The organism is Pseudomonas sp. IT-P4 (assembly GCF_949767755.1).
In the GTDB taxonomy this organism is placed as follows: domain Bacteria; phylum Pseudomonadota; class Gammaproteobacteria; order Pseudomonadales; family Pseudomonadaceae; genus Aquipseudomonas; species Aquipseudomonas monachiensis.
Genome location: NZ_CATKPX010000089.1, coordinates 56927 through 114597 on the forward strand (window position 1 = coordinate 56927; position 57671 = coordinate 114597).

48 protein-coding genes (2 of these 48 running past the window's edge) are annotated in these 57671 nt (G+C 60.7%); 26 read left to right on the plus strand and 22 right to left on the minus strand.

From position 1 onward, the window contains the following. Together ACM6IT_RS26135 and ACM6IT_RS26140 are read left to right on the plus strand one after the other, a co-directional pair. Positions 1-1084: the 3' portion of an NAD(P)/FAD-dependent oxidoreductase gene (locus tag ACM6IT_RS26135; protein ID WP_409078406.1), read on the plus strand. It extends 50 nt beyond the left edge of the window; the window shows 1084 of its 1134 coding nt (coding positions 51-1134); its start codon lies off the left edge, out of view; its stop codon occupies positions 1082-1084. Between the two features lie 84 nt (positions 1085-1168). After that, on the plus strand, positions 1169-1810 hold the full coding sequence (locus ACM6IT_RS26140; protein ID WP_056726182.1) for a transcriptional regulator: 642 nt from the start codon (positions 1169-1171) through the stop codon (positions 1808-1810). A gap of 84 nt (positions 1811-1894) precedes the next feature. Here the strand turns inward: ACM6IT_RS26140 and ACM6IT_RS26145 are convergent, their stop codons facing one another. The 4 genes from ACM6IT_RS26145 to moaC all read right to left on the minus strand — a co-directional run bounded on the left by ACM6IT_RS26145 (position 1895) and on the right by moaC (position 4160). Next, positions 1895-2671 (minus strand): ABC transporter substrate-binding protein, encoded by a 777-nt coding sequence (locus tag ACM6IT_RS26145; protein WP_056726183.1) that lies wholly within the window; start codon positions 2669-2671, stop codon positions 1895-1897. A 320-nt stretch (positions 2672-2991) separates the two neighbouring features. Then, on the minus strand, positions 2992-3444 hold the full coding sequence (gene moaE, locus ACM6IT_RS26150) for a molybdopterin synthase catalytic subunit MoaE (RefSeq protein WP_046041968.1): 453 nt from the start codon (positions 3442-3444) through the stop codon (positions 2992-2994). A 3-nt stretch (positions 3445-3447) separates the two neighbouring features. Continuing rightward, positions 3448-3690, minus strand: a complete 243-nt coding sequence (moaD, locus tag ACM6IT_RS26155) for a molybdopterin converting factor subunit 1 (RefSeq protein WP_075945584.1) — start codon at positions 3688-3690, stop codon at positions 3448-3450. Next, positions 3687-4160 (minus strand): cyclic pyranopterin monophosphate synthase MoaC, encoded by a 474-nt coding sequence (gene moaC, locus ACM6IT_RS26160; RefSeq protein WP_056726185.1) that lies wholly within the window; start codon positions 4158-4160, stop codon positions 3687-3689. Before moaC ends, moaD begins: the two co-directional genes overlap by 4 nt. A 613-nt stretch (positions 4161-4773) precedes the next feature. Between moaC and ACM6IT_RS26165 the strand changes: the two genes are divergently transcribed. Continuing rightward, a complete protein-coding gene (locus tag ACM6IT_RS26165; protein WP_414918980.1) occupies positions 4774-5130 on the plus strand; it encodes an HIT family protein in 357 nt (118 codons plus the stop codon). Between the two features lie 219 nt (positions 5131-5349). On the opposite strand, the gene ACM6IT_RS26170 is transcribed toward ACM6IT_RS26165, so the two are convergent. Both ACM6IT_RS26170 and ACM6IT_RS26175 read right to left on the minus strand, forming a co-directional pair. Further along, positions 5350-6744 carry a PhoH family protein gene (locus ACM6IT_RS26170; RefSeq protein ID WP_008050144.1) on the minus strand — a complete coding sequence of 465 codons (1395 nt, stop codon included), beginning with the start codon at positions 6742-6744 and terminating at the stop codon, positions 5350-5352. Between the two features lie 336 nt (positions 6745-7080). After that, on the minus strand, positions 7081-8205 hold the full coding sequence (locus tag ACM6IT_RS26175) for a polysaccharide deacetylase family protein (RefSeq protein ID WP_414918981.1): 1125 nt from the start codon (positions 8203-8205) through the stop codon (positions 7081-7083). A gap of 244 nt (positions 8206-8449) precedes the next feature. On the opposite strand from ACM6IT_RS26175, the gene yaaA reads away from it, so the two are divergent. The 16 genes from yaaA to ACM6IT_RS26255 all read left to right on the plus strand — a co-directional run bounded on the left by yaaA (position 8450) and on the right by ACM6IT_RS26255 (position 28792). After that, positions 8450-9229 (plus strand): peroxide stress protein YaaA, encoded by a 780-nt coding sequence (gene yaaA / locus ACM6IT_RS26180; protein WP_414918982.1) that lies wholly within the window; start codon positions 8450-8452, stop codon positions 9227-9229. Positions 9230-10056: 827 nt separating this feature from the next. Continuing rightward, complete coding sequence (locus tag ACM6IT_RS26185) at positions 10057-11373, plus strand: nucleotide sugar dehydrogenase (protein ID WP_046041959.1); 1317 nt, start codon at positions 10057-10059, stop codon at positions 11371-11373. Positions 11374-11573: 200 nt separating this feature from the next. Next, a complete protein-coding gene (gene alg8, locus ACM6IT_RS26190) occupies positions 11574-13055 on the plus strand; it encodes a mannuronan synthase (RefSeq protein WP_409078410.1) in 1482 nt (493 codons plus the stop codon). A gap of 36 nt (positions 13056-13091) precedes the next feature. Then, positions 13092-14261, plus strand: coding sequence for an alginate biosynthesis protein Alg44 (locus ACM6IT_RS26195; RefSeq protein WP_056726190.1), 1170 nt, complete (start codon positions 13092-13094; stop codon positions 14259-14261). A 15-nt stretch (positions 14262-14276) separates the two neighbouring features. Then, positions 14277-15776, plus strand: a complete 1500-nt coding sequence (gene algK, locus ACM6IT_RS26200) for an alginate biosynthesis TPR repeat lipoprotein AlgK (protein ID WP_414918983.1) — start codon at positions 14277-14279, stop codon at positions 15774-15776. Then, positions 15773-17257, plus strand: a complete 1485-nt coding sequence (locus ACM6IT_RS26205) for an alginate export family protein (RefSeq protein ID WP_056726192.1) — start codon at positions 15773-15775, stop codon at positions 17255-17257. Before algK ends, ACM6IT_RS26205 begins: the two co-directional genes overlap by 4 nt. 26 nt (positions 17258-17283) lie before the next feature. Further along, on the plus strand, positions 17284-18873 hold the full coding sequence (gene algG, locus ACM6IT_RS26210) for a mannuronan 5-epimerase AlgG (RefSeq protein ID WP_414918984.1): 1590 nt from the start codon (positions 17284-17286) through the stop codon (positions 18871-18873). A 10-nt stretch (positions 18874-18883) separates the two neighbouring features. Beyond that, complete coding sequence (locus tag ACM6IT_RS26215; protein ID WP_056726194.1) at positions 18884-20335, plus strand: alginate O-acetyltransferase; 1452 nt, start codon at positions 18884-18886, stop codon at positions 20333-20335. Between the two features lie 8 nt (positions 20336-20343). Beyond that, positions 20344-21468, plus strand: a complete 1125-nt coding sequence (locus ACM6IT_RS26220) for a mannuronate-specific alginate lyase (protein WP_056726195.1) — start codon at positions 20344-20346, stop codon at positions 21466-21468. Between the two features lie 195 nt (positions 21469-21663). Continuing rightward, positions 21664-23229: an MBOAT family O-acyltransferase gene (locus tag ACM6IT_RS26225; protein ID WP_056726196.1), complete on the plus strand. Its 1566-nt coding sequence runs from the start codon at positions 21664-21666 to the stop codon at positions 23227-23229. Between the two features lie 11 nt (positions 23230-23240). Next, positions 23241-24416, plus strand: a complete 1176-nt coding sequence (locus ACM6IT_RS26230) for an alginate O-acetyltransferase (RefSeq protein ID WP_056726197.1) — start codon at positions 23241-23243, stop codon at positions 24414-24416. Between the two features lie 14 nt (positions 24417-24430). Next, positions 24431-25087 carry an alginate O-acetyltransferase AlgF gene (locus ACM6IT_RS26235; RefSeq protein ID WP_414914580.1) on the plus strand — a complete coding sequence of 219 codons (657 nt, stop codon included), beginning with the start codon at positions 24431-24433 and terminating at the stop codon, positions 25085-25087. A 208-nt stretch (positions 25088-25295) separates the two neighbouring features. After that, positions 25296-26747, plus strand: a complete 1452-nt coding sequence (locus ACM6IT_RS26240; protein ID WP_056726199.1) for a mannose-1-phosphate guanylyltransferase/mannose-6-phosphate isomerase — start codon at positions 25296-25298, stop codon at positions 26745-26747. A 204-nt stretch (positions 26748-26951) separates the two neighbouring features. Then, positions 26952-27416 (plus strand): hypothetical protein, encoded by a 465-nt coding sequence (locus ACM6IT_RS26245; RefSeq protein ID WP_056726200.1) that lies wholly within the window; start codon positions 26952-26954, stop codon positions 27414-27416. 33 nt (positions 27417-27449) lie between these two features. Beyond that, on the plus strand, positions 27450-28274 hold the full coding sequence (locus ACM6IT_RS26250) for an SDR family oxidoreductase (protein WP_414918985.1): 825 nt from the start codon (positions 27450-27452) through the stop codon (positions 28272-28274). Between the two features lie 119 nt (positions 28275-28393). Continuing rightward, on the plus strand, positions 28394-28792 hold the full coding sequence (locus ACM6IT_RS26255; RefSeq protein ID WP_414914578.1) for a DUF4440 domain-containing protein: 399 nt from the start codon (positions 28394-28396) through the stop codon (positions 28790-28792). 53 nt (positions 28793-28845) lie between these two features. Here ACM6IT_RS26255 and ACM6IT_RS26260 read toward each other — a convergent pair whose 3' ends face one another. The 4 genes from ACM6IT_RS26260 to ACM6IT_RS26275 form a co-directional block, all read right to left on the minus strand. Then, a complete protein-coding gene (locus ACM6IT_RS26260) occupies positions 28846-29709 on the minus strand; it encodes an efflux RND transporter periplasmic adaptor subunit (protein WP_414914577.1) in 864 nt (287 codons plus the stop codon). A 39-nt stretch (positions 29710-29748) separates the two neighbouring features. Next, positions 29749-29949, minus strand: coding sequence for a DUF1656 domain-containing protein (locus ACM6IT_RS26265; RefSeq protein ID WP_007896379.1), 201 nt, complete (start codon positions 29947-29949; stop codon positions 29749-29751). Further along, a complete protein-coding gene (locus ACM6IT_RS26270; RefSeq protein WP_414918986.1) occupies positions 29939-32131 on the minus strand; it encodes an FUSC family protein in 2193 nt (730 codons plus the stop codon). Before ACM6IT_RS26270 ends, ACM6IT_RS26265 begins: the two co-directional genes overlap by 11 nt. Before the next feature lie 183 nt (positions 32132-32314). Then, the gene (locus tag ACM6IT_RS26275) at positions 32315-33814 is read right to left on the minus strand and encodes an efflux transporter outer membrane subunit (RefSeq protein WP_414918987.1); all 1500 of its coding nucleotides are present in this window, start codon (positions 33812-33814) and stop codon (positions 32315-32317) included. A 190-nt stretch (positions 33815-34004) separates the two neighbouring features. Between ACM6IT_RS26275 and ACM6IT_RS26280 the strand changes: the two genes are divergently transcribed. The 7 genes from ACM6IT_RS26280 to ACM6IT_RS26310 all read left to right on the plus strand — a co-directional run bounded on the left by ACM6IT_RS26280 (position 34005) and on the right by ACM6IT_RS26310 (position 44118). Next, the gene (locus ACM6IT_RS26280; RefSeq protein WP_056726206.1) at positions 34005-34973 is read left to right on the plus strand and encodes a LysR family transcriptional regulator; all 969 of its coding nucleotides are present in this window, start codon (positions 34005-34007) and stop codon (positions 34971-34973) included. Between the two features lie 748 nt (positions 34974-35721). Continuing rightward, positions 35722-36882: an efflux RND transporter periplasmic adaptor subunit gene (locus ACM6IT_RS26285; protein WP_414918988.1), complete on the plus strand. Its 1161-nt coding sequence runs from the start codon at positions 35722-35724 to the stop codon at positions 36880-36882. Beyond that, positions 36879-39980 carry a multidrug efflux RND transporter permease subunit gene (locus tag ACM6IT_RS26290; RefSeq protein ID WP_056726211.1) on the plus strand — a complete coding sequence of 1034 codons (3102 nt, stop codon included), beginning with the start codon at positions 36879-36881 and terminating at the stop codon, positions 39978-39980. The genes ACM6IT_RS26285 and ACM6IT_RS26290 overlap by 4 nt, the downstream gene beginning before the upstream one ends. Positions 39981-39988: 8 nt before the next feature. Beyond that, a complete protein-coding gene (locus tag ACM6IT_RS26295; protein ID WP_056726212.1) occupies positions 39989-40666 on the plus strand; it encodes a heavy metal response regulator transcription factor in 678 nt (225 codons plus the stop codon). Beyond that, positions 40656-42020: a heavy metal sensor histidine kinase gene (locus tag ACM6IT_RS26300; RefSeq protein ID WP_056726213.1), complete on the plus strand. Its 1365-nt coding sequence runs from the start codon at positions 40656-40658 to the stop codon at positions 42018-42020. Before ACM6IT_RS26295 ends, ACM6IT_RS26300 begins: the two co-directional genes overlap by 11 nt. A gap of 123 nt (positions 42021-42143) precedes the next feature. After that, positions 42144-42368 (plus strand): hypothetical protein, encoded by a 225-nt coding sequence (locus ACM6IT_RS26305; protein WP_414919019.1) that lies wholly within the window; start codon positions 42144-42146, stop codon positions 42366-42368. A gap of 247 nt (positions 42369-42615) precedes the next feature. Beyond that, positions 42616-44118 carry a diguanylate cyclase gene (locus ACM6IT_RS26310; RefSeq protein ID WP_414918989.1) on the plus strand — a complete coding sequence of 501 codons (1503 nt, stop codon included), beginning with the start codon at positions 42616-42618 and terminating at the stop codon, positions 44116-44118. Positions 44119-44306: 188 nt separating this feature from the next. On the opposite strand, the gene lpxC is transcribed toward ACM6IT_RS26310, so the two are convergent. The 12 genes from lpxC to ACM6IT_RS26370 all read right to left on the minus strand — a co-directional run. Then, on the minus strand, positions 44307-45218 hold the full coding sequence (gene lpxC, locus ACM6IT_RS26315; protein WP_007916984.1) for a UDP-3-O-acyl-N-acetylglucosamine deacetylase: 912 nt from the start codon (positions 45216-45218) through the stop codon (positions 44307-44309). Between the two features lie 112 nt (positions 45219-45330). Beyond that, positions 45331-46524 carry a cell division protein FtsZ gene (ftsZ, locus tag ACM6IT_RS26320; protein WP_046041931.1) on the minus strand — a complete coding sequence of 398 codons (1194 nt, stop codon included), beginning with the start codon at positions 46522-46524 and terminating at the stop codon, positions 45331-45333. Between the two features lie 73 nt (positions 46525-46597). Beyond that, complete coding sequence (gene ftsA, locus ACM6IT_RS26325) at positions 46598-47857, minus strand: cell division protein FtsA (protein WP_007972611.1); 1260 nt, start codon at positions 47855-47857, stop codon at positions 46598-46600. Positions 47858-47872: 15 nt separating this feature from the next. Continuing rightward, on the minus strand, positions 47873-48742 hold the full coding sequence (locus ACM6IT_RS26330) for a cell division protein FtsQ/DivIB (RefSeq protein ID WP_056726216.1): 870 nt from the start codon (positions 48740-48742) through the stop codon (positions 47873-47875). A 4-nt stretch (positions 48743-48746) separates the two neighbouring features. Further along, the gene (locus tag ACM6IT_RS26335) at positions 48747-49730 is read right to left on the minus strand and encodes a D-alanine--D-alanine ligase (protein WP_056726217.1); all 984 of its coding nucleotides are present in this window, start codon (positions 49728-49730) and stop codon (positions 48747-48749) included. Continuing rightward, positions 49727-51187, minus strand: coding sequence for a UDP-N-acetylmuramate--L-alanine ligase (murC, locus tag ACM6IT_RS26340; RefSeq protein WP_056726218.1), 1461 nt, complete (start codon positions 51185-51187; stop codon positions 49727-49729). Before murC ends, ACM6IT_RS26335 begins: the two co-directional genes overlap by 4 nt. After that, a complete protein-coding gene (murG, locus tag ACM6IT_RS26345) occupies positions 51180-52250 on the minus strand; it encodes an undecaprenyldiphospho-muramoylpentapeptide beta-N-acetylglucosaminyltransferase (RefSeq protein ID WP_056726219.1) in 1071 nt (356 codons plus the stop codon). The genes murC and murG overlap by 8 nt, the downstream gene beginning before the upstream one ends. Then, positions 52240-53457, minus strand: a complete 1218-nt coding sequence (gene ftsW, locus ACM6IT_RS26350; RefSeq protein ID WP_056726220.1) for a putative lipid II flippase FtsW — start codon at positions 53455-53457, stop codon at positions 52240-52242. The genes murG and ftsW overlap by 11 nt, the downstream gene beginning before the upstream one ends. Beyond that, positions 53454-54800, minus strand: a complete 1347-nt coding sequence (gene murD, locus ACM6IT_RS26355) for a UDP-N-acetylmuramoyl-L-alanine--D-glutamate ligase (RefSeq protein WP_414918990.1) — start codon at positions 54798-54800, stop codon at positions 53454-53456. The genes ftsW and murD overlap by 4 nt, the downstream gene beginning before the upstream one ends. Positions 54801-54806: 6 nt before the next feature. Beyond that, positions 54807-55889, minus strand: coding sequence for a phospho-N-acetylmuramoyl-pentapeptide-transferase (gene mraY / locus ACM6IT_RS26360; protein ID WP_008045924.1), 1083 nt, complete (start codon positions 55887-55889; stop codon positions 54807-54809). Then, positions 55889-57256: a UDP-N-acetylmuramoyl-tripeptide--D-alanyl-D-alanine ligase gene (locus ACM6IT_RS26365; RefSeq protein ID WP_414918991.1), complete on the minus strand. Its 1368-nt coding sequence runs from the start codon at positions 57254-57256 to the stop codon at positions 55889-55891. Before ACM6IT_RS26365 ends, mraY begins: the two co-directional genes overlap by 1 nt. Beyond that, a protein-coding gene (locus ACM6IT_RS26370; protein ID WP_056726223.1) for a UDP-N-acetylmuramoyl-L-alanyl-D-glutamate--2,6-diaminopimelate ligase crosses the window boundary here: on the minus strand, positions 57249-57671 show its 3' end. 1041 nt of this gene lie beyond the right edge of the window; 423 of the gene's 1464 nt are visible here — the last part of the coding sequence; the start codon falls outside the window, past its right edge; its stop codon occupies positions 57249-57251. Before ACM6IT_RS26370 ends, ACM6IT_RS26365 begins: the two co-directional genes overlap by 8 nt.

Consider the following 57671-nt stretch of genomic DNA (forward strand, 5'->3'; position numbering starts at 1 on the left):
CACGGGTTTCTGGCTTTCGCAGCACGGCCGCGTGATCGTGCTCGAGCGCGAATCCCATCCGGCCTATCACTCCACCGGCCGCTCGGCGGCGCTGTATACCGCCGCCTACGGCACCCCGCAAGTGCGGGCATTGACCCTGGCCAGCCGGGACTTTTTCGACAACCCGCCCAGTGGTTTCTGCGAACACCCGCTGCTGACCCCGCGCGGCGAAATGACCGTGGACTTGACCGGTGACCCGGACGAGCTGAACAGGCAATACCAGAGCGCAAAAACCACGGTGCCGGAGATGCAGTTGCTCGACGCCGACGCGGCCTGCGCGTTAGTACCGATCCTGCGCCGGGAAAAGGTCCACGGCGCCATCTACGACCCGACCGCCAGCGACATCGACACCGATGCCCTGCACCAGGGCTATTTGCGCGGCATCCGCCGCAACCAGGGCGAAGTGCACACCGACAGCGAAGTCGTCAGCCTGAGCCGCGACAGCCAGGGTACATGGCACGTCCAGACCGGCAGCCAGACCTTCAGCGCACCGGTCATCATCAACGCCGCCGGCGCCTGGGCCGACAAGGTCGGCCAACTGGCTGGCGCCAATCCCCTGGGCCTGCAACCCAAACGCCGGGCCGCGTTCATCTTCGCCGGTCCCGAAGGCGTGGACATCCACCACTGGCCGATGCTGGTCAGCCTCGACGAATCCTTCTACATGAAACCCGATGCCGGGATGTTCCTCGGTTCACCGGCCAACGCCGACCCGGTGGAACCCCACGATGTGCAGCCCGAAGAGCTGGACATTGCCATGGGCATCTACCAGATCGAAGAAGCCACGACCCTGACCATTCGCCGCCCGACCCGCACCTGGGCCGGCCTGCGCAGCTTCGTCAGCGACGGCGACTTGCTGTCCGGCTTCGATCCACAGGTACCGGGGCTGTTCTGGGTCGCGGCACAAGGCGGTTATGGCATCCAGACCTCACCGGCCATGGGCCAGGCCAGCGCGGCACTGGTGCGCGGTGCCGCGTTGCCCGAGTCGCTCGGCCATTTCGGGCTGAATGCCGAAATGCTCTCCCCTGCCCGCCTCGGCGGATCCTGATCCTCAGGTGACGTGCCCACACGATTACGGCACACTTTCAGCGCCCCTTTGATGGGGCGCTGACGCTGCCTGGAGTTCCACTGTATGAACGCTCCCGAAAAAGACTCGGCCCTGGACGACACATCCCTGGATAACTTCCACGCGATTGCCGACGCCATCGCCACGTTGTTTTTCCCCCACGCCGAAGTGGTGCTGCACGACTTGCGCACGCAAAAGGTCGACTACATCGCCAACAACCTGTCCAAGCGGGAAATCGGCGACGACTCGGCGCTGGAAGACATGCTCAGCGACGATGTCAGCGAACGAAACATCGGGCCGTACGAAAAGCTCAACTGGGATGGTCAGAAGATTCGCAGCCTCAGCACGGTGCTTCGGGACAGTGAAGGTCGTCCACAGGCGGTGCTGTGCATCAACCTGAATATTTCGTTGTTCGAAAATGCCAAGGCCGCCCTGGACCTGTTCCTGTCGCCGACCAAGCTGATCCCGCAACCGGATGCGCTGTTTCGCGATGACTGGCAGGAGCGGATCAACACCTTCCTCCACGCCTGGCTGCGCGAGCGGCAGTTGAGCCTGAATCTGCTGACTCGCGACCACAAGCGCGAACTGGTGCTGGCGTTGCACGCCGAAGGCGCGTTCAAGGGCAAAAGCGCCTCGAACTACGTGGCCAATGTGCTGAACATGGGCCGGGCGACGGTGTACAAGCATTTGAAGGAATTGAAGGGCTGAAAATCAAAAGATCGCCGCCTGCGGCAGCTCCTACAGTGAAACGCATTCCCCTGTAGGAGCTGCCGCAGGCTGCGATCTTTTTGATCAATCGCCGTAAATGTCGGACTTGAAATACTTGTCCGAAATCTTCTGGTACTCACCACTGGCACGAATGCCATCAATGGCCGTGTTCAGCTCGCTGACCAGTTCGGTATTGCCCTTGCGCACGGCAATCCCGGCACCCTCGCCCACATATTTCGGATCTTTCAGCTCCGGCCCGGCAAAGGCGTAACCCTTGCCGCGTGGCATCGACAGGAAGTCATTGAGTGGAATGGTGTCGGCAAAAATCGCATCGAGGCGACCGGCTGCCAGGTCCATGTAGATTTCTTCGTTGTTGCTGTAGCGCTTGACGTTGATGCCCTTTGGCTCGAACACCTCGGTGGCGTAACGGTCGGTCGTGGTGGCGCGCTGCACGCCGACGGTCTTGCCCTTGAGGCTGGCGTACTGGTCATCCACCACCGCGCCATCCTTCATCACCAGGCGCGACGAAGTGAAATAGTACTTGTGGGTGAAGTCCACCGACTTCTTGCGGTCTTCATTGATGGTCATGGACGACAGCGCCATGTCGATTTTCTTCACCTTCAGGGAAGGAATCAGACCGTCGAACTCACCTTCGACCCACACACACTTGACCTTCATCTGCGCGCACAGGGCATTGCCGATGTCATAGTCGAAACCGACGATTTCACCTTTGTCGGTTTTCGAGGCGAACGGTGGATACGCCGCTTCGATACCGATGCGCAAGGTTTTCTCGGCGGCGAACACAGAGCTGCACGCCAACAGGCTCAGGGCCAGACCGGTGATGAGGGGGAACTTCTTCATGTTCGTTTTCTCGCGGTTGTTGTTGGTTTGGCAAGACAGAAGAAAAAGCTGAAACGGGTGGAAGCCTTTTTTGTACTTATAATTCCATACTGGACTTTTATGTATAATTCGTCAATGAGGCAAATGCAGCCCGTTCCGGCCGATGGTCAGGTGGTGGTTCTGCAAGGTATTGGATGAGTCAGATGGCCCCTTCGTCGGAACGCCGCCCGGACCAAGCCCGCTCCCACAGGGTTCTGTGTCGTACACAAAATTTGTGTTCAACCAGATCCATTGTGGGAGCGGGCTTGCTTGCGAAGGCTGACTTGAGAACGCCGCAGAAACTACTGCTTCCAGCGATCCGCCGCCGCATGATCACTGTCACGCCCCTCAACCCAACGCGGCCCGTCACTGGTGATTTCTTTCTTCCAGAACGGCGCACGGGTTTTCAGGTAGTCCATGACAAAGGCGCAGGCGTCGAATGCCGCCTGACGATGGGCGCTGGCCGCGCCAACGAAGACAATCGGCTCGCCCGGCTCCAGGGCGCCGATGCGGTGCAGCACTTCCAGCTTGAGCAACGGCCAGCGCTGCTCGGCCTCGATGGCGATCTTTCCGAGGGCCTTTTCAGTCATGCCCGGATAGTGTTCGAGGAACATCCCGGCCACATCGAGGCCGTCATTGAAGTCGCGTACGTAGCCGACAAAACTCACCACCGCACCCACGCCGACATTGGCATCGTGCATGGCATTGACTTCGGCACCCGGGTCGAACGCGGTGGACTGCACGCGAATCGCCATGGCTCAGCCTCCGGTCACAGTCGGAAAGAACGCCACTTCATCGCCCTCACTGACCGGCTCGTCGAGCTGGCACAGGTCTTCGTTGCGGGCGCACATCAGGTTTTGCTCGCTCAACACCTCGGCACCGTCACGTTGGGCCAATAGCGCACGGACGTCGTCGACGGTGGCGAAGTTGCCTTCCACTTTCACCGAGTCCAGACCCAACGCTTCACGATAACGGGCGAAAAACTTCACGGTAACGTTCATGACTGCTCCGCCTGGAAATGGCCGCTCTTGCCGCCGACCTTCTCCAGCAGACGCACGCTTTCGATGGTCATGCCCCGGTCCACGGCCTTGCACATGTCGTAGATCGTCAGCGCGGCGACGCTGGCGGCGGTCAGGGCCTCCATTTCAACGCCGGTCTGCCCGGACAGCTTGCAGCGCGCCACTATACGCACCGAATCGTCGCCTTCGGCACTGAGCTCGACCTTGACGCCGGTGAGCATCAGCGGATGGCACAGGGGAATCAGATCACTGGTTTTCTTCGCCGCCTGAATGCCGGCAATGCGCGCCACGGCAAACACATCACCCTTGGGGTGGCCGCCGCTGACGATCATCTGCAGGGTTTCGGGCAGCATGCGCACCAGCGCTTGAGCGGTCGCCTCACGGAACGTCACGGCTTTTTCAGTGACGTCGACCATGTTGGCGCGACCTTGGGAATCGAGATGAGTCAGCACGGGATTACTCCTGATCAGGAGCGTCGATTGTAAACCTGCGGGTCAATTTTTCGCACGCTTGATTATCGGCACACCACAAACCAATGTGGGAGCGAGCTTGCTCCGGGCGGCGTTCCGACGATAGTGGCCTGTCATTAACCCGAGATGTCGACAGACACACCGTCATCGCGAGCAAGCTCGCTCCCACAGGTTCTTCATACACACGGACTCGGTGGACAGCTTCAGATGCGATTCCTTATTAAGTTTTAAAAACACAAATTAAAGTCATACCAAACAACAGAAAGAAATGTAACAAAAGCCTACTGAAAATTCGCTTTTCCTGACATCACTGATCAATTTTAATGGGTGCACCAGCCGATAAGTTACTGATTATTTTATAACAAATTTCGACGTGAGAATTCTCCGTAAGTACGCACTCATGGCCCGCCATGAAACTTCCTACAACTAAATATTAGACCGATTTGTTAATTCGAGAAAAAATGACCAGCAAAGCTAACGATCTTAAAAATTTCAGCACTGAGGTATCGCATCAGGTTTTTTCTACTGACCTCCGGCAGCAGCTCAACGGGGCAGGTCCTACACTTCAACCATGGTGGCACACGGGAGGCCAGTCATGCCAGCGCGGACAATTCACTCAGGAAAACACATCGTAATCTCTCACTGCCGGGACTGCGACATCCCTGGCTACATGATTATTTCTCTTAAGCGGGACATATCAAGACTCGCAGAACTAAGTTCGGCGGAAAGCGCTGAACTGATGAAAGGTTTAGCACTTACGGAGCGAGCCTTAAACACGCTATTTTCTCCTGAAAAAATATACATAATGCGTATTTCCGAGCTCAATCATGAGCTACATTTCCATGTTTTCCCCAGGTATGCCTCCGTGACCAAATTATATTTGGCGGAACACAATGAACGCATTATTGATGGCCCCTTCTTTTTCAGCTGGACGCGAAAAAAAGTTCAGTAGCTCACAGCCTGAGCCGACCCAAGAGGTATTGAACGCTCAATCAATTCTTACGGAAACCCTCAAGGGCTTTTTTTCGCAATCTCTGTAAACAAGACTGCTTTCGGCCCCAGGCTTTGCAGAAACACATTCATCGGTATTGGGTCTGCCCTGAGGCGCGGACCTTTACGTCGCGTACAAAAAAACCGGGCGACCTTGCGGCCACCCGGTTCCGATGGACAGTTACAAATGCGATTCGGCGTATTCGGCCAGGATCGAGCGTGGTACCCCTTGCAGGGTGATGTGCACCCCGTTCGGGAAGTCCTTGAAGCGTTCAGTGAGATAGGTCAGCCCGGAGCTGGTCGCGGACAGGTATGGGGTGTCAATCTGCGCCAGGTTGCCCAGGCACACCACTTTGGAACCGGCGCCGGCACGGGTGATGATGGTTTTCATCTGGTGCGGCGTGAGGTTCTGGCATTCGTCGATCAGGATCAGGCTCTGCTGGAAGCTGCGGCCCCGGATGTAGTTGAGGGATTTGAACTGCAACGGCACTTTGCTGAGGATGTAGTCAACGCTGCCATGGGTGCTTTCGTCATCCATGTGCAAGGCTTCGAGGTTGTCGGTGATGGCGCCCAGCCACGGCTCCATTTTTTCCGCTTCGGTGCCGGGCAGGAAACCGATTTCCTGGTCCAGGCCCTGCACACTGCGGGTGGCGATAATGCGCCGATAACGCTTGCTGACCATGGTCTGCTCGATCGCAGCGGCCAGCGCCAGGATGGTTTTACCCGAACCCGCGGCACCCGACAGGTTGACCAGGTGGATGTCCGGATCGAGCAAGGCGTACAACGCCAGGCTCTGATAGATATCACGCGGCTTGAGCCCCCAGGCTTCCTGGTGCAGCAGCGGTTCCTGGTGCAGGTCGAGGATCAGCAAGCGGTCTTCTTCAATCTCCTTGATCCAGCCGACAAAGCCCTGTTCATCAATGATGAACTCGTTGATGTGCACCGCCGGCAGGTTGTCGATCAATTGCACCTGATGCCAGGTGCGGCCGTGGTCCTGACGGGTTTCGACCTTGCTCACGCGGTCCCAGAAAGAGCCGGTCATGTTGTGGTAGCCGTTGGGCAGCAAGGACACGTCGTCGACCAGTTGGTCGGTGCTGTAGTCCTCGGCCGCGATCCCGCAGGCGCGCGCCTTGAGGCGCATGTTGATGTCTTTGGTGACCAGCACCACGGGCTTCTTCGGGTCGCGCGCGTGCAGGTCGATCAGCTGGTTGATGATTTTGTTGTCGTTCAGATGCTCGGGCAGAATCAGGTTCGGCTCGGCATGCTTGCTCATCAGAATTGACAGCAAACCCTTGGGTCCGCTTTTGCCACGCTGGATCGGCACACCCTGCTCGACATCCTCGGGTGAGGCATCGCCCAGAGTCTTGTCGATCAGGCGGATGGCCTGGCGGCATTCGGCGGCTACGCTGTGATGCCCGCTCTTGAGCTTGTCGAGCTCTTCAAGCACGGTCATCGGGATCGCGACGTGGTGTTCTTCGAAGTTAAGCAGCGCGTTTGGATCGTGAATCAATACGTTGGTATCGAGTACATAAAGGATTGGCTGGTTGGAAGAAGAGCTACGTCCGTGATCATCCATACTCGGTCACCTTTGTGGGAGCCATTCGACGCAATACCTTGACGGTGCTGCGCCTCGAAGTGACTGCCGAATACACCTGCGGGGACTCAAGTGTTCTGCATACATGCGGGGTCTTGGAAGACGCCACCTGTGTTGCAGGTTTCGGCGGTCTGTCTTCGTAATACTCCAAAACGTGTGACAGAAAAAAGTACTTTGACGCTTTTTTGAAGTTTATTTTGCAGATTGACCAATAGCACTTGGCGGACTGCCATCACCCGTTTAAAGTCGGAAGTCCACCTGCAACGAATCCCCTTCCAAAATCGGCAAAAACCCAATGTTTACGGGGTTTTGTCATTTTCAGCGAAACGCATCCTGGCAATCCTCCCAGCCGATCCCGACAGGCGCCGTTTGTGTGACCAGCCACGGCAATGCCGTTTTCACTGCATCCTGTTTCACATTGAAATTGATCACCCCGTGCCGCCACAGCAGCATCAGGGTCAGCACCCGTTGCGCACTCGGGTTGCCCTTGAGTTTGCCGGCACCGTCCTGGGCGTCGATGTCCCACAGCGCTACCTGCAGCCCCTGAGTCTTGAAGAAGCCTTCAGCATCGGAGCGGCGCTGGCCATCGGGCGGACGGAACAGGGGCACGTAGTTCTCCGGCAGCTTGCTCTTGACCAGTTCGGCGCTGCGGCGCACCGAGTCCTGCCAGTCCTGCCAGTGGCTGTGGGAACGGAACTCCCAGCCTTGTACGCCGATGCATTGGCTCGAGTAGGTCTCTTGCAGGTTGCTCACCGAAGCGTCGGCCAAACGCGCCTGGATGTCCTTGCCGAGGACGAAGAATGTCCCGCTCAGGTTCGACTTGCGCAGGTACTCGGCGACCCAGGCAGAGTTATCCGGCGCGGCGTTGGCGGCGCTGTCGAAGGTCAGCAGAAACAGCCGGTCATGCATTCCGTCACCGCTGCGCTCATAGTCGCCAAAATGATCGACTTCGCTGCTGGTTTGCGGGAACAGAGCGGCCTTGCGCAACTGTTCGTCCAGGTATTGGGTGTGGAACACACGGCTCGGCTCGGCCCACTTGATGTAGTAGCTGTCTGCGCCGACCTGGAACCTGGCAGCCTGCTCGCGCAAGGTGGGCATGTCTTCGACCAGGAAACAGAAGGAGGCATCCTGGTCGCAGCTCTGCTGGGCGAAGTTGTAGTTGGCCAGCAGCCGTTGCCACATGCGCTGGCGAACCCGGTTGACCGACTCCAGATTGATCGTGCGCAGGCCCAGGCGCTGGGCCAGGCCGGGTTCATCCAGCGCCTCGCTGGCCAACAGGACGCTGGAAAACATGAGGATCTCGGCTCTGGACGCCACGTCGAACAGCGTCGGATTACCGAGTTTTTCCGGCCAGGTGCTGCGATCGAGCGTCGCCACATCACCCGGTGCCGCGACGGCGCCAAAGCTCAGTAGCCAGATCGAGATGAGAAAAGCGATACGCAATGGGATGTCTCCATAACAAAACCCGCGCGGCACTATATCCCGGGAAGATCAAAAGATCGCAGCCTACGGCAGCTCCTACGCGATCCGATTCCATTTTTGAGCCAACCCGGTCCCGTAGGAGTTGTCGAGCGAAGCGAGGCTGCGATCTTGTCCCATGACACCACCGATCACCTATCACGCTCATAGCTGGAGTCAACACGAACAACCCCCTAGAATCGCCGCCACGATTAAAGGAGACGACTTCATGCTGATGGTGATTTCACCCGCCAAGACCCTCGACTATGAAACACCGCCGGCGACCCAGCGCTTCACCCAGCCGCAGTACCTGGACCACTCCCAGGAGTTGATCCTGCAATTGCGCGAGCTGACACCCGCGCAAATCAGCGAGTTGATGCACGTCTCCGACAAGATCGGCGGGCTCAACGCCGCGCGTTTCGGCAGCTGGACGCCCGCGTTCACCCCGGAAAACGCCAAGCAGGCGTTGCTGGCCTTCAAGGGCGATGTGTACACCGGCATGAATGCGCAAACCCTCAGCGAAGCCGATTTCGACTACGCCCAAAAACACCTGCGCATGCTCTCGGGCCTCTATGGCTTGCTGCGCCCGCTGGACCTGATGCAACCCTATCGCCTGGAAATGGGCACCAGGCTGGCCAACGCCCGAGGCAAGGATCTGTATGCCTTCTGGGGCTCGCGCATCAGCGAATGGCTGAACGAAGCCCTGGTCGATCAGGGCGATGACGTGCTGCTCAACCTGGCGTCCAACGAGTACTTCTCGGCGGTCAAGCGCAACGCCTTGAACGCGCGCATCATCAATACCGAATTCAAGGACCTGAAGAACGGCCAGTACAAGATCATCAGCTTCTACGCGAAAAAGGCCCGCGGCTTGATGAGCCGCTTCGTCATCGAAGAACGCATCAATGACCCGGCCACCCTCAAGCAATTCGACGTTCAAGGCTATCGCTACAGCGCCAAACAGTCCAAGCCGGACAATCTGGTGTTTCTGCGCGATCACGCACCAGAGTGATGCATCCGGTCGGCGCACGACCTTCACACCCGCTCGTGCGCCGACCCTCGACTCACTTCAGCCTTCCCCGCCTTTTCGCCATTTTCATGGCGCCAGAAAAACACCACCCGATTTTCTAACTTTAGTTTCACTCGACTTCAATCATTTTTTTGCGTAGTGGCACTGACTTTTTTTAACAGTGGTGGCACAAAAATATCCCAGCCAATGAACCGCCTATATATAAAGGGCGAAACGGCAAGTGCTATCAATTTGAGAGCAGTGCCATCTTTCACAATATTTCAAGAAATTTCAGATTTCGCGATGAGCGGACTGGAACTATGTCCAAACGCGCCGCTCATACCACCGGTAACGATTCTCGCCGAGCGTGTACGAGATAACTTACGCAGATAAGCGATTCATGTTGCGAAGTTGAAACACTAACTTGCGCTGACTAATCACTGATTTGGACAACAGCAATCGGACAGGAGATAACGCGGTATGACTATCCCCTACAAGGCCACGACAGCGCCCCATATAAACGTGCTCACCCGAGCACCCAACCGCTTGATCCACGGGCTTTCGGCCTGACATCAAGCGTACAAGGCCGTTGCACCCGCATCCTTCCGACAGGAGGATCGGCTGCATAACAGGGCAAATCATAACAACAAGGCCTAGTTGCGCACACTTTGAGTGCACTTATTTAGACACTCGTAACTTATATGCCAGCACAGGGCATTGTCGTGCCTGTAAGGCACACTTGCGAGTGCACTAAAACACGCTGAACACCATTAACTCCGGCCATCTAATGGCTTGATGTATACAGGCTTGATAACAGAGAGGTAATTGCGATGCGCATCAGCATTTTTGGTTTGGGTTACGTCGGCGCAGTATGTGCCGGTTGCCTGTCTGCACGGGGCCATGACGTCGTTGGCGTCGATGTGGCCAAAGACAAGATCGATATGATCAATGCCGGCAAATCGCCGATCGTTGAACCGGGCCTGGGTGAACTTCTGGCCCAAGGCATCCAGACAGGTCGTCTGCGTGGCACCACCAACTTCGCCGAGGCGATTCGCGACACCGACCTGTCGATGATCTGCGTGGGCACGCCAAGCAAGAAGAACGGCGACCTGGAACTGAACTACATCGAGGCCGTATGCCGCGAAATCGGTTTTGTCCTGCGCGACAAGACCACCCGCCACACCATCGTCGTGCGCAGCACCGTGCTGCCGGGCACCGTGGCCAACGTGGTCATCCCGATTCTCGAAGACTGCTCCGGCAAGAAGGCCGGTGTTGATTTCGGCGTGGCCGTGAACCCTGAGTTCCTGCGCGAAAGCACCGCCATCGCCGACTACGACCAGCCGCCAATGACCGTCATCGGCGAATTCGACAAGGCGTCCGGCGACGTCCTGCAATCGCTGTACGAAGAGCTCGACGCACCGATCATCCGCAAGGACATCGCGGTCGCCGAGATGATCAAGTACACCTGCAACGTGTGGCACGCCACCAAGGTCACCTTCGCCAACGAAATCGGCAACATCGCCAAGGCGGTCGGCGTCGACGGTCGCGAAGTGATGGACGTGGTCTGCCAGGACAAGACCCTCAACCTGTCCCAGTACTACATGCGCCCAGGTTTCGCCTTCGGCGGCTCGTGCCTGCCAAAAGACGTGCGTGCCCTGACCTACCGCGCCGGTTCCCTCGACGTGGAAGCGCCGTTGCTCAACTCGCTGATGCGCAGCAACGAATCCCAGGTGCAGAACGCTTTCGACATCGTTTCCAGCCACGACAAACGCAAAGTCGCCCTGCTGGGTCTGAGCTTCAAGGCCGGCACCGACGACCTGCGCGAAAGCCCGCTGGTCGACCTGGCGGAAATGCTGATCGGCAAGGGCTACGACCTGAGCATCTACGACAGCAACGTCGAGTACGCCCGCGTTCACGGTGCGAACAAGGACTACATCGAGTCGAAGATCCCTCACGTCTCGTCCTTGCTCAACTCCGACTTCGACGCGGTGATCAACAACTCCGACGTGATCATCCTCGGCAACCGTGACGAGAAATTCCGCGCCCTGGTGCAGGACGTTCCACACGGCAAGCAGGTGATCGACCTGGTGGGCTTCATGTCCAAGGCCACCAGCACCAATAGCCGGGCCGAAGGCATCTGCTGGTAACGCGGTATCTGTAGGAGCTGCCGCAGGCTGCGATCTTTTGGCGCCGGCGTGATTGCTGAAGATCAAAAGATCGCAGGCTTCGCCAGCTCCTACAGGGATTCTGGCGTCATCCAGAGCGGGTGCCGCCAGTTTTCACAGGCCTGCCTTAACCCCATCGGGCCACCCCAAAGGCTCGCCCGAGATCGAGACGGATGCAGATTATGCACAGGCTAAAGCACGGCCTACTCCAGGCCGCCGGTTGGCTGTTCTACCTGAGTTTACTGATGGGTCTCGCCATGGCGTTGCCCGTGTCCACGTTCGACTCCGAGTCGAAGGACTTCATTTTCCTGATTGGCGCCGTGGGTATCTGGCGCTACTCGATGGGTGCCACTCACTTTGTGCGCGGCATGATTTTTCTGTACATCGTCTACCCGTACCTGCGGCGCAAAGTGCGCAAGCTGGGCAAAGCGGCTGACCCGTCCCACGTGTTCCTGATGGTCACCAGTTTCCGCATCGATGCCCTGACCACCGCGCAGGTCTACAGCTCGGTGATCCGCGAAGCCATCGACTGCGGCCTGCCGACCACCGTGGTCTGCTCCATCGTGGAAATGTCCGATGAGCTGCTGGTCAAAAGCCTGTGGAACCGGATGAACCCGCCGTCCCGGGTCAAGCTCGACTTCGTGCGCATTCCCGGCACCGGCAAACGCGATGGCCTGGCCTACGGCTTCCGCGCCATCTCCCGGCACCTGCCGGATGATCGCGCCGTGGTCGCTGTCATCGATGGTGACACCGTGCTGGCCGAAGGCGTGGTGCTCAAGACCGTGCCGTGGTTCCAGCTGTTCGGCAACGTCGGTGGCCTGACCACCAACGAATTCTGCGAAGTGCGCGGCGGCTACATCATGAGCGAATGGCACAAGCTGCGTTTCGCCCAGCGCCACATCAACATGTGCTCGATGGCCTTGTCCAAGCGCGTGCTGACCATGACCGGCCGCATGTCGGTGTTCCGCGCCACCGTGGTCACCAACCCGGACTTCATCGCCGACGTGGAAAGCGACTCGCTGCAACACTGGCGCCTGGGCCGCTTCAAGTTCCTTACCGGCGATGACAAGTCGAGCTGGTTCAGCCTGATGCGCCTGGGCTACGACACGTTCTACGTGCCCGACGCGGCGATCAACACCGTTGAACACCCGCCGGAAAAGAGCTTCATCAAGGCCAGCCGCAAACTGATGTTCCGCTGGTACGGCAACAACCTGCGGCAGAACTCCCGTGCCCTGGGCCTGGGGGTCAAACGCCTTGGCGTGTTCACTTCGGTGGTGCTGTTCGACCAGCGCGTGTCGATGTGGACCTCGCTGCTGGGCCTGACCGTGGCGTTGATCGCCAGCTTCAAGTACGGCACCGCGTTCATCCTGGTGTACCTGCTGTGGATCGGCATCACCCGGTTCATCCTGACCTTGTTGCTGTCGTGCTCCGGACACCGGATCGGCCCGGCCTACCCGGCAATTCTCTATTACAACCAGATAGTCGGCGCGCTGGTGAAGATCTACGTGTTCTTCCGCCTCGACCAACAGTCCTGGACTCGCCAACCCACTTCCCTGACCCGTGATCTCGCCAGCTTTCAACGTTGGTTCAACACCTGGTCGTCTCGGACCATGACCTTCTCTGCCGGCAGCATTTTTGTCGCCGTGCTGCTGTTGATGGTCTGACCGAACTCGCCTGAATTAACTAGGAAAACGCCCCCTATGAATACCGCCGTCAACGCCAACGTAGTGCACGAATCCGAAGCCCAGCGCCAACACGCCCGAGTGAAAATCCCGGCCAAGTTGCGTTTCTTCGGCCCTGACCGGACGCCGGTCGAAGCCCGGGTGATCGACCTGTCCGCCGGTGGCCTGGCATTCAACGCCGGTCAGTTGCCGCTGAAGGTGGGTGACGTGTACAAGGCCCGCCTGCAATTCGTCATCGACAACCTCGGCCTGGCCATGGACGTCGAGTTGCAGGTCCGCTCCTTCGACCGCGAGACCGGACGCGCCGGCTGTCAGTTCCAGAACCTGGAACCACGGGACATCTCGACCCTGCGCCACCTGATCACTTCGCACCTGGCGGGCGACATCGTCAGCGTGGGTGAAATGCTGGCGACCCTGCAGCGCGACAACTTCACCAAGGCACGCAAGACGAAGGACGGCGGCCACGGCATGTCCGCGTTCGGCCGCCTGAAAGCCGTGACCTTCAGCCTGGGGATCTTCGTTGTCGGCGTGGCTGCATTCGGCTTTGTCTTCAAGTCGGTGTACGGCATGTACTTCGTCAGCCATGCCCAGGCCGGCCTGGTCAGCGTGCCGGGCGTGAACATCACCATGCCCCGCGACGGCACCGTGCAGAGCCTGGTGAAAGCCGACGGCGTGGCCGCCAAGGGCGCACCGCTGGCAACCTTCAGCACCAGCATGCTCGACGTGCTCAAGGGCCATCTGGACGAAGACCAACTGCAACCGGCCAAGGTTGAAGAACTGTTCGGCAAGCAGATGACCGGCACCCTGACCTCGCCTTGCGACTGCACCGTGGCCCAGCAAATGGTCGCCAACGGTCAGTACGCCAGCAAGGGCGACGTGATCTTCCAACTGGTCCCGCGGGGCGGCGAAGCCAATGTTGAAGCGCGCTTCTCCTATCGCCAGTTCGGCGACGTGCGCCCGGGTACTTCGGTGCGCTTCCAGATCGCCGGCGAGGACAAGAGCCGCACCGGCAAGATCGTCAGCAGCACCAGCCTGAAAAGCGCCGATCTGTCTTCGGACATCCGCGTGCTGATCCAGCCGGACGAAACCCTGGACAGCTCCCTCGCCGGCCGCCCGGTGGAAGTGAACAGCGACCGTGGCCCGAACCTGAACTGGCTGATCGACAAAGCCATGGCTGTCGGTCTTTAAGTCGAGGACATGCCTGTGACTACTCCAACCCTCAACACGCCGCCGACCCTGTGGGAGCGAGCTTGCTCGCGATGGGATCGACGCGGTCTGTCTGATGCACCGAGTCGCCTGCTTCGCGAGCAAGCCCGCTCCCAAATGGGCTCTTTGTGTGCCGTTGCATTGGCGGTGAGCCTCGCCGGTTGCGCCGGCCTGCCCGACCAACGCCTGGCCAACGAAGCGCTAAAGCGCGGTGACACCACCACTGCCGCGGCGAACTACCGGCAACTGGCAGACCTGGGCTACAGCGAAGCCCAGGTCGGCCTGGCCGATATCCAGGTCGACAGCCGTGACCCGGCGCAGATGAAACAGGCCGAGGCGACTTACCGCGCCGCAGCCAGCGTTTCGCCGCGCGCCCAGGCACGCCTCGGTCGTCTGCTGGTGGCCAAGCCCGGTTCCACCGAAGCGGAACAACACGAAGCCGAAACCCTGTTGAAAAAAGCCGCTGCGGCAGGTGAAGGCAATACGCTGATCCCGTTGGCGATGCTGTACCTGCAATACCCGCACAGCTTTCCCAACGTGAACGCCCAGCAGCAGATCAGCCAATGGCGTGCCGAGAACAAACCGGAAGCGGGTCTGGCGCAAGTGCTGCTCTATCGCACCCAGGGTACCTACGACCAGCATCTGGATGACGTGGAAAAAATCTGCAAGGCCGCGCTCAACATCAGCGATATCTGCTACGTCGAACTGGCCACGGTCTATCAGAAACAGGCCAAGCCAGAGCAACAGGCCGAGCTGATCAAGCAGATGCAAGCGGCTCATGCCCAAGGCACCGTTTCGGCGCAGCGCGTCGACAGCGTCGCCCGCGTGCTCGCCGATGCCTCCCTGGGCAAGACCGACGAGAAAACCGCGCAGTCGCTGCTCGAACCGATCGCACCGGGCTACCCGGCATCGTGGGTCACCCTCGCGCAATTGCTCTACGACTTCCCGGAACTGGGCGACGTCGACCAGATGATGAAGTACCTGGACAACGGTCGCGCCGCCGACCAGCCTCGCGCCGAACTGTTGCTGGGCAAGCTCTACTTCGAAGGCAAACTGGTGCCGGCCGACGCCAAGGTCGCCGAAGCGCATTTCCAGAAAGCCGTCGGCCGTGAAGTCGCTGCCGATTACTACCTCGGCCAGATCTATCGCCGTGGCTACCTGGGCAAAGTCTACCCGCAGAAGGCTCTCGACCATCTGTTGACCGCTGCGCGCAACGGCCAGAACAGCGCCGACTTCGCCATTGCCCAACTGTTTTCCCAAGGCAAGGGCACCAAGCCTGATCCGCTGAACGCCTACGTCTTCAGCCAACTGGCCCTGGCCCAGAACACTCCGCAAGCCACCGAGCTTGCGCAAACAATCCAAACGCAATTGCCGCCCGACCGGTTGGCCGAAGCCCAACGCCTGCTGAAACAAGAACAGGCCGTGCGCGGTGCCCTGAGCCCGAACACGCCGGAAATGCATGCCCTGCAAGAAGAAGATGGCGAGGAATCCCAATGAAGTTGAATCCATTCATGAAGGCCGGTATTGGCCTGACATTCGCGCTGATCTGGTCTTGCCCGACGCTTGCTGCGATGACTGAAGAAACCAAGAACTTCGGCCTGGACGTGAAAATCACCGGCCAGTCCGAAGATGACCGCGACCTCGGCACCGCTCCCGGCGGCGACGTCAATGGCGTCGGCCTCGACCTGCGTCCGTGGGTCTACGGCGAAAGCGGCGCGTGGAGCGCCTACGCCATGGGTCAGGCGGTGACGTCCACTGACATCATCGAGACCGACACCCTGCAACAATCCGATGGCGCCGAGAACACCGACAACGGTGATCGCGAGACCAAGAAAAACTACCTGGCCATGCGTGAGTTCTGGGTCGGCTACAGCGGCTTCACGCCCTACCCCGGCGAGATCCTGAAGTTCGGTCGCCAGCGCCTGCGCAATGACGACGGCCAATGGCGCGACACCAACATCGAAGCCCTGAACTGGACCTTCGACACGACCCTGCTGCGCGCCAACGTCGGTATCGCCGAACGCTTCAGCGAGTACCGCACCGACCTCAAGGAATTGTCGCCACAAGACAAGGATCGCCTGCACGCCTACGCCGATGCCGCGTACCAGTGGACACCGGGCAACTGGGTCGGCATTCGCGGTCATCACACCCATGACAACGGCAAGCTCGATTACCCGGAGCCGGGTGTACCGACCGATTCGCTGGACAAGAAACAGAACGGTGACATCAGCTGGCTCGGCCTGACCGCCGACAGCGACGCCTACAACTGGCGCAACACCAACACCGTCAATTACTGGGGCAGCATCACCGGCATGAGCGGCGACATCGACAAGGTCAATCCGCTGAACGCCGACGGCACGCCGCCAACTGAAGCCAAGCGCGGTGAAGACCTCAACGGCTGGGCCACCGATGTCGGCGTGCGCTTGCGCCTCGATCCGCAATGGCAAGTCGGTGCCGCCTATGCCCGCGCCAGCGCCGACTACGAACAGAACGGTCTGGAAAGTAACCGCTCGAACTACACCGGCACCCGCTCGCGCGTGCACCGTTTCGGCGAGGCCTTCCGTGGCGAAATGAACAACATGCAGAGCGCCACCCTGTTCGGTTCGTGGATGCTCAACGACGAATACGACGCCAGCCTGATCTACCACAAGTTCTGGCGTGTCGACGGCAACAAGCCGGTCGGCAGCAATGGCATCAACGCCGTCGAGAACAACACCGACGATGTGACCGGCGCGATCCTCTCCAGTACTTCGCTGCCACTGAACGATGGCGAGAAAGACCTCGGTCAGGAAATGGATCTGGTGGTCACCAAGTACTTCAAGCAAGGCTTGTTGCCGGCGTCGATGAGTCAGGCGATCGATGAGCCTTCGGCCCTGGTGCGCTTCCGTGGCGGCGTGTTCAAGCCAGGCGATGCGTACGGCAAGGAAGTCGATTCGTACATGCACCGCGCGTTCATCGACGTGATCTGGCGCTTCTGATGCAAACCGCGAAGGGAGTCTCCCAGATGAATCATCCAGCCCGAAAAGGCTCGATCAGCCTGTTGGCCGGCGCGATGCTGCTGGCCAGTGCGACTGGCTTCGCCAATGTGGCGCCGGCCAATGTGGAACCGGCCAAGCCGGTAACCACGGCCAAGGAACTGCAACAGGCCAAGACCTACACCGTCAGCAGCGCACCGACCGCGCCGCTGGAACTGGCCAAGCCGAAACTGCCGGACGTTTCCGGCTACACAGCCGAAGCCATCGCCGCGAAGATCGTGCGCAGCAAACCGGGCAAGATCAGCCTGCGCCGGATGATGCAGGAAGACGCCCTGAAGGACTTCATCGGTGGCGACAACAAGATGGCCGAGTGGGTGGTGCGTCAGCACGGCATCCCCCAGGCGATCTTCGTCGACGATGGCTACATGAACCTCAAGGACCTGGCGAAAAAGGTCCCCAAGCAGTACTTCAGTGAAACCTCGCCGGGTGTGTACCTGGCGAAGTTGCCGATCGTGGTCGGTCGTCACGGCATCCTGGAAATCGACAAGCAGACCCAGGAACTGCGCCTGTCCCAGGAGGCCGGTGCGTTCCTGGTCAACGACGGCCAGTTGTTCGTGCGCGACACCAAAATCACCGGCTGGCGCGAGAAGGACAACGGCCCGGCGACGTTCACTTCGCCGAAGGAGTTCCGTCCGTTCCTGCTGTCCTGGGGTGGTACCGAGACCTACATCGCCAACAGCAAGATCGCCAGTTTCGGCTATGCCAACAGTAAGTCCTACGGCGTGAGTATTTCCCAGTACACGCCGAACATGGCCAAGGTGCTCAAGCGCCCTGAGCCGACCGGCTGGATCGTCGGCTCCGAGTTCTCGGACATGTGGTACGGCTTCTACTGCTATGAGACCCGCGACTTCGTGGTCAAGGGCAACACCTACAAAGACAACATCGTCTACGGCATCGATCCGCACGACCGTTCCCACGGTCTGATCATTGCCGACAACACGGTGTACGGGACCAAGAAGAAGCACGGGATCATTATTTCCCGTGAGGTCAACGACAGCTTCATCTTCAACAACCGCAGCTATGACAACAAGCTGTCGGGCCTGGTGATCGACCGTAACAGCGTCAACAACCTGATTGCCCACAATGAGATCTACCAGAACCACACCGACGGCATCACCCTCTACGAGAGTGCCGACAACCTGCTGTGGGGCAACAAAGTCGTCAGCAACCGCCGCCACGGCATCCGCATTCGTAACAGCGTGAACATTCGCCTGTACGAAAACGTCTCCATGGCCAACGGCCTGACCGGTGTCTACGGGCACATCAAGGACCTGAGCAACACCGACCGTGACATCAAGCTCGACCCGTTCGACGCCCAGGTGTCGCTGATCGTGGTCGGCGGTGAGTTGGCGGCAAACGGCAGCGGACCGCTGTCCATCGACTCGCCGCTGAGTGTCGAGTTGTATCGCGTGTCCATGCTCGCACCGACCAAATCCAGCGGCATCAGCTTCACCGGCATTCTTGGCGAGCGCCAGGATGAAATTCTCGACCTGCTGGTGCGCCAGCAGAAAGCCGTGCTGATCGACCCCGTCGAACGCCAGACCGAAATGCGGGACTGAGGATAATCTTATGCACCCACACTTGATCAAACTACTCAGCCTGTCGGCCCTGACCGCCGGCATTCTCGCGGCCAGCGGCGGCGCGCGTGCCGATGAAGTCCAGGCTCCAAAATTCACTGCCGAACCGTGCTGCAGCCTGTGCCCGGCCGCCCACGACCCGAAGAACTACACCACCCGTTATCAGCAGAATTTCACCACGCTGGTGCAGGCCCAGGGTGACTGGCTGTTCCGTACGCAAGAAGACTTGCGCACCGAATTCGACACCACGCCCGCCGGCTACAAACGCATGAAACAACTGCACGATGCGTTCAAGAGCAAAGGCGTGGAACTGGTTGTCGTGTACCAGCCGACCCGTGGCCTGGTGAACCGCAACAAGCTCAACCCGGCGGAGAAGGCCAGCTTCGACTTCGACAAGGCGCTGAGAAACTACAAGTCCATGCTCGGTCGTTTCGCGCAGATGGGCTACGTCGTTCCGGACCTGTCGCCGCTGACCAACGAGTCGTTGCCCGACACCCTGCCCGCCCACGATTTCTACTTCCGTGGTGACCAGCACTGGACCCCGTACGGCGCCCAGCGCACGGCGAAAATCGTCGCCGAGAAGGTCAAGCAATTGCCTGAGTTCGCCGACATTCCCAAGCGCGAATTCGAGACCAAAAAATCGGGTCGCATGGGCAAGACCGGAACATTGCACAACATGGCCGGTCAACTCTGTGGCACCAGCTACGCGATCCAGTACATGGATCAGTTCACCACCGAGCCGAAGGGCGAAGCGGGCGATGGCGATCTGTTCGGCGATTCCGGCAATCCGCAAATCACCCTCGTGGGTACCTCCCACAGCGGCAAGAACTACAACTTCGCCGGTTTCCTCGAAGAGGCCATCGGCGCCGACATCCTCAACGTAGCGTTCCCCGGCGGCGGCCTGGAAGGTTCGATGCTGCAGTATCTGGGCAGCGACGAGTTCCAGAAGAACCCGCCGAAGATTCTCATCTGGGAATTCTCGCCGCTGTACCGCCTCGACCAGGAAACCATCTACCGCCAGATGATGGCGCTGCTGGACAACGGTTGCGAAGGCAAGGATGCACAAATGTCCGGCAGCGCCACGCTCAAGCCGGGCAAAAACGAGTTGATGGTCAACAGCAAGAACATGGACCTGCGCAACGGTAGCCACCAGGTCGACATTCGCTTCGCCGACACGTCGGTGAAAACCCTGCAAGCCACCCTCTGGTACATGAACGGTCGCCACGAGGACATCAAGATCGACAAACCGGAAACCTCCGACACCGACGGGCGTTTCGCCTTCGAGTTGCGCACGGACGAAGACTGGGCCTCGCAGAACCTGCTGGCCGTTGAAGTCCAGGGCCCGGAACAAGCGGGTGCCGCGCCACAGAAAGTCGAAGCGAAAATCTGCAAACGCAACGTATTCCCGGGCGCCGAACAGCGTACTGCTTCGGTCGGGCAATGAGGTCTGCTATGCGCTATCCGAAATTTTCAACTCTGTTGGCACCGACGCTCTTGAGCCTGGCGATGTTCGCCGGGGCCACGCAAGCGGCTGCGCCACTGCGTCCACCCCAGGGCTATTTGGCGCCTGTGGATAAATTCAAGACGGGCGACAAGAGCGAAGGCTGCGATGCGGTGCCGACGCCGTACACCGGCTCGTTGCAATTTCGCAGCAAGTACGAAGGTTCGGACAAGGCCCGCGCGACCCTGAACGAGCAGTCGGAAAAAGCCTTCCGCGAAAGCACCGCCGACATCACCAAGATCGAGCGCGGCATCAGCAAGCACGTGATGCAGTTCATGCGTGACGGTCGCCCGGAACAGCTTGACTGCATGCTGAACTGGCTGACGACCTGGGCCCAGGCCGATGCCTTGATGTCCAAGGACTTCAACCACACTGGCAAGTCGATGCGCAAATGGGCGCTGGGCAGCATGGCTTCGGCGTACATCCGCCTGAAGTTTTCCGACTCCCGCCCGCTGGCCACCCATCAACAGCAAGCGCAGTTGATCGAAGCCTGGTTCAGCAAGATGGCCGACCAGGTGGTCAGCGACTGGGACAACCTGCCGCTCGACCAGACCAACAACCACTCGTACTGGGCCGCCTGGTCGGTGATGGCCACCTCCGTCGCCACCAACCGTCGCGACCTGTTCGACTGGGCAGTGAAGGAATACAAGGTCGGCGCCAACCAGGTCGACGCCGACGGCTACCTGCCCAACGAACTCAAGCGTCAGCAACGGGCCCTGGCTTACCACAACTACGCCCTGCCGCCGCTGGCGATGATCGCCAGTTTCGCTCAGGTCAACGGTGTGGACTTGCGTCAGGAAAACAATGGCGCACTCAAACGCCTGGGTGACCGGGTGCTGTCCGGGGTGAAAGACCCGGATGAGTTCGAGGAAAAGAACGGCAAGGAACAGGACATGACCGACCTGAAGGTCGACTCGAAATTTGCCTGGCTCGAACCGTTCTGTTCGCTCTACACCTGCTCGCCCGAGGTGCTGGCGAAGAAGCACAAGATGCAACCGTTCAAGTCCTTCCGCCTCGGCGGTGACCTGACCAAGGTCTACGACCCGGCCAATGAAAAGGGCAGCAAGGGTTCCTAGACCAGACACAACCCCCTGTAGGAGCTGCCGAAGGCTGCGATCTTTTGATCCTGCTTTTAAAAAATCGCAGCCTTCGACAGCTCCTACAGGGTCGGTGTCGAAAGTAGGTTTTGTGAGTTAGCCCCCCGGATTTCCGTGGGGGGTTTGGGGGGGCCGTTGGCCCTTGACTGTTGGTTCAAACAAGGAGAGACCGGGATGGTTTTTTCATCCAACGTGTTCCTGTTTTTGTTCTTGCCGATCTTCCTCGGCTTGTACTATCTGAGCGGGCAACGCTATCGCAATTTGCTGCTGCTGATTGCCAGTTACGTGTTCTACGCCTGGTGGCGTGTGGACTTCCTCGCGCTGTTCGCCGGCGTCACCCTGTGGAACTACTGGATCGGCCTGAAAGTCGGGGCCGCCGGGGTCAGGACCAAACCGGCGCAGCGCTGGTTGCTGCTCGGCGTGGCCGTCGACCTGTGCATCCTCGGCTACTTCAAGTACGCCAACTTCGGCGTCGACAGCATCAACGCAATGATGACGTCGGTGGGCCTTGAGCCCTTCATCCTGACTCACGTGCTGCTGCCGATCGGGATCTCGTTCTATGTCTTCGAGTCCATCAGCTACATCATCGACGTCTACCGTGGCGACACCCCGGCGACCCGCAACCTGATCGACTTCGCGGCGTTCGTGGCGATTTTCCCGCACCTGATTGCCGGCCCCGTGTTGCGTTTCCGCGACCTGGCCGACCAGTTCAACAACCGCACCCACACCCTCGACAAGTTCTCCGAGGGCTGCACGCGGTTCATGCAGGGTTTCATCAAGAAAGTCTTCATCGCCGACACCCTGGCGGTGGTGGCCGACCACTGCTTCGCCCTGCAAAACCCGACCACGGGCGATGCCTGGCTCGGCGCGCTGGCGTACACCGCGCAGCTGTATTTCGACTTCTCCGGTTACAGCGACATGGCCATCGGCCTTGGCCTGATGATGGGTTTCCGTTTCATGGAGAACTTCAAGCAGCCGTATGTCAGCCAGTCGATCACCGAGTTCTGGCGCCGCTGGCACATCAGCCTGTCGACCTGGCTGCGTGACTATCTGTACATCACCCTCGGCGGTAACCGCAAAGGCACGCTGATGACCTATCGCAACCTGTTCCTGACCATGCTGCTCGGTGGTCTGTGGCACGGCGCGAACATCACCTACATCGTCTGGGGTGCATGGCACGGCATGTGGCTGGCGATCGAGAAAGCCATCGGCCTGAACACCTCGCCACGCAGCTTCAACCCGATCCGCTGGGCACTGACCTTCCTGCTGGTGGTGATGGGCTGGGTGATCTTCCGCGCGGAAAACCTGCACGTCGCCGGACGCATGTACGGCGCGATGTTCAGCTTCGGCGACTGGTCGCTGTCGGAACTCAACCAGGCCAGCCTCACCGGCCTGCAAGTGGCAACCCTGATCGTGGCCTACGTGACCCTGGCGTTCTTCGGCCTGCGGGATTTCTACACCAATCAGCCTCCGGTCAAGACCAAGCCTGCCGTGAACGTCGACACCGACGGCCCGGCCGCTGCGACACCGGGAACGATCAAGGCCGTGCCAGGGGATAACCCGGCGAGCATCCATCAGCCTGGCTACACCGTCGGCGTCGAAGCTCAGGTGCAACCGGCCTACTGGACCGCTGACTGGTCGCGCTACGTGATGCGTGCACTGGTGCTGCTGCTGTTCATCGCCTCGATTCTCAAACTCTCGGCGCAAAGCTTCTCGCCGTTCCTTTACTTCCAGTTCTGAGGGATCTGACCATGACCCGCTCATTACGCATCTTCTACATCGCGCTGTTCCTGGTGACCCTGCTGGTGCTCGGTCTGTGGTCGGTGCGCAGCTTCTTCGGCTTCAGTACCAACGCCGATGCGACGGTGCTCAACGGTCGCTGGACCAAGGCCGTGGAAACGCACTACGACGACGAGTTCCCGATCAAGCGCCTGGGCACCAACCTCTGGGCCGCGCTGGATTTCAAACTGTTCAACGAAGGTCGTCCGGGCGTGGTGCTCGGTCGCGACCAGTGGTTGTACAGCGATGAAGAATTCCACCCGGTGGTCAACGAAGAGCTGAACCTGCAAGGCAACTACGCGCTGGTCGAAGGCGTGCGCCAGACCTTGAAGGAAAAAGGCGTGCAACTGGTGATGGCCGTGGTTCCGGCCAAGGTTCGCCTGTACCCGGAACACCTCGGTGAGGTGAAACCGGCGAGCATCCACGCCAACCTCTACAAGGACTTCCACCAGCGCCTGGCCGCCGACCGGATTCCGGCCCCTGACCTGCTCGGCCCGCTGCAACAGGCCAAGCAGGATGGCCAGCAAGTGTTCCTGCGCACCGACACCCACTGGACGCCGCAAGGTGCCGAGATCGCCGCCAACCGTCTGGCCAGGACCATTGCCGACAAGTACCCGCTGAGCGGCGAGCCGCAGCGCTTCGTCACCGAACCTGCCGAGACCATCACCCACAAGGGCGACCTGCGTCTGTTCCTGCCACTGGACCCGCTGTTCGAAAACCTGATGCCTAAACAGGAGCAATTGCAGAAGCGCAATACGGTCGCGGCTGAAGATCAATCCGCCGGTGACGACGCGCTGTTCGCCAACACCGAAGTGCCGGTGGCCCTGATTGGCACCAGCTACAGCGCCAACCCGAACTGGAACTTCGTCGGTGCGCTCAAGCAAGCGCTGAACAGCGATGTGGTCAATTACGCCGAAGACGGCCATGGCCCGATTCTGCCGATGCTCAGCTACCTCAAGAGCGACGCCTTCAAGAACAGCCCGCCACAGGTGCTGATCTGGGAGTTCCCTGAACGATATCTGCCTGTGAACAACGAAATCGGCGACGCCGACCCGCAGTGGGTCGCAGAGCTTAAACAAGCCGGCGCCCGCCAACAAAACGTAGCCATCAACAACAAATCCGAGACGCCCGACCGGGCGCAAAACTGAAAGAGAGGTACACCATGACTTTCACTACAACTCCTCGTCGTCTCGCCAAACGCCTTGCCCTGGTTGCCGGCCTCAGCGTGCTGTCGGTACAGGCTTTCGCCGGTGGCGACGCCGCCCTGTACGGCCCGACCGCACCGAAAGGCTCGACCTTCGTGCGTATCTACAACGCCAGCAACGCCGAAGTCAGCGCCACCGTCGGCAACACCAACCTGAGCGATGTCGCGCCACTGTCGAGCAGTGACTTCAGCTTCATGCCGGGCGGCGACTACAGCGCCAAGGTCGGTAGCCAGAGCCTGCCGGTGAAACTGGCCGGCGACCACTATTACACCCTGGTCAACAACGCCAGCGGCGCACCGCAACTGATCGAAGAGCCGCCGTTCAAGAACAAGCAGAAGTCCCTGGTACGCGTGCAAAACCTCAGCGACAAGGCACTGACCCTGAAGACCGCCGATGGCAAGACCGACGTAGTCCCGAACGTTGCGCCCAAGGGTCGCGGCGAACGTGAAATCAACCCGGTCAAGGTCAGCCTGGCCTTGTACGACGGCACCACCAAGGTCGGCGACGTGAAACCGGTCGCCCTGGAACGCGGTGAAGCCGCGGTGCTGTACGTCACCGGCAGCGGCAGCAGCCTGTCGCCGGTCTGGGTAAAACGCCCGGTGTCGACGCGCTAAAGAACTTTCCGCAGAGGTAACGTCGATCTCTGTAGGAGCTGCCGCAGGCTGCGATCTTTTGATTCTCGGCGTCATTGAATGCGCCAAAAGATCGCAGCCTTCGGCAGCTCCTACACAGGCAGCGCAACCCCTGCGACACGGAACAAAAACAAGAGTGAAACGACAGAACGCAGTAGCTCTAACCAATCGATATTCAAGGAGTAACAACATGATTCCGGTGATCTTGTCAGGTGGTAGTGGCTCACGTCTTTGGCCGCTTTCCCGTAAACAATTCCCTAAGCAGTTCCTGGCCCTGACCGGCGAACACACCCTGTTCCAGCAAACCCTGGAACGCCTGGTGTTCGAAGGCATGGACACGCCAATCGTGGTCTGCAACAAGGACCACCGCTTCATCGTCAATGAGCAATTAGCGGCGCGCAAACTGGAAACCCAACGCATCCTGATGGAACCGTTCGGTCGCAACACCGCGCCGGCCGTGGCCCTGACTGCGATGATGCTGGTCAGCGAAGGTCGCGACGAGCTGATGCTGGTACTGCCGGCCGACCACGTGCTGGAAGACCAGAAAGCCCTGCAACGCGCCCTGGCCCTGGCCACCGTCGCCGCCGAAAACGGTGAAATGGTGCTGTTCGGCGTGCCGGCCACCAAGCCGGAAACCGGTTATGGCTACATCAAGTCGACCAACGACTCGCTGCTGCCTGAAGGCGTCAGCCGTGTCTCGCACTTCGTCGAAAAACCCGACGTGAAGCGCGCTACCGAGTTCGTCCAGTCCGGCGGTTACTTCTGGAACAGCGGCATGTTCCTGTTCCGCGCCAGCCGCTTCCTCGAAGAGCTGAAGAAGCACGATCCGGACATCTACGACACCTGCCTGCTGACCCTGGAGCGCAGCCATCAGGATGCCGACACCATCACCTTCGACGAAGCCACCTTCGCCTGCTGCCCGGACAATTCCATCGACTACTCGGTGATGGAAAAAACCCAACGCGCCTGCGTCGTGCCGCTGACCGCGGGCTGGAGCGATGTCGGCTGCTGGTCGTCGCTGTGGGAGGTCAATAAAAAGGACGCCAACGGCAACGTCACCAAAGGCGACGTGGTGATCCAGGACAGCAAAAACTGCATGATCCACGGCAACGGCAAGCTGGTGTCGGTGATCGGCCTGGAAAACATCGTCGTGGTCGAAACCAAGGACGCCATGATGATCGCCCACAAGGACAAGGTCCAAGGCGTGAAGCAGATGGTCAACACCCTCAACGAACAGGGCCGCAGCGAAACCCAGAACCACTGCGAAGTCTATCGTCCGTGGGGCTCCTACGACTCGGTGGACATGGGCGGGCGCTTCCAGGTCAAGCACATCTCGGTCAAGCCGGGCGCGTGCCTGTCGCTGCAGATGCACCACCACCGCGCCGAGCACTGGATCGTGGTCAGCGGCACCGCCGAGGTGACCTGTGACGAGAACGTGTTCCTGCTGACCGAGAACCAGTCGACCTACATTCCGATCGCGTCGGTGCATCGCCTGCGTAACCCGGGGAAGATTCCGTTGGAGATCATCGAGGTTCAATCCGGCAGCTACCTGGGTGAGGACGATATCGAGCGGTTTGAAGATATCTACGGGCGCTCGACGCCGGTTGAGCGTGGCGTGTCGGTGAAAACCATCGCGCAGTAACGTTCAGTAAAACAAGAAGCCCTCGTCCAGCCTGTTGCGTTCCCTATCCGCAGCAGGCTGGGCGGGGGCTTTTTTTGCACTGGATTTGTGTTGCCTTGGCTGGCCTGCTCGCGATGGGGCAGTCAGCACACCCCCTAATCGCCCATCGCCAACCCCACCTGCGCTTAGGTAGGATGACCCTCTCTATTCCCGAGATTTCACGTCATGTTCATCGGCGTTCTACTGGTCATCACCTGGCTGATCCTGTTGCTGCGCTATCCGGCCAAGGCCTTGCCCGTATCCATGGCCGCCGCCGCGGGGCTGGGTATCGTCGCCACCTGGGTCATCTGGATGGACCACCACGAGCTCAAGCAGCTGCAACGCCTGGAGTTGCGCATCAGTTACGCGCCACAACAATGTCCCGCCGACCGCCCATTGCAATTGACCCTGAACAACGGCAATGACGTGCCGCTGACTGAGTTGCGCTGGCGGGTCGCGGCTTATGCACCGGGCGATACGGTGAACCTGGCCGACAATCAATACACCGCCCCGCGCTATCGCGGCCCCGGCGAATTGCAGGCCGGTGGTAACTGGGAAGACTGTTTGCCGCTGCCGCCACTGCGTCCTGGCTACCGTCCGGAAACCCTGGAGTTTCGCGCCGAGCGATTGCAGGGTAGTTTTTCCGACTGACCCCTCCTCCATTTTTTGCACAAGGAATGCGCCATGCCCGTTGCGTTAATTACCGGTTGTTCCAGCGGCATTGGCCGCGCCCTTGCCGATGCGTTCAAGTTCGCCGGCTATGAAGTCTGGGCCAGTGCGCGCAAGGCCGAAGATGTCGCCATGCTGAGCGCTGCCGGATTTACCGCCGTGCAACTTGACGTAAATGACGGTGTTGCCCTTGAGCAGTTGAGCGAGCGCATCAACCAGGAGCGCGGCGGTCTCGACGTGCTGATCAACAACGCAGGTTATGGCGCCATGGGGCCGCTGCTCGATGGCGGCGTGCCGGCCATGCAGCGCCAGTTCGAAACCAATGTGTTCGCTGTCGTTGGCGTCACCCGCGCGATGTTTCCCGTGCTGCGCCGGACCAAAGGTTTGGTCGTGAATATCGGCAGCGTTTCGGGTGTGTTGGTCACGCCATTCGCCGGCGCCTACTGCGCCTCGAAAGCCGCCGTGCATGCCTTGAGCGATGCCTTGCGCATGGAACTGGCGCCATTTGGCGTGCGGGTGATGGAGGTTCAGCCCGGCGCCATCGCTTCGAGTTTTGCAAAGAATGCCGGACACGAAGCCGAGCAGTTGATCAGCGAGCAATCACCATGGTTTCCACTGCGCGAAGGCATACGCGCCCGGGCCAAAGCCTCTCAGGACAACCCGACCCCGGCCAGTGAATTTGCGGCCGGATTGCTCAAGGCGGTGCAGCAGGCCAAACCGCCACGGCTGATCCGCCTGGGTAATGGCAGCCGCGCGTTGCCGTTGCTTGCCGGATTGTTGCCGAAGGGGTTGCTGGAATCGGGATTGATGAAGCGGTTCGGGTTGCGTGGGCAACTCTGAGACCGAGTCGACGCCTTCGCGAGCAAGCCCGCTCCCACATTTGAAATGCGTTCCCCTGTGGGAGCGGGCTTGCCCGCGAAGGCGCCAGAACAGACTCCACAGAACTCAAGGAATCAAACATGACCGACTACACCGAATACTTCGACGAAGTGATCCAGGCGCACGTCGCCATCGAACAATGGCTGGCCGAGGAACGCGACGCGGCTGAACTCGAACAACTGCTGACGCGTTTCTCCCAACAGTTTTCCATGGTCTCGCCCTTAGGCCGAGTGCTGGATTTTGCAGCGCTGAGCGAACTGTTCCTGCTGGCGGGCGGCAAGAAGCTCGGCTTTCGTATTGAACTCAGCGAATTGCGTGGCATCGCCCTGCACGATGCAGGCGCGACCGTGAGTTACCGCGAGCAACAGACCGATGCGACCGGGCTGCACTCGGATCGCCGCTCGACTGTGGTGTTTGAGAAACACGTTGATGGCCGAGTGATCTGGCGGCATCTGCATGAGACGTTTTGCAAAGAGTGAACGCCCTCCTGACGGACCGCGTTGTACCCTTCGCGAGCAAGTCGGTCTATCGGTTATGCCCCCTCACCTTGCTTGACCACCACCGTACAAGTAATCCCCGCCGCCAACAGCACCCCTTCCGGCACTTCATCGATGTGAATCCGCACCGGCACCCGCTGTGCCAAACGCACCCAGTTAAACGTCGGGTTCACATCGGCAATCAGCTCTCGGCTCTGCGGATTATCGCGGTCGTAAATGCCGCGTGAAATGCTTTCCACATGGCCCTTGAGCAACTCGCCGCTCATCAGTTGCATGTCGGCCTTATCACCCACGCGCACATGGGGCAGCTTGGTTTCTTCGAAGAAGCCGTAGACCCAGAACGAGTTCATGTCGACCACGGCCATTTTCGCCTCGCCGATGCGCGCGTAGTCGCCACGATGCACATTGAGGTTGGTGACGTAACCGTCCACCGCCGCACGCACTTGCGTACGCTTGAGGTTGAGTTCGGCGGCTTCCAGTTGCGCCTGGGCCTGCTGGTAATCGGCCAGGGCCGAGTCGGCGAGGTTACTGGCGTCGTCGCGGTTTTCCCGGGAGATCACCAGATTGTCCATGTCGGCACGACGATGGGCGTTGACCTTGCGCATCTCCCAGGTCGCCTTGCGCGATGCCACCAGACTCTGTGCCTGTTTCACCGCGAGACGGTAGTGCTCGGGGTCGATCTGCATCAGCAAATCACCCTTCTTCACCAGCTGGTTGTCGCGCACCGGCACGTCCACCACTTCGCCGGTGACGTCGGCGGCGACGTTGATGATATCGGCGCGCACGCGGCCGTCACGGGTCCATGGCGTGTTCATGTAGTGCTCCCACAAGGAGCGGCCGACCCACAGCGCGAGGGCCAGCACCAGCAAGGTCGCGAACAGGCTGAAAAACTTTTTCATCGGGGCATTCTTCAGAGATAGAGAGTCAGTGATAGAGAGTCAACGGTAGACAGTCAGCGCCAACGCGCCGAACAGACAGGTAAACAGGCTCAGGCGCAGCAACGCCGGATGCCAGAAAAAACGGTACAGGTCGAACCCGGACAGGAACCGGTCCAGCGCCCAGGCAAGCGCCGCCGCGATGAAAAACATCAGGGTCATGGTCGGCATGTACACGCCGTGGAAGGCGATTTCACGAGGCATGTGCAAGTCCTTGGGAATGACTGTTTGCGAACGTAGCAAGCGGTGATTGCGGATCGAGCAGCGAGGTACGGATGAAGTGCAGGTAGCTCTTCACCCGGCGCAGCGCCGAGGTATCGAAGTGCGGGGCGAAGGGTTCGTCGGTGGACTGCACACGGCTGATCGCGTGATCGACGGCGACCAGCGCGCGCTCCAGGTTGCTGCCGTTCGGTTGCAGGAACAGCCGCACCAGCGCACGCCCCATCACCCGGATCGCCTGACGCCACGGCTGGGATTCGGCATAGGCCGGATGCACCGGCAGAATCGCCTGCTCCTTGCGCAACTCGATGATCGCGTGGCCGACTTCCAGCACCACGAACATCCAGCGCAGCAAGTCCCGCTGCACTTGCGGCTGACCCGCTGCGAAGCCGTAGGCCTGGTGCACCAGATCGCGGGTACGGCTTTCGAAACTCGACGCCAGCCCCTTGAGCTTGCCGCTGATGGCGTACACCACCTGAGCACGCAGGTCCTGTTCCAGGCGACGCCACAGCCATCGGCTGTTGGGCGGCAGAATGATTGCCCCGGCCGCTGCGCACACCAGCATGCCCAGCACCATGGCGATGTAGTCGTTGATGAAGGTGTAGGGGTTATAGACCGTGAGGTTGTCCGGCACCGAACCGGTACTGAAAAAGATCAGCAAGCCCAGGCCGACGCCGACGTATTGCGGCCGCGAAGTCAGGAACGAGCCGAGTACGATCACCGGTGCGAGCATCACGCACAGCAATGGAAATCCGTCGATCCACGGGAAAATGAAAAACATCTCGACGAAGCCGATCAACGCCCCGAGCAACGTCCCGCACGCCATCTGAAAGGCCATGCGTTTCGGGTTCGGGGTGGCGGCGGACAGGCCCACGGTCGCGGCAGCAATCAGTGTCATGGTCGCGCCGCTCGGCCAGGCGGTTGCCACCCAATAGCTGCCCAATACCACCAGGATAAACGCTGCGCGTATCCCCGATGCTGCCGCTGCCATCCAGTTGGTTTGCGGGGTGAACGGCTCGTCCCAGCGCTCCCGTTCGTGACTGTGATCGGCCAGGGAGGCGTGTGTCTGCGCATAACTGTGCAGGTCGTCGACGAAGCGATAGAGCAGTTCGTACGCCGTGTGGAAGTCCAGCAGCTCGTCGTCGCTCGGTTCGCTCTCCTGAAAGATCGCCCGCAGGCTGCGCACCCGCGCCGGCAACCCTGCCTTGTAGGCACTCAGCACCGTGACCAGGCGCGCCGCATCGGCGCTGGTCAGGGCACGGCCACTGAAGCCGTCGAGCAGTTCGGCGAGGTCTTGCAAGCCCGGTTTTATCGCCGCCACGGCATGATCCGTATTGTTGCTGCGCAAACGTTCGAGCAACTGATGCAGGGCATTGAAGCGCGTGGTGATGCCCATGAACTCACTGTTCAGGCGGCTGAGTCGTCCATTGCGCCGACGCATGTGCGGGTCTTCGAACACGGTGACGCTGCGCAGCCCTTCCAGTCCGACTGCCTCGGCAATGAAGCGCACATTGCCAGCCTCGAACGCCTCGCGCTGACTGCGGCCACGCAAGCCGTCGGTGACGAACAGGGCAAACACGCCGAAGCGCTGATACAGGGCGTTGCGCATGGCGGCGCTGGCGGTTTGCGGCAGGATGGCTGCACTGATCAGTGTCGAACAGAGAATGCCCAACGAGATTTCCAGCACCCGCCAGACCGCGGCCATGAACGCGCCGTCCGGGTGGGCCAGCGCGGGCAAGCCGACCATTGCCGCGGTGTATCCGGCGAGTACGAAACCGTAGGCGCGGAAGTTGCGGCAGCGGGCGGCACCGGCCGTGCAGATACCGACCCAGATCGCCAGCGAACCGAGGAACAGCTCGGTGTTCTGCGCAAACAGGGCGATCAGCGCGACCATCACTGCCGATCCGGCCAGGGTGCCGAGAAAACGATAGAAACTCTTGGCGAACACCTGGCCGCTTTGCGGTTGCATGACGATGAACACGGTGATCATCGCCGTGCGCGGTTGCGGCAACTCCAGGCGCATGGCCAGCCACAGCGTCAGGAATGCCGCGAACAGCACCTTGAAGATGTAGACCCAGGTCACACCGTCGCTGCGTGCCCAGTCGAAGAAACCCCGACGCCATTCCAGGGAGTACAGCCAGCGCAAGGGTGCGGGCAAAGGAGTCATCAAATGCTGCTCAGTTAGAAAAGACTTGGGATGAGGGCAATCCTGTGGCGAGCGAGCTTGCTCGCGCTGGGCTGCGTAGCGGCCCCAAAATTCCGGCACCCCGTGAACATTTTGTGAGTGCTGCGCACTCAAGCGGGAGCAAGCTCCCTCGCCACAAAAGCGGGTGTGCCTGAAACAATCTGGTCACTTCAAAAGGCTCGGGGTTTTCGGCGCCTGGGTCTGTTCGGCGTTCGGTACGTCATAACCGGCACCGAGACCACCGCCCAGCGCCGTCACCAATTGCGCATGGGCACTCAAACGCGCCGCCTGAACCTGCTGCTGCACTTGCTGCTGCTTGAACAGCAGGGTCTGGGCATTGAGCACGTTGAGGTAATCGGTCAGGCCGCGCTGGTAGGCGATCATCGCGATGTCGTAGGTCCTCTGCGCAGTGGCCACCGACTCGGCGGCGAAAGCCTGTTGCTTGTCCATGGACTCGCGACGGATCAACTGGTCGGAGATGTTTTTCAACGCGTTGACCAGGGTCTGGTTGTACTTGGCCACGGCGATGTCATAACCCGCCGAGGCTTCGCCCAACTCCGAGCGCAAGCGTCCGCCATCGAAGATCGGCAAGGAAATCGCCGGACCCACGCTGTAGTTGAGTTTCTTCCCGGTCAGGAACTCCAGCGCCCCGCCGCCGGTGGCCATGTAGCCGAGGCTGCCGACCAGATCGACGTTCGGGTAGAAGCCGGCATGGGCGACATCGATGCCCCGCGCCTGCGCCGCCACTTGCCAGCGGCTGGCGACCACGTCCGGCCGTTGGCCGAGCAATTGCGCCGGCAGCGACGATGGCAGTTTCAGCGGCGCACCCAGCGACAGCGTTGGCCGCTGCAACTGCGCGCCCTCCCCCGGCCCCTTGCCGGCGAGGGCAGCGAGCTGGTTGCGGCTCAAGGCGATTTCTTCGTCGAGGGCGTCGATCTGGCGATGGGTTTCCGGCAGCGGCGTCTCGGCCTGGCTGACCTCGAAATGAGTGCCGATCCCCCCGTCCAGGCGTTTTTGCGCCAACTCAAGGATCTGCTGTTGCTGCTTCAAGGTCGCTTCGACGATATCCCGCCGGGCGTAATGCAACGACAACTCGATGTAGACCCGTACGATGTTGTCCTGCAATTCGAGCTGGGCCTGGCGCGCTTCGGCGACGCTCATGTGCGCCATGTCCACGGCGCGCTCGGTGGCATTGCTTTCACGGCCCCAAAGGTCGAGGGCATAGCTGAAACCCAGCGCCGCGTTATTGTCCCAGGTGGTGCTGTTGGCCAGCTCGCCGGGACCATAGAACTGGTCGGTAGGCCAGTTGTGACGCTTGAGGGTGGACTCGCCATTGATCTGCAGCGACTCGGCCGCTTCGGCCACGCCGGCCATGGACTTGGCCTGACGCACCCGGGCGGCGGCCATGGCCAGGGTCGGGCTGCCTTGCAGGGCGAGATCGATCCAGCGATTCAGTTGCGGGTCGCCATAGGCTTGCCACCATTGCGTGGTGGGCCAGTGCGCATCCTGCGCGGCACTCTGGATCGCTTCGTCGGTGACCAGTAAATTGGCCTCCAGCGCCTTGCCCTGCGGGGCAATACCTCCGGTTCCGATGCAGCCGCTGATTGCCAGGGTTAAAGCCAAAACACTGAGCGGCTGAAGCGCTCTGCTGATGCGACGCGGCACTGCTGCGATTTCCTGAGGTGGGGAGTTTTGCGAATTGCGCAATTCTATGGGGCGGCCTGAATGGCGATAAGCTGGGATTCCTGTGAATCTTTGTTACCGTTAACGAGATAATCCGCAAGTCGATCTTTAGTCGCCTGTAAACAAACAGAAACTTCGTGTCACAATTTGTCATTCGACGAGAGAGCACCCCATGGACACTTTGCAAAACATGCGCGCCTTCAGTTACGTGGCCGAAGCCGGCAGCTTCACCGCCGCCGCCGCGCAACTGGACACCACCACCGCCAACGTCTCGCGCGCGGTCTCCAACCTGGAAGCCCACCTGCAAACCCGCCTGCTCAATCGAACGACCCGACGCATTGCCCTGACCGAAGCCGGCAAGCGCTACCTGTTGCGCTGCGAACAGATCCTGGCCTACGTCGAAGAAGCCGAAGCCGAGGCCAGCGACGCCCACGCGCGCCCGGCCGGGCAACTGAAAGTGCACACCATGACCGGCATCGGCCAGCACTTCGTGATCGACGCCATCGCCCGCTACCGCAAGACCCACCCGGACGTGACCTTCGACCTGACCATGGCCAACCGCGTGCCGGACCTGCTCGACGAGGGCTACGACGTGTCCATCGTCCTCGCCAGCGAACTGCCGGATTCGGGTTTCGTCTCCCAGCGCCTGGGCATCACCTACAGCATCGTTTGCGCCTCGCCGGCCTACGTCAAAACCAACGGCTGCGCACAAAAACCCAGCGACCTGCTCAACCACGCCTGCCTGCGCCTGGTCAGCCCGGTGATTCCGCTGGAGAAATGGGCCTTCGACGGTCCTGATGGCCAGGAAATGGTCACCATCAACAGTTCACCCTTCCTGGTGAACTCCGCCGACGCGATGAAAACCGCGATCATCAGCGGCATGGGCGTTGGCGTCCTGCCGCTGTACGCCGCGATAGAAGGCCTGCGCAACGGCACGCTGGTGCGCGTGATGCCCAACTACCGCTCCCAGGAACTTAACCTTTATGCCATCTACCCGTCGCGCCAGTACCTGGATGCGAAGATCAAGACCTGGGTCGAGTATTTGCGTGGATCGCTGCCGGAACTGCTGGCGGCGCATCAGGCGGAATTGGCGGCGTATGAACTGAGCGGGAGTCTGGGTGGGGTTCGGGTGGCGAATTGATCCATCGGTTCAAAGCAAGATTGATCCCTTGTGGGAGCAGGCTCTCTCCCACAGTTTGAGTTGTGTACATCCTTGACGGGCAGCTCGGCTGACAGGCCGCCATCGCAGGCAAGCCAGCTCCCACAAAGATTGGGGACATCTGCAAAAACCAGGTCGGCTGGCCGGCCGCCATCGCGAGCAAGTCGGATCGCCGCACCGTCGCTCCCACAGAAGAGCAAAGGCAGGTCGGCGTACACAGACGCTCTTCACCACTCAACAGGCCGAGCGTTAGCTCGCCTGCAGCTCTTGATCTTGATCCACCCGCCCCCTCGGGAGGCTGAGCGGAGGTGTTCATCCGGGGATTGGCGCGCAGCGCCGTTCGACGCAGTCGAACTCATTGCATGTAGGTCGAAGCGAAGCCGACCGGAGGGCAATGCCCCCGGATGGATACCGCAGCGAAGGAACCCCGAGCCTCAGCGAGGGGCCGTACGTAAGGGGCGAGACCATTGGTTCCTTTGGGCTGGGCCGGCACTCCGGCGTTTGCCAAAGGGACTCGCCGTAAGGGCGAAACCATAGGTGGCCGTTACCGAAGAAACGGATATGTACACGGTCACCCACAACATGGTCGGCCCAAAGGCCGCCAAGACCTAACCAAACCGCAAACTGACAGCGCCGTCAGTTAGCCGTCACCCTCCTGACCAGCAAACAGGTTTATAAAGGAAACTACCTTACCCACCTACCGACCACCCAGCCCCGGCGCCCCACTCGCATGCGAATCCAGAAAAAATCCGCTCTGCTCGTCGCCCTTCTGATCGTCCTGGCAGCGCTGGGCCTGTGGTACGCCAACAAACCGGCCAAGGCCAAACTCGCCACCCCCACCGCCATCCCAGTGCGCGTGGTCGCCGTCGCCGAAAAAGACGTGCCGCGCTATATCAGTGGCATCGGCTCGGTGCTGTCCCTGCACAGCGTCGTGGTCCGCCCGCAAATCGACGGCATTCTCACCAAAATCATGGTCAAGGAAGGCCAACTGGTGAAAAAAGGTGACCTGCTGGCCACCATCGACGACCGGTCGATCCGCGCCAGCCTCGACCAGGCCCGGGCACAACTGGGCGAAAGCCAGGCGCAACTGCAAGTGGCGCTGGTCAACCTCAAGCGCTACAAGCTGTTGAGTGTCGACGACGGCGTGTCCAAGCAGACCTACGACCAGCAACAGGCCCTGGTCAACCAGCTCAAGGCCACCGCCCAAGGCAACCAGGCTTCGATTGACTCCGCCGAGGTACAGCTTTCCTACACACAAATTCGCTCCCCGGTCAGCGGTCGTGTCGGCATTCGTACCGTCGACGAAGGCAACTTCCTGCGCATGACCGACACCCAAGGCCTGTTCACAGTGACCCAGATCGACCCGATCGCTGTGGAATTCTCCCTGCCGCAGCAAATGCTGCCGACCTTGCAGGGTCTGATCAACGACCCACGGCACGCCCAGGTCAAGGCCTACATCGGTGCCGACACCGACGGCGAAACCGGCAACCTGCTCGGCGAAGGTCACCTGACCCTGATCGACAACCAGATCAACGCCAACACCGGCACCATCCGCGCCAAGGCCGAATTCGACAATGACGCACAGAAGCTCTGGCCGGGCCTGCTGGTGACGGTAAAGATTCAGACAGCCCTGGATAAAGATGCGCTGGTGGTGCCGCCGACAGTCGTACAACGCGGCCTCGACCAGCACTTTGTGTACCGGGTCAATGGGGACAAGGTCGAAGCCGTGCAGGTGCAGATGGTCTATCAAGGCAGCGGCCAGGACATCATCAAGGGCGTGAAGCCGGGTGATGTACTGGTCAGCGATGGTCAGTCGCGGCTCAAGCCCGGCGCTACTGTGCAAGTACTGACCGAGCCGCCTCAAGTGGTGCGATCGGAGGCCGCGCAATGAAGGGCCATGGTTCGATTTCAGCCTGGTGCATCGACCACCCGGTGGCCACGGTCCTGCTGACGTTCGCCCTGGTGCTGCTGGGTGTCATCGCGTTTCCGCGCCTGCCGGTAGCGCCGTTGCCGGAGGCAGAATTCCCGACCATCCAGGTGGCCGCGCAACTGCCCGGCGCCAGCCCGGAAACCATGGCTTCCTCGGTGGCCACGCCCCTTGAAGTGCAATTCAGTGCCATTCCCGGCGTAACCCAGATGACCTCAAGCAGTGCACTGGGTTCGACCAACCTGACCCTGCAATTCACCCTCGACAAGAGCATCGACACCGCGGCCCAGGAAGTGCAGGCGGCGATCAACACCGCCGCGGGCAAACTGCCCAAGGACATGCCGAACCTGCCGACCTGGCGCAAGGTCAACCCGGCCGACAGCCCGGTGCTGATCCTCAGCGTCAACTCCTCGCTGATGCCTGGCCCTGAGCTCAGCGACCTGACGGAAACCTTGTTGTCCCGTCAGCTCAGTCAGGTCGACGGTGTAGGCCAGGTCGTCATCACCGGTCAGCAGCGTCCGGCGATCCGTGTCCAGGTGTCCGCCGACAAACTCGCCGCCATCGGCCTGACCCTCGCGGACATTCGCCTGGCGATCCAGCAGACCAGCCTCAATCTGGCCAAGGGTGCGCTGTACGGCGAATCGAGCATTTCAACCCTGTCGACCAACGACCAGTTGTTCCACCCCGACGAATACAGCCAGTTGATCGTTTCCTACAAGGATGGTGCACCGGTTCACCTCAAGGATGTCGCGAAAGTCGTCAACGGTTCGGAAGATGCCTACGTTCAGGCGTGGGCGGGTTCGCAACCGGGTGTGAACCTGGTGATCTTCCGCCAGCCAGGCGCCAACATCGTAGAGACAGTGGATCGCATTCAGGCCGCGTTGCCGGCACTGCAGGCGATGTTGCCCGCCTCGGTGCAGGTCAAGGTGTTGATCGACCGCACCCAGACCATCCGCGCTTCGCTGCGCGAGGTGGAAATCACCTTGATGATCGCCGTGATGCTGGTGGTGGCGGTGATGGCGCTGTTCCTGCGCCAACTGTCGGCCACGCTGATCGTGTCGGCAGTGCTCGGTGTGTCGCTGATCGCCAGCTTTGCGCTGATGTACGTCATGGGCTTCAGCCTGAACAACCTCACGCTGGTGGCGATCGTGGTCGCCGTGGGCTTTGTGGTGGACGATGCGATCGTGGTGGTGGAAAACATCCACCGACATCTCGAGGCCGGCGACGGCATGCGCGAGGCGGCGATCAAGGGCGCTGGCGAGATCGGATTTACCGTGGTGTCGATCAGTTTCTCGCTGGTCGCAGCGTTCATTCCGCTGCTGTTCATGGGCGGTGTGGTCGGCCGACTGTTCAAGGAGTTCGCCCTGACCGCCACCTCTACCATTTTGATTTCGGTGGTGGTTTCGCTGACATTGGCGCCAACGCTGGCAGCGCTGTTCATGCGGGCACCGGTGCATCACGCTCATAGCAAACCGGGCTTTGGTGAACGTCTGCTGGCGTGGTACGAAAAAGGCCTGCGCCATGCCCTCGCCCACCAGAAAATGATGATCGGCGTGTTCACTTTGTCGCTGGCGCTGGCCGTTGCCGGCTACATCTTCATTCCCAAAGGTTTCTTCCCGATCCAGGACACCGGTTTCGTCCTTGGCACCACTGAAGCCGCCGCCGATATTTCCTACGGCGACATGGTGAAAAAACACCTGGCGATGGCCGAAATCGTTGCCGCCGACCCCGCTGTCGAAACCTTCTCGCACTCAGTCGGCGTCTCGGGCAGCAACCAGACCATTGCCAACGGCCGCTTCTGGATCACCCTGAAAAAACGCGGGGATCGCGACGTCTCGGCCAGCGAATTCATCGACCGGATTCGCCCACAACTGATGAAAGTCCCGGGCATCGTCCTGTACCTGCGTGCAGGGCAAGACATCAACCTCAGCTCCGGTCCCAGCCGCGCCCAGTACCAATACGTGCTCAAGAGCAACGACGGTGCGACCCTCAGCACCTGGACCCAGCGCCTGACGGAAAAACTGCGCGCCAACCCGGCGTTCCGCGACATTTCAAACGACCTGCAACTGGGCGGCAGCATCACCCACATCAGCATCGACCGCAGCGCCGCGGCACGTTTCGGCCTCACCGCCAGCGACGTCGACGAAGCCCTGTACGATGCCTTCGGTCAGCGCCAGGTCAATGAATTCCAGACCCAGATCAATCAGTACAACGTGATTCTGGAACTGGACACCAAACAGCGCGGCAAGGCCGAAAGCCTCAACTACTTCTACCTGCGCTCGCCCCTGAGCGGGGAAATGGTGCCGCTGTCGGCCCTGGCCAGGTTCGATGCGCCGACCATCGGCCCGCTGTCCATCGCCCATGACGGGATGTTTCCGGCGGCCAACCTGTCGTTCAACCTGGCCCCCGGCGTGGCGCTGGGTGATGCGGTGATCATGCTCAACCAGGCCAAGGCCGACATCGGCATGCCGACCGCCATCAGCGGTAATTTCCAGGGCGCGGCCCAGGCGTTTCAGAGTTCGCTGGCCAGCCAGCCATGGCTGATCCTGGCGGCGCTGTTGGCGGTGTACATCATTCTCGGTGTGCTCTACGAGAGCTTCGTGCACCCGCTGACGATCATTTCGACCTTGCCTTCGGCGGGCCTCGGCGCGGTGATCATGCTGTGGATCTGCGGCCAGGACTTTTCGATCATGGCGCTGATCGGGCTGGTGTTGCTGATCGGTATCGTGAAAAAGAACGGCATCCTGATGATCGACTTCGCCCTCGAAGCGCAGCGCAACGGCGGCTTGTCACCGGAAGAGGCGATCTTCAAGGCCTGCATCACGCGGTTCCGGCCGATCATCATGACCACCCTCGCCGCCCTGCTCGGCGCCCTGCCGCTGATGCTCGGCTATGGCACCGGTGCCGAGTTGCGCCAGCCCCTGGGGATCGCGGTGGTCGGCGGCTTGCTGGTGAGCCAGGCGCTGACGCTGTTCACCACGCCGGTCATATACTTGTGGCTTGAGCGGCTATTCCATCGACCTGAACCTGCGCCAGAACCGGTGCTGGCGACCACAGACTGAGGCGGGTCATGCGCGTTCTGATTATCGAAGACGAAGAAAAAACCGCGGACTATCTGCATCGCGGCCTGACGGAACAGGGTTTCACTGTGGATCTGGCCCGCGATGGCGTGGAAGGCCTGCACCTGGCGCTGGAGAGTGACTACGCGGTGATCGTCCTCGACGTGATGCTGCCGGGCCTCGACGGCTTCGGTGTGTTGCGCGCCCTGCGTGCGCGCAAGCAAACCCCGGTGATCATGCTCACCGCCCGCGAGCGTGTGGAAGATCGCATCAAGGGACTGCGCGAAGGCGCCGATGACTATCTGGGCAAACCGTTTTCCTTCCTGGAACTGGTGGCGCGCCTGCAAGCGCTGACCCGCCGCAGCGGCGGCCATGAACCGGTGCAGGTGAGCATCGCCGACCTGTGGATAGATTTGATCAGCCGCAAGGCCACCCGCGCCGGTACACGCCTGGACCTGACCGCCAAGGAGTTCTCGCTGCTCAGCGTGCTGGCCCGGCGCCAGGGTGAAATCCTCTCGAAAACCGCCATTGCCGAGATGGTCTGGGACATCAATTTCGACAGCGACGCCAACGTCGTCGAAGTCGCGATCAAACGCCTGCGGGCCAAGCTCGACGGGCCGTTCGAAGAGAAACTGCTGCACACCATTCGCGGCATGGGTTATGTGCTGGAGAGCCGTGGTGTCCAGTAACAGCATTGCCCTGCGCCTGAGCGGGATGTTCACGCTGGTGGCGCTGCTAGTGTTCTTGCTGATCGGCTGGGCGCTGTACCAGCAGGTCGACAAAGGCCTGGGCCTGCTGCCAGAAGCCGAGTTGGACGCACGCTACAGCGTGCTCGAATCCACGGTCGGCCGTTACGGCACGCCCGAGCACTGGGTGAAGATCAACAACAAGCTCAACCTGCTGAGCGAAGAAGACAAGCGCATCAGTTTCTGGATCATCAGTGGCGATCCACGCTACGAATACGGCAACCTGACCCCGCAGATCCGCGCCTTTGCCCAAGGGCCGCTGGGCACGCGCGACATGCATCTGCCGGACCACCCGTATCCGCTGAAAGTGCTGGTCAGCGAGTTCCCGGCCAAGGATCAGCGCCCTCCGCTGCGCTTTATGATCGCCATCGACACCGAAACGTTTTTCCATACCCAGCATCACCTGCTGGTCGCGCTGATCAGCCTGGCGATTGTCGGCGTGCTGCTGGCCTCGGCACTGGGTTATTGGGTGGCGCGGATCGGGCTCAAGCCGCTGATCAAACTGTCCCAGGAAGCCCAGCGCCTGGCTCCGCCGTTGCGCTCGGGACGTTTGCGATTGTCACCGTTGCCGCCGGAACTCGATCAATTCGTCAGCTCGTTCAACTCGACCCTGGAACGGGTCGAGCAGGCCTACTCGCGTCTTGAGTCGTTCAACGCCGATGTCGCCCACGAACTGCGCTCGCCACTGACCAACCTGATCGGCCAGACCCAGGTCGCGTTGACCCGCGGACGCTCCGCCGAGCATTACTTCGAAGTGCTGCAATCGAACCTCGAAGAGCTGGAGCGACTGCGTTCGATCATCAACGACATGCTGTTCCTGGCCAGCGCCGATCAGGGCAGCAAGGCGACCAAACTCACCTCGACCTCGCTGGCCGATGAGGTGGCCACGACCCTGGAATATCTGGATTTCATTCTCGAGGACGCTCAGGTTCAGGTCGAGGTCAGTGGTGACGCGCAGGTGCGGATCGAGATCGCCCATCTGCGCCGGGCATTGATCAACTTGTTGAATAATGCCGTACAGCACACCGCGCCCGGGCAGGTGATCCAGGTGCGGATCGAAGCCCAGGAGCATCAAGTCAGCATCGGCATCGCCAACCCCGGCTCGCCGATTGCCAGTGAACACCTGCCTCGCCTGTTCGAGCGTTTCTACCGGGTCGATGCCTCACGCAGCAACAGCGGCCACAATCACGGCTTGGGGCTGGCCATCGTCAAGGCGATTGCGCTGATGCATGGCGGCGATGTGTTCGTGCGCAGCGATCATGGGATGAATACCTTCGGTATCCATCTCCCGGTCTGACATACCTGCGATCTTTGCTTTTGCTGTAACAGTCCTTTCATGAATCCGCTCTTTTTCCCCTCGTCTCATATCCTTATCTTTGCCCGCACCAAACAGCACTTGCCAAGCAAGAAGGTTTCCAAGATGTCCAACAGTATGGGTATTGCCAGCGCTTTCGTTTTGTCCTCTTTGTTCCTGTCGCCATTGGCGATGGCGGAAGAATCGCAGACTTTCGTCGCGCATAACGCCGCACGTGCCGCGACGTTCGAAGAGCATCGGATCGAGATGACGGCCAAGGCTGCGCAAAACTCCCAAGCCCCGCAGGCATCCAGCATCCAGGCCGAGCCGCTGGTCGAAAAAGACAGCTGACCGGCACCGATCACTACCATTTTCAACGACACTTTTCATCGGCTCTTCCCTTTGAAAAGTTGTCTCCAAAGCCGCTGTTGTCAGCGGCTTTTTTTATAGTGGCGACTCAGCCTTCATTGCAATTTCTGCAACGAAAGTCACTGACGCCCGCGTCAACGGTCAATCGTTCGAGCAACAGGAAGGATTCACTCGGCTGCTACGTTTATGCAACTACGCTTAGAGCGTCCCTTTAGCAGACGTCAGCCCTATGACCGCAAGCCGCACCGCACATTTTCAAGGCCCGACCGGGCGACCCGAAATCATGGTGATCCTGGGCAGCACCCTGACAGTCATCTCGATCCTGTGCATCGTCACTTTCCTGCTGATCCGCGAACACGCCAACGCCCAGCAGACCGCCACCCGCAGCGCGACCACCATTGCGCAACTGATCGATGCCGACGTCCTGCGTACGGTCGAGCTCTATGACTTGACCTTGCAGGGCCTGATTGCCGCCGCCCAACGGGACGACCTTAAACAGGTTGCACCGCAGATCCGTCATCTGGTGTTGTTCGACCGCTCCACCACCACACGCTACAAGGGTGACATCCTGCTGCTGGACAAGCACGGCGACGTGCTCGCCGACTCATCATTGATCGAACCGAAACCGGGCAACTTCGCTGACCGCGATTACTTCCTGGCCCATGCCTTCAATCGCGACACCGGCATGTTTATCAGCCGGCCGTTCAAGCCACGGTGCGACTGCAATGACAGCGACGAATGGCGCATCAGTTTCAGCCGGCGCATTTCATCGCCCACGGGTGAATTCCTGGGGGTCGCGGTGGCGTCGATGCGCATGAGCTATTTCGATCAGCTGTTCAGCAGCCTCGACATCGGCAACGGCAGTACGCTGGGCATCATCAACGACGACGGGATCCTCCTGGCACAGAAACCGTACCGGGAACCCAACACCATCGGTAAAAGCCTCTCCAGCCGCCCCAACGTCGCACGCATGCTGCGCGAGCGCAGTGGCACCTTTGAAAGCGTGTCGAGTGTCGACCATCAACGGCGCCTGTACACCTTTACCCGGGTCGGCAATCTGCCGCTGACCGTCATCGTGGCCCTTTCCATCGACGAAGTGTTCGCTGCCTGGAACCGCACGGCCTACGCGATCAGCGGTGCAACAGGGGTTTTGTGCATCGGCCTGTTGTGGCTGACCTGGCTACTCTGCCGCGAGCTGCGACGGCGCCAAAATGCCGAGCAGGAATTGGCGCAACTGGCGGCCACCGATGCCTTGACGGGCGTGGCCAACCGTCGATCCCTTGACCAGACCCTGCGCCATGAATGGTTTCGCGCGCAGCGCAGCGGCAAGCCGTTGTCGTTGCTGATGATCGATGCCGATCACTTCAAGGCCTTCAATGACCGGCACGGGCATCAGGCCGGCGACGAAGCCTTGCGGGCGTTGGCCGAGGTCATCCGCGCCAATGTCCATCGCCCGGCGGATCTGGTGGCTCGTTATGGTGGCGAGGAGTTTTCAGTAGTCCTGGCTGAAACTGGCAGTGAAGGCGCGAAGCAAATCGCCGAACACATCCGCGAAGCGGTGCAGAAACTGCCACTAGTAGACCCTGGTGAGCCGCCGATGAGCGTGAGTATCGGTATTGCCACCTGGACGGCGGCCAGTGATATCAACCTGGAGCAATTGCTGTTCAGCGCGGACAAGGCGCTGTATCAGGCCAAGGAAGGGGGGCGTAACCGGGTTGTTTGTGCCAGTTGAATTCTATGCTGAATCGACTGGCCTCTTCGTCGGAACGCCGCCCGGAGCAAGCCCGCTCCCACAGGGAATCGCGGTCAACTGTGGGAGCGGGCTTGCTCGCGAAAGCGGCCTGTCAGGCAACACAAAATTCAGGGCATAAAAAAAGGCCACCCGAAGGCAGCCTTTAAAAAACTAGAGAGGTTTTTTGCTTACACCGCCGCAACCGGGCGCATGTAAGAGATTGGTGCGGTGCTGGCGTCTTCGAACGTCACGACTTCCCAGGCATCTGTCTGCTCAATCAACTTGCGCAGCAGCTGGTTGTTCAGTGCGTGGCCGGACTTGAAGCCCTTGAACTCACCAATCAGGCTATTGCCCAGCAGGTACAGGTCGCCAATTGCATCGAGGATCTTGTGCTTCACGAATTCGTCTTCATAGCGAAGGCCGTCTTCGTTCAGTACGCCATCGGCGTCGACCACGATTGCGTTTTCAACGCTGCCGCCGAGTGCAAGGTTGTGCTTGCGCAGGTACTCGATGTCACTCATGAAACCGAAAGTACGGGCGCGGCTGACTTCTTTTACGAACGAAGTGCTGGAAAAATCCACGCTTGCACTTTGGGTGCGGTCCCGGAAAACCGGGTGATCGAAATCGATCTCGAAGCTCACCTTGAACCCTTCGAAAGGGACGAAAGTGGCGCGCTTGTCGCCGTCTTCCACTGTCACTTCACGCAGGATGCGGATGAATTTCTTGGCGGCGTCCTGTTCTTCCAGGCCTGCCGATTGAATCAGGAATACGAAAGGTCCAGCGCTGCCATCCATGATCGGGACTTCGGACGCGGAGAGCTCGACGTAGGCGTTATCGATGCCCAGGCCAGCCATGGCCGAGAGCAAGTGCTCTACCGTGTCCACTTTGACGTCGCCATTGATCAGCGTGGTCGACATAGTGGTTTCACCGACGTTTTCCGCGCGGGCAGGAATCTGCACCACAGGGTCGAGGTCAGCGCGACAAAACACAATGCCAGTGTCGACAGGCGCAGGCTTGAGGGTCAGGTAGACCTTCTCCCCGGAGTGCAGGCCTACACCTGTGGCACGGATAATATTTTTCAGTGTGCGTTGTTTAATCATGGCTTGGGCCGCTTCAGCGCAAATTGCGAACTGGTATCAACAAAGGCTGGCGATGATAGCAGACCGAGCCTTTGCTGAACACCAATCACCTTCATAGCCCTGATACATTCCATCAATCGGCCTGACGACGCAGGAAAGCCGGGATGTCCAGGTAGTCCAGGTCATCTTGCGGATTCATCTTCGCGGCAGTCGCAGCACCGGCCTGGGCCTGGTTGCGCATGACGGTCGGACGGTCCAGGTCACGGTAGTTCACCGCTGGAGCTTCCTGACGAACAGGGGCCTGTTGTTGTGGCTGTGCAGCCATCGAAGTGTGAACGGTGTTGTCGATGACCTTCACAGGCTTCTCGATTTTAGCGCCCAGACCTGTGGCAACGACAGTCACGTGCAACTCGTCACGCATGTCCGGATCGATAACGGTACCGACCTTGACCATCGCGTGCTCGGAAGCGAAGGCTTCGATGATGCTACCCACGTCGGAGTACTCGCCCAGGGACAGATCCGGACCGGCGGTAATGTTTACCAGGATGCCGCGAGCGCCTTGCAGGTTCACGTCTTCCAGCAGCGGGTTGCGAATGGCCGCTTCGGTGGCCTCGCGTGCACGGTTCGGACCGCTGGCGCAGCCAGTGCCCATCATCGCCATGCCCATTTCGCTCATCACGGTACGCACGTCGGCGAAGTCGACGTTGATCATGCCCGGACGCTTGATGATGTCGGAGATACCGCGAACGGCACCGGCCAGCACATCGTCGGCCTTGGCGAAAGCCGACAGCAGGCTTGCGTCTTTACCGAGGATGGTCAGCAGCTTCTCGTTGGGAATGGTGATCAACGAGTCGACGCTTTCCGACAGCAGGCGGATGCCTTCGTCGGCGATCTGCATGCGCTTGCGACCTTCGAACGGGAACGGACGGGTTACCACCGCAACGGTGAGGATCCCCATTTCCTTGGCCACTTCGGCGATGATCGGCGCAGCACCGGTACCGGTACCACCGCCCATGCCGGTTGTGATGAACACCATATTGGTGCCCTGCAGGACTTCGGCAATGCGCTCACGGTCTTCAAGAGCGGCCTGACGACCTACTTCAGGGTTGGCGCCGGCTCCCAGGCCTTTGGTCACGCCGGTACCCAGTTGCAGGATGGTCCGCGCGCCGATGGATTTCAGCGCCTGGGCATCAGTGTTGGCGCAGATGAACTCAACGCCTTCAATGTTGCTCTTGACCATGTGGTTGACAGCGTTGCCGCCGCCACCGCCGACACCGATAACTTTGATTACCGGGCTTGCGGGGATGTTGTCTACGAGTTCGAACATTTTCCCTCTCCTTTCAATTCTCTAGTTTTTTCGCCTACTGCGTGCTTCGGTGTAACGGTATTGCGGTAAATCTTCAGAAATTGCCCTGGACCCACTTCTTCAGGCGGTCCAGCAGCGGAGCCTGCGGCTCTTCGTTGCTGTAGCTGTCGCGGCTGCCGATGCCCGAGAACGAGATGCCGTCGGACTGCTTCTGCAGGCCATACATCAACAGGCCGACGCCGGTGGAATAGATCGGGTTGCGCACCACGTCATCCAGACCTTTGACGCCGTGAGGCACGCCCAGGCGCACCGGCATGTGGAAGATTTCCTCGGCCAGCTCAGTGGCGCCTTCCATCTTCGCGGTACCGCCGGTCAGCACGATGCCGGCCGGGATCAGGTCTTCGTAGCCGCTGCGGCGCAGTTCGGCCTGGATCAGCGTGAACAGTTCGTCGTAGCGTGGCTCGACCACTTCGGCCAGGGCCTGGCGGGACAGTTCGCGCGGTGGACGGTCGCCAACGCTTGGCACCTTGATGGTTTCACCGGCACCGGCCAGCTTGGCCAGGGCGCAGGCGTAGCGGATCTTGATTTCTTCGGCGTACTGGGTCGGAGTGCGCAACGCCATGGCGATGTCGTTGGTTACCTGGTCACCGGCAATCGGGATCACTGCGGTGTGACGGATCGCGCCTTCGGTGAAGATCGCGATGTCGGTGGTGCCGCCACCGATGTCCACCAGGCACACGCCCAGCTCTTTCTCGTCATCGGTCAGTACCGAATAGGCCGAAGCCAGCTGTTCGAGAATGATGTCGTCGATTTCCAGACCGCAGCGACGCACGCATTTTTCAATGTTCTGTGCGGCGTTGACGGCGCAGGTGACCACGTGGACCTTGGCTTCCAGACGTACGCCGGACATGCCCAGAGGCTCGCGAACGCCTTCCTGGTTATCGATCACGTAATCCTGCGGCAGGGTGTGCAGCACGCGCTGGTCAGCCGGGATCGCCACGGCCTGGGCAGCGTCGAGCACACGCTCGAGGTCCGCCGAGCTGACTTCGCGATCACGAATCGCCACGATGCCGTGGGAGTTCAGGCTGCGGATGTGATTGCCGGCCACGCCGACGAACGCCGAGTGGATGCGGCAACCAGCCATCAGCTGCGCTTCTTCGATGGCGCGCTGGATCGATTGCACGGTGGACTCGATGTTCACCACCACGCCTTTTTTCAGGCCACGGGACGGATGAGTACCGATCCCGACGATTTCCAGCGTGCCGTCGTCCGCGACCTCGCCCACCAGCGCCACCACCTTGGAGGTGCCGATATCGAGACCGACGATCATTTTGCCGCTTTGCACGTTTGCCATGGGTCCTGCCTCTTCTTAATTCTTCGCGACAGCGGGTTGGGCTGCCGTGGGCGCTACAGGTTCCCGCCAGCCAACAGCGAGGCCGTTGGCGTAGCGCAGATCGATGCGCGCAATGTTCGTAATCTGTTCTTTAAGCGTCTTGTCATAGATGGCGATGAAACGGCGCATCTTTTCCACCTGGTTGCCACGTCCCAGCAGCAGTTCGATCCCGGGACCCGCGCTGCCGGGGCCGGTGGTCAGGAACCAGCTGCCGCGATCACGCAGTTCCAGGCGTGCAATCGAGAAGCCCAGCGGCCTGAGCATCTGGCTCAGCACCTGGTATTGCTGCATGACCTGCTGCTGGGCCCGCAGTGGGCCGAACAGCTGTGGCAGGTGTTCATAGTTCGCCAACTCGCGCGGCGTGAAGGCCTGGCCCTGGTTGTTCAACAGCGACTCGTCGCCCCAACGGGCCACCGGCAGTTGTTCTTCCAGGCGGATCACCACTTGATCCGGCCATACCCTGCGCACTTCGGCGTGGGCAATCCATGGCATCGTTTCCAGCTCGGTGCGCATGCTCGCCAGGTCGATGGTGAAGAAGCTCGACGCCACGTAAGGGGCGATCCGTTGCTGCACCGCTTGCTGGCTGATGTAACTCAAGTCGCCCTGCACGTTGACCTTGGTGATCGGTCGGTCGGCATACGGCAACAGCCGTGTCGCGCCTTCGTAAGTACCGAACCCCAAGGCCACCAGCAGTACCGGCCAGAACAACGCTTTGAGAAAACCGAAGTTGGCTTTCGGCAGGCGCGCGGACATCGGCTCTTTGGCCACCATTCGGCTGGCACCCCGCGGTACCGGCTTGCGGCCGGTCGGTACGGTGGGCTGATGTCTGAGCTGAGCGCCTTGCATGGCCTTAACCTCTCATTGACTCTTGGTTACCGGCAGTCTTGCCGACAACGCTCTCGGCCAGAATGGCCAGGACCAGTTGCTGGAAATCCAGACCGGCGGCACGGGCCGCCATCGGCACCAGGCTGTGATCGGTCATGCCCGGTGCGGTGTTGACTTCCAGGAACCAGAACTGCCCGTCGGCGTCCTGCATCACGTCTGCCCTGCCCCAACCGGCGATACCCAGCGCTTCACAGGCTTTCGCCGTGAGGTCCATGAGTTCCTTTTCCTTGGCACTGTCCAGACCGCACGGAATGCGGTACTGGGTATCGTTGGCGATGTATTTGGCGTCGTAGTCGTAGAAGCTGTGCGTCGTGCCCAGGGCAATCGGTGGCAACACCTGGTCACGCAGGGTGGCGATGGTGAACTCCGGACCGTGAATCCATTGCTCGACCAACACTTGCGAATCGTAGGTACTGGCCGCTTTCCATGCGTCGATCAATTCGGACGCGGAACTCACTTTGGCCATCCCGATACTTGAACCTTCATGGGCCGGTTTGACGATCAAAGGGAAGCCCAGTTCCGTCGCCGCCGAAATACAATCGGCCTCGCTGCAAAGGACCGCGTGACGAGGGGTCGGAATGCCCAGGCTGTGCCAAACCTGCTTGGTTCGCAGCTTGTCCATGGCCAGGGCCGACGCCAGGATGCCGCTGCCGGTGTACGGAATGCCCAGGCATTCGAGCAGGCCCTGCATGCTGCCGTCTTCACCGCCACGACCGTGGAGGATGATGAAGGCGCGGTCGATCTTTTCGCTCTGCAGACGCTGCAGCAGGTCATCGCCCACGTCGAGGCCGAACGCGTCCACACCGGCGGTTTGCAGTGCGTCCAGAACAGCGTTGCCGGATTTCAGGGACACTTCGCGCTCGGCGCTCTTGCCGCCGAACAGCACAGCGACGCGGCCGAAGTCTTTCGGCGCGATCGTGGAGACCAGGTTGGCGTAGGCAGCACTCATTTCAACTTCCCCTTCTCCGGCGCGGCAACGGCACCAGCGAACAACTCACTTTTCAACAGTTTTGGTGCGAGACCGCCGATATCGCCGGCGCCCTGGCACAGCAGGATGTCGCCGGCACGCAACAGTGGCTTGACCACTGGCGCGAGGTCGACACCACGCTCGATGTAGATCGGGTCAAGCTGGCCACGCTGACGGATGCTGTTGCACAGCTTGCGGCTGTCGGCCCCCGGAATCGGCTCTTCGCCGGCCGGATAGACTTCCATCAGCAGCAGGACGTTGGCGTCGGCCAGTACATTGACGAAATCGTCGTACAAGTCACGGGTGCGGCTGTAACGGTGCGGCTGGTAGACCATCACCAGGCGGCGCTCCGGCCAGCCACCGCGTACGGCCTTGATCACGGCCGCGACTTCCGTCGGGTGGTGACCGTAGTCATCGACCAGCATCACATTGCCGCCCTCCACCGGCAGTTCGCCGTAGACCTGGAAGCGGCGGCCGACACCCTGGAACCCGGACAGGCCCTGGACGATGGCTTCATCGCTGACGCCTTCGTCGGTGGCGATGCAGATGGTCGCCAGTGCGTTCAATACGTTGTGGTTGCCCGGCATGTTGACCGAAACATCCAGCGGCTCGCGGTCAGGGCGCAGCACGGTGAAGAAGGTCTGCATGCCTTGCTGGCGCACGTTGATGGCGCGCACGTCACAGTCTTCGCCGAAACCATAGGTGACCGTCGGGCGTTTGACCTGCGGGAGGATTTCACGCACCACCGGATCGTCCAGGCACACCACCGCCAGACCATAGAACGGCAGGTTGTGGAGGAATTCGACGAAGGTTTTCTTCAGTTTGTTGAAGTCACCGTCGTAGGTCGCCATGTGGTCGGCGTCGATGTTGGTGACCACGGCCACCAGCGGCTGCAGGTGCAGGAAGCTGGCGTCGCTTTCGTCGGCTTCGGCAATCAGGTAGCGGCTGGTGCCGAGCTGGGCATTGGTGCCCGCGGCGTTCAGGCGTCCACCGATCACGAATGTCGGGTCCAGGCCACCGGCGGCGAACACCGAAGCGATCAGGCTGGTGGTGGTGGTTTTACCGTGGGTACCGGCCACGGCGATGCCGTGGCGATAACGCATCAGCTCAGCCAGCATCTCTGCGCGCGGCACCACCGGGATACGGCGTTCCAGCGCGGTAGCGACTTCCGGGTTGGACGTGTTCACGGCGCTCGACACCACCAGCACGTCAGCGGCCGCGGCGTTCTCGGCGCGGTGGCCGATGAAGATCTGCGCACCGAAGGACTCCAGACGCTCGGTCACCGGCGATGCCTTCAGGTCAGAGCCGGACACGGCATAACCCAGGTTCAGCAGCACCTCGGCAATCCCGCACATTCCCACACCGCCGATACCGACGAAGTGGATGCGGCGGATGCGGCGCATTTCCGGTTGCGGCATGGCTTTCTGACTCTCAACCATGGGCCACCTCCAGGCAGCTATCGACCACGTTACGGGTGGCATCGGGTTTGGCCAGGCGGCGTGCCGCGGCGGCCATTTCGTTGAGTCGTTGTGGTTGCATCAGGACCTCTGTCAGGCGAGCGGCAAGATCCGCTGCGCCGGTCGTTCTTTGTGGCATCAGGAAGGCTGCGCCTTCACGGGCCAAATATTCGGCATTGCGGGTCTGGTGATCGTCGATGGCGTGAGGCAAAGGCACCAGCATCGAGGGCAGACCGGCGGCGGCCAGTTCACTGATGGTCAGCGCGCCTGCGCGACATACCACCAGGTCGGCCCAGCTGTAGGCTTGGGCCATGTCTTTGATGAAGGGCTGCACCTGCGCCTCGACGCCAGCCGCGCGATAGCGCTCTGCAGTCACTTCATCGTGGTTTTTGCCGGCCTGATGGAACACTTCCGGACGCAAGTCGGCAGCGACTTGCGACAGGGCTTCAGGCAGCAATTTGTTCAACGGTTCTGCGCCCAGGCTTCCGCCCAGGATCAGCAAACGCGCCTTGCGACCGGCCAGGGCAGGTCGCGATGTTTCGAGGAACAGCTCGGTGCGCACCGGATTACCGGTGGTCCGGCGGCTGTCCGACAGGGTAAAGGTGTCGGGGAACGCTTCACAGACTCGGGCGGCCAACGGCACCAGCAACCGATTGGCGGTACCGGCCACGGCGTTCTGTTCGTGAACGATCACCGGCACACCGGCCAGTTTTGCCGCGACGCCGCCAGGACCGGTCACAAAGCCACCAAAACCCACGACACAGACCGGTTGCAGACGGCGAATGATCGCCCGCGCCTGCCAGACTGATTTGAGCAACATGAACGGTGCCTTGAGCAGGGACAATTTGCCCTTGCCCCGCAGACCGCTGGCATTGATCCGATGCAGTTCGATACCGGCCGCCGGCACCAGATCGTTCTCGATCCCACGCGGGGTGCCGAGCCAGTGCACGGTATAGCCGCGCGCCTGGAATTCGCGGGCACAGGCCAGCGCCGGGAACACGTGGCCACCGGTGCCGCCAGCCATGATCATGACGTTAGCGCCCATGGTTCGGCTCCTCGGCGAAGTCGCTCTCATGGAACTCCATCTCTTCACTGCCCAAGTGGGTTCGACTTTCCCACTCGATGCGCAGCAACAAGCCGAGACAGGCACAGCAGATCACCAACGAACTACCGCCATAACTGAGGAACGGCAGGGTCAAACCTTTGGTCGGCAGCAGACCGACATTCACGCCGATGTTGATCAGGAACTGGCCGATCCACAGGAACGACAGGCCGTATGCCACATAAGCTGCAAAAAACTGCTTGGCCTTTTCAGCCCACAAACCGATGTACATGCCACGAATACACACGAAGACGAACAGTGCCACGGTGCACAACGACCCCACTGCACCCAGCTCTTCGGCCAGGACCGAGAACACGAAGTCAGTGTGGGCTTCGGGCAGGTAGAACTGCTTCTGCACGCTGTTGCCCAGGCCGACGCCCAGCCATTCGCCGCGACCGAAAGCGATCAAGGCCTGGGACAGCTGATAGCCGGCGCCGAACTGGTCGGCCCACGGGTCGGCAAAGTTGGTCAGGCGCGCCATTCGATAGGGCTGCATTTGAATCAACAGCACCACCGCGCCGACGGCCAGGACCACCATCAGGGAAAAACGGAACAGCCCGACCCCGCCGAGGAACAGCATCGCCGCCGCAGCACCCATCATCACGACGGTGGCACCGAAGTCCGGTTCCATCAGCAGCAGGCCCGCCATCGGCAGCAGCACGATGAACGGCTTGAAGAAGCCCATCCAGCTTTCGCGCACTTCTTTCTGGCGACGCACCAGATAACCGGCGAGGTAGATCACCACGAACACCTTGGCGATCTCGGAAGGCTGGACGTTGAAGAAACTGAAGCCGATCCAGCGCATCGAGCCGTTAACCTCACGGCCGATCCCCGGAATGATCACCATCACCAGCAAGCCGAACGCCCCCAGCAGCATCAGCCAGCCCAGGCGTTGCCAGGTGGCAATCGGGATCATCATGGTGACGATGCAGGCACCCAGGCCCAGCACCACGTAAATAAGGTGGCGGATCATGTAGTACAGGGCGCTGCCCGACTGCACGGCCGCCACTTCGGTCGATGCCGAGGCGATCATGATCAGCCCCAGGCCGAGCAGCGTCAGGCAACCGGCGAGCATCGGGAAGTCGAGGTCGATACCGCGCCCGGTGATGAGCGGCGATGGATACGGCTTGATGATGCCTTTGAGGCTCATGCCAGATCCTCCACGGCTTGGACGAACTGGTGGCCACGGTCTTCGTAGTTCTTGAACATGTCGAAACTGGCGCAGGCTGGCGACAGCAACACCACATCGCCCGGCTGGGCTGCGGCGCGGCATTGCTCGATAGCTTCGATCAGGGTGCCGGCGCGGATCAGCGGTACGGCATCGCCGATGGCTTCGCCGATCTTGTCGGAGTCACGGCCCATCAGGACCACGGCACGGCAGTTGGCCGCCACCGGATCGCGCAGATCTTTGAACTCGGCACCCTTGCCGTCGCCACCGGCGATCAGCACGACCTTGCCGTCAATGTCCGCGCCCAGGCCTTCGATGGCCGCCAGTGCGGCACCGACGTTGGTGGCCTTGGAATCGTTGTAGTAGCCCACGCCGTCGAGGTCACGGACCCACTGGCAGCGGTGCTCGAGACCTGCGAAGGTGTGCAGGCTCGACAGCATGGCATCGAACGGCAGGCCGACCGCATGGCCCAGGGCCAGGGCGGCCAGGGCGTTGGACTGGTTGTGGGCGCCGCGAATCTTCAATTCGCGCACCGGCATCAGGTTCTGGAATTCGAAGGCCAGGTACTTCTCGCCGTCTTCTTCACGGATGCCGAAGGCTTTGAAATCGGGCTTGCTCAGGCCGAAGGTCCAGCACGGCTGGCCCTCGCCCATCAACGGACGACTCAAAGCGTCCTGGCGATTGACCACGAACTGCCTGGCGCCCCGGAAGATCCGGTGCTTGGCCAGGTGGTAGGCCGGCAGACCGCTGTAACGGTCCATGTGGTCTTCGCTGACGTTGAGCACGGTCGCCACTTCGGCGTTGAGCTGATCGGTGGTTTCCAGCTGGAAACTCGACAGCTCCATCACGTACAACTCGATGTCGTCGCTAAGCAAATCCAACGCCGGGATACCGAGATTGCCACCGACGGCAACACGTTTGCCGGCCGCAGCCGCCATCTCGCCGACCAGCGTGGTGACGGTGCTTTTCGCGTTGGAACCGCTGATGGCCACGATCGGCGCCTTCGCGTTACGCGCGAACAGCTCGATGTCGCCGGACAATTTCACGCCACGGGCGGCGGCAGCCTGCAGGGCCGGGGTCGCCAGCGCCAGGCCGGGGCTCACGTAGAGCTCGTCGGCACGGCACAGGAATTCGACGTCCAGCTCGCCACAACGCACTTCCACGTGGGGATAGTCACGCTTGAGCGTGGCCAGTTCCGGTGGATTTTCCCGCGTATCGGCCACGGCAAACGCCACGCCCCGGTTCGCCAGGAAGCGAACCAGGGACATGCCGCTCTTGCCGAGGCCGACAACGATGCGGAAGTGGTCAGAAGCGATCAGAGACACGTGTTTCTACCTCAACTTCAGGGTGGCAAGGCCGACCAGCACGAGAATCACGGTGATGATCCAGAAACGGACGATCACGCGCGGCTCGGGCCAGCCCTTGAGTTCAAAGTGGTGGTGAATGGGCGCCATGCGGAATACGCGGCGACCGGTCAGTTTAAAAGAGGCGACCTGAATGACGACTGACAGCGTTTCCATCACGAACACACCGCCCATGATGAAGAGGACGATTTCCTGACGGACGATCACCGCGATGGTGCCCAGGGCCGCGCCCAACGCCAGTGCGCCGACGTCCCCCATGAAGACTTGTGCCGGATAGGTGTTGAACCAGAGGAAGCCCAGGCCCGCTCCGATCAGTGCGCCACAGAACACGATCAACTCACCGGCGCCCGGTACGTAAGGAATCAGCAGGTATTCGGCGAATTTCACGTTACCCGACAGGTAGCAGAAAATGCCCAGGCCACCACCGACCATCACGGTCGGCATGATCGCCAGGCCGTCGAGGCCGTCGGTCAGGTTGACCGCGTTGCTCGAACCGACGATCACAAAGTAGGTCAGCACGATGAAACCGGCGCCCAGCGGAATGCTGTAGTCCTTGAGCATCGGCAGGATCAGGGTGGTTTCCACTGGCGTGGCGGCAGTCATATAAAGGAAGACCGCTGCCCCCAGACCGAACACCGATTGCCAGAAATATTTCCAGCGGCTCGGCAAGCCACGGGAGTTCTTCTCGATGACCTTGCGGTAGTCGTCGACCCAGCCGATGGCGCCGAACAGCAGGGTCACCAGCAACACGACCCAGACATAGCGGTTGCTCAGGTCAGCCCACAGCAGGGTGCTGACACCGATGGACGACAGAATCAGCGCGCCGCCCATGGTCGGTGTACCCGACTTGGACAGGTGTGACTGCGGGCCGTCGTTGCGAACGGATTGACCGATCTGACGGTTCTGCAACGTGCGGATCATCCATGGGCCATAGCACAGCGACAAGACCAGCGCGGTCAGTACACCGAGAATCCCGCGCAGGGTCAGGTACTGGAAGACCGCGAAGCCTTTGTAGAACTGTTGCAGATACTCCGCTAGCAGCAGCAGCATTAATGTTTCTCCAGACTGGACCCGCACAAGGCGGCAACGACGTTTTCCATCGCAGCGCTGCGCGACCCCTTGATCAAAATGGTGGTGTTTGTATCTTGCTCGGCGCCCAGGGCCTTGATCAGTTCAGCCTGCGTGCTGAAGTGAAAAGCCTGTGGACCGAATGCGTTCACGGCGTGAGCCATCATTGGCCCAACGGCGTACAGCGCAGAAACCTTGCCACGGGCGTACTCGCCCACGTCGCGGTGCCCCTGCTCCGCCCATTCGCCCAACTCGCCGATATCCCCGAGCACCAGGACGGTGCGACCGGAAAAGCCGACCAGTATATCAACGGCAGCGCACATGGAGGTGGGGTTGGCGTTATAAGTGTCATCGATCACGCGCATGCCATTGCTGGCCAGTTGCGCGACGGTGCGGCCCTTGACCGGTTGCACCGCACCAAGGCCGGTGGCGATACCGAACAGCGACACGCCCAAGGCATGAGCAGCAGCGGCGGCAGCCATGGCATTGGCGACGTTATGGGTGCCAAGCAGGTTCAGTTGCACGCGCTCCACACCTTCAGGGCTGTGCAGGTTGAATGCCGGGCAGCCACGAGCATCGGTGGCCAGGTCACTGGCATGGAAATCGGCGCTGGAGTTGCTCAACGCAAACGTCAGAACTTTGCGGTCGCCGGCGCGGGCCTTCCAGATCCCGAATGCCTTGTCGTCGAGATTGAGAACGGCGACGCCATCGGCATCCAGCCCTTCGATAATCTCGCCCTTGGCTTCGACGATTTTTTCCGGACCGCCGAACTCGCCGACGTGGGCGGTCCCGGCATTGTTGAGAATGGCCACGTGCGGCCTGGTCAGGCCGACGGTGTAGGCAATTTCGCCCAGGCGCGAAGCACCCAACTCGATCACGGCAGCGGTGTGCTCCGGCGCCAGTTCGAGCAAGGTCAGCGGCACGCCGAGGTCGTTGTTCAGGTTGCCACGCGTGGCCAGCACCGCGCCGCGCGTGCGCAGGATGCTCGCAAGCATCTCCTTGACCGTGGTCTTGCCGCTGGAACCGGTGACGGCCGCGACCGGATGGGTGTAGGCGGCGCGATTCAGCGCACCCAACTGACCCAACGCCTGGCGGGTGTCGCTGACCAGCAACTGCGGCAGCGTGCTGTCGGCCACTTCACGCTCGACCAGCGCAGCCACGGCGCCCTTGGCGGCGACATCATTGAGATAGTCATGACCGTCAAAACGCGGACCGGTCAGGGCAATAAACAGTTGGCCCGGCTTGATCGCGCGGCTGTCGATGCTGACGCCGTCGAAGCTGGCATCGGCGGACACCAGGCGAGCATTCAGCGCAGCGGTCAGTTCACTCAGCTTCAAGGCCTTAAGCATGGGCCACCTCCCACGCGGTCAAGGCGTGATCGGCCTCGACCAGATCGGAAAAGGCATGACGCTCGCCGTTGATTTCCTGATAGTCCTCGTGACCTTTACCGGCCAGGACAATCACGTCATCCGCCGAGGCACTGGCGATCAGCCGGGCAATCGCCTGACCACGACCGGCAACGAACTCCACTTTATCCGCAGCCGTGAAACCGGCGCGAATGTCATCGAAAATCACCGATGGATCTTCAGTGCGCGGATTGTCATCGGTCACCAGCACGCCATCGGCCAGGCGCTCAACCACTTCGGCCATCAACGGACGCTTGCCGCGATCGCGGTCGCCGCCACAGCCGAACAGGCACAGCAACCGGCCCTTGGCGTGTGGACGCAGGGCCAGCAATACTTTTTCCAGTGCATCCGGAGTGTG

Coding starts and splice junctions, on each gene's coding strand:
- ACM6IT_RS26140 (WP_056726182.1), top strand. CDS start 1,169: ATGAACGCTCCCGAAAAAGACTCGGCCCTGGACGACACATCCCTGGAT.
- ACM6IT_RS26145 (WP_056726183.1), bottom strand. CDS start 2,671: ATGAAGAAGTTCCCCCTCATCACCGGTCTGGCCCTGAGCCTGTTGGCG.
- moaE (WP_046041968.1), bottom strand. CDS start 3,444: ATGGCGATTCGCGTGCAGTCCACCGCGTTCGACCCGGGTGCCGAAGTC.
- moaD (WP_075945584.1), bottom strand. CDS start 3,690: ATGAACGTTACCGTGAAGTTTTTCGCCCGTTATCGTGAAGCGTTGGGT.
- ACM6IT_RS26165 (WP_414918980.1), top strand. CDS start 4,774: ATGCCAGCGCGGACAATTCACTCAGGAAAACACATCGTAATCTCTCAC.
- ACM6IT_RS26170 (WP_008050144.1), bottom strand. CDS start 6,744: ATGGATGATCACGGACGTAGCTCTTCTTCCAACCAGCCAATCCTTTAT.
- yaaA (WP_414918982.1), top strand. CDS start 8,450: ATGCTGATGGTGATTTCACCCGCCAAGACCCTCGACTATGAAACACCG.
- ACM6IT_RS26185 (WP_046041959.1), top strand. CDS start 10,057: ATGCGCATCAGCATTTTTGGTTTGGGTTACGTCGGCGCAGTATGTGCC.
- alg8 (WP_409078410.1), top strand. CDS start 11,574: ATGCACAGGCTAAAGCACGGCCTACTCCAGGCCGCCGGTTGGCTGTTC.
- ACM6IT_RS26195 (WP_056726190.1), top strand. CDS start 13,092: ATGAATACCGCCGTCAACGCCAACGTAGTGCACGAATCCGAAGCCCAG.
- ACM6IT_RS26205 (WP_056726192.1), top strand. CDS start 15,773: ATGAAGTTGAATCCATTCATGAAGGCCGGTATTGGCCTGACATTCGCG.
- algG (WP_414918984.1), top strand. CDS start 17,284: ATGAATCATCCAGCCCGAAAAGGCTCGATCAGCCTGTTGGCCGGCGCG.
- ACM6IT_RS26215 (WP_056726194.1), top strand. CDS start 18,884: ATGCACCCACACTTGATCAAACTACTCAGCCTGTCGGCCCTGACCGCC.
- ACM6IT_RS26220 (WP_056726195.1), top strand. CDS start 20,344: ATGCGCTATCCGAAATTTTCAACTCTGTTGGCACCGACGCTCTTGAGC.
- ACM6IT_RS26225 (WP_056726196.1), top strand. CDS start 21,664: ATGGTTTTTTCATCCAACGTGTTCCTGTTTTTGTTCTTGCCGATCTTC.
- ACM6IT_RS26230 (WP_056726197.1), top strand. CDS start 23,241: ATGACCCGCTCATTACGCATCTTCTACATCGCGCTGTTCCTGGTGACC.
- ACM6IT_RS26235 (WP_414914580.1), top strand. CDS start 24,431: ATGACTTTCACTACAACTCCTCGTCGTCTCGCCAAACGCCTTGCCCTG.
- ACM6IT_RS26240 (WP_056726199.1), top strand. CDS start 25,296: ATGATTCCGGTGATCTTGTCAGGTGGTAGTGGCTCACGTCTTTGGCCG.
- ACM6IT_RS26245 (WP_056726200.1), top strand. CDS start 26,952: ATGTTCATCGGCGTTCTACTGGTCATCACCTGGCTGATCCTGTTGCTG.
- ACM6IT_RS26250 (WP_414918985.1), top strand. CDS start 27,450: ATGCCCGTTGCGTTAATTACCGGTTGTTCCAGCGGCATTGGCCGCGCC.
- ACM6IT_RS26255 (WP_414914578.1), top strand. CDS start 28,394: ATGACCGACTACACCGAATACTTCGACGAAGTGATCCAGGCGCACGTC.
- ACM6IT_RS26260 (WP_414914577.1), bottom strand. CDS start 29,709: ATGAAAAAGTTTTTCAGCCTGTTCGCGACCTTGCTGGTGCTGGCCCTC.
- ACM6IT_RS26265 (WP_007896379.1), bottom strand. CDS start 29,949: ATGCCTCGTGAAATCGCCTTCCACGGCGTGTACATGCCGACCATGACC.
- ACM6IT_RS26270 (WP_414918986.1), bottom strand. CDS start 32,131: ATGACTCCTTTGCCCGCACCCTTGCGCTGGCTGTACTCCCTGGAATGG.
- ACM6IT_RS26280 (WP_056726206.1), top strand. CDS start 34,005: ATGGACACTTTGCAAAACATGCGCGCCTTCAGTTACGTGGCCGAAGCC.
- ACM6IT_RS26285 (WP_414918988.1), top strand. CDS start 35,722: ATGCGAATCCAGAAAAAATCCGCTCTGCTCGTCGCCCTTCTGATCGTC.
- ACM6IT_RS26290 (WP_056726211.1), top strand. CDS start 36,879: ATGAAGGGCCATGGTTCGATTTCAGCCTGGTGCATCGACCACCCGGTG.
- ACM6IT_RS26295 (WP_056726212.1), top strand. CDS start 39,989: ATGCGCGTTCTGATTATCGAAGACGAAGAAAAAACCGCGGACTATCTG.
- ACM6IT_RS26305 (WP_414919019.1), top strand. CDS start 42,144: ATGTCCAACAGTATGGGTATTGCCAGCGCTTTCGTTTTGTCCTCTTTG.
- ACM6IT_RS26310 (WP_414918989.1), top strand. CDS start 42,616: ATGACCGCAAGCCGCACCGCACATTTTCAAGGCCCGACCGGGCGACCC.
- lpxC (WP_007916984.1), bottom strand. CDS start 45,218: ATGATTAAACAACGCACACTGAAAAATATTATCCGTGCCACAGGTGTA.
- ftsZ (WP_046041931.1), bottom strand. CDS start 46,524: ATGTTCGAACTCGTAGACAACATCCCCGCAAGCCCGGTAATCAAAGTT.
- ftsA (WP_007972611.1), bottom strand. CDS start 47,857: ATGGCAAACGTGCAAAGCGGCAAAATGATCGTCGGTCTCGATATCGGC.
- ACM6IT_RS26330 (WP_056726216.1), bottom strand. CDS start 48,742: ATGCAAGGCGCTCAGCTCAGACATCAGCCCACCGTACCGACCGGCCGC.
- ACM6IT_RS26335 (WP_056726217.1), bottom strand. CDS start 49,730: ATGAGTGCTGCCTACGCCAACCTGGTCTCCACGATCGCGCCGAAAGAC.
- murC (WP_056726218.1), bottom strand. CDS start 51,187: ATGGTTGAGAGTCAGAAAGCCATGCCGCAACCGGAAATGCGCCGCATC.
- murG (WP_056726219.1), bottom strand. CDS start 52,250: ATGGGCGCTAACGTCATGATCATGGCTGGCGGCACCGGTGGCCACGTG.
- ftsW (WP_056726220.1), bottom strand. CDS start 53,457: ATGAGCCTCAAAGGCATCATCAAGCCGTATCCATCGCCGCTCATCACC.
- mraY (WP_008045924.1), bottom strand. CDS start 55,889: ATGCTGCTGCTGCTAGCGGAGTATCTGCAACAGTTCTACAAAGGCTTC.
- ACM6IT_RS26365 (WP_414918991.1), bottom strand. CDS start 57,256: ATGCTTAAGGCCTTGAAGCTGAGTGAACTGACCGCTGCGCTGAATGCT.